This window comes from Dactylosporangium sp. CA-233914 (genome assembly GCF_050942935.1).
In the GTDB taxonomy this organism is placed as follows: domain Bacteria; phylum Actinomycetota; class Actinomycetes; order Mycobacteriales; family Micromonosporaceae; genus Dactylosporangium.
In genome coordinates this window covers 2,897,036-2,951,901 of the sequence record NZ_CP192030.1, presented here as the reverse complement: position 1 = coordinate 2,951,901, position 54,866 = coordinate 2,897,036, and the positions used below count along the sequence as shown (strand labels likewise).

The following is a 54,866-nucleotide window of genomic DNA, read 5'->3' as shown; positions in this document are numbered from 1 at the left end:
CAACGACCTCATGGCCCGCGAGGCGACGGCACTGCGCCGGCTGGCCTCGCACGGCGATCCGCGGTACCTGCCGTATGTGCCGCGGCTTGTCGAGACTTTTCACATGAAATCCGGCAAGTCCGAAACACGGAGAGCCAACGTGATCGGCGTGTCGGCCGCGCGGCTGCACAGCCTCAAGGAGGTGCGGGAACGCCGCGCCGAGGGGCTGGATCCGCGGGACGCGGCCTGGATGTGGCGGCGGCTGCTCGTGGCCCTCGGCCTCGCCCACCGGGCGGGCGTCGTGCACGGCGCGGTCGTGGCCGAGCACGTCCTCATCGAGCCCGACGAGCACGGCGTGGTGCTCGTCGACTGGTGCTACAGCGCCTCGGAGGCCGGCGACCGCATCCCGGCGATCGTGCCCGGCCACCGCGACGAATATCCGGCCGAGGTGCTCAGCCGCGGCACTCCCGGGCCGTACACCGACATCTACATGGCGGCGGGTCTCATGGCGGGGCTGATCGGCGACCGCGCCCCGAAGCCGCTGCGCCGCTTCGCCGACGGCTGCCGGCTCGCCGCGCCGCGCCAGCGCCCGGACGACGCCTGGAGGCTCCTGGAGGAGTTCGACGAACTACTGCATCGACTGTACGGCCCGCGCAAGTTCCGTCCGTTCACGCTCTGACCATTCTTTCGAAGGAGAACTCCCATGGGCAGTGGAGCCTGGTCGACCGACGTCTACGATGCCGCCGACCGCTACCGGCGCGCCACCGGCACGAGCGCCTTCGCGTACAGCGATTCTGGCGCGCGTACCGCACACTCCACCCTCGACCCGAAGGGCGTCGCCGTCCGGGAGAGCCGCGACAGTGACGAGCACCCCGACTCCGTCGCGATCGCCGTGTTCTTCGACGTCACCGGCTCGATGGGCTCGGTGCCGCGGGTGCTGCAGCAGAAGCTGCCGCAGCTGCTCGGCCTGCTGCTGCGCAAGGGCTACGTCAAGGACCCGCAGATCCTCTTCGGCGCCATCGGCGACGCGACCTGCGACCGGGTGCCGCTGCAGGTCGGGCAGTTCGAGTCCGACAACCGGCTCGACGAGAACCTGAGCCGCTTCGTGCTCGAGGGCGGCGGGGGCGGGCAGATGACGGAGTCGTACGAGCTCGCGATGTACTTCATGGCCCGCCACACCTCGATCGACTGCTACGAGAAGCGGGGCAAGCGGGGGTACCTGTTCATCATCGGCGACGAGCAGGCCTACGACCTGGTCAAGCCCCGCGAGGTCGAGGCGGTCGTCGGCGACCGGCTCGGCGAGGCGATCGCCCTGCGCACCATCGTCGACGAGGTCCGGCGCACCTACGACACGTACTACATCCTGCCGGCCGGCTCGTCGTACGCGGGCAACACGGCGATCCTCGACTTCTGGCGGGACCTGCTCGGCCAGAACGTCATCGCGCTGGACGACCTCGACGCGGTCTGCGAGACGATCGCGCTGACCGTGGGCCTCGGCGAGGACAGCATCGACCTCGACGAGGGCCTCGCGGACCTGGACGAGGTCGGCTCGAGCGCGGCCGGCTCGGTGGGCAAGGCGCTGGCCCGCATCGGCAGCGGCCGCGCGCCCGTCGCCACCGGCGACACGCCGTCGGACCTGGCCGGCCCGGCCAACGTCGAACGCCTGTAGCCGACGTCCGTCGCTCTCTCGCGAGTTGACATTGATTGGTATCAAGATGCACTACATCGTGGTCGACCTCGGCTTCGGCGACTGTGGCAAGGGCACGACCGTCGACTACCTGTGCGCGACCCGCGACATCGACACCGTCGTCCGGTTCAACGGGGGCGCGCAGGCGGCGCACACGGTCGTGCTCGCCGACGGCCGCAAGCACACGTTCGCGCAGTTCGGGTCGGGCTCGCTGCGCCCCGGCGTGCGCACGCACCTGTCCCGCTTCATGGTCGTCGACCCGCTGTCGCTGGTCACCGAGGCCGAGCACCTCATCGCGCTGGGCGCGTCCGACATCTGGGCGCGCCTGAGCGTCGACCGGGCGGCGCTGATCTCCACGCCGTACCACCGCGAGGCGAACCGGACCAAGGAGATCGCGCGGGGCGCCGATCGGCACGGTTCCTGCGGGATGGGCGTCGGCGAGACGATGGCGTACTCCCTGGCGCACCCCGACGACGCCCCGCGCGCCGGCGACTGCGCCGACCCGCCGACCCTGCGCCGCAAGCTGGCCCTGCTGCGCCACCGCCTGGGCGTGGCCGGCCCACCGGTCGAGGCGTGCGTGGCCGCGTACGCGGGCTTCGCGGCGACGGTCCGCCTGGTCGACGGGTTCAGACCCACCGGAACCTGCGTCTTCGAGGGCGCCCAGGGCGTGCTGCTGGACGAGTGGCACGGCTTCCACCCGTACACGACCTGGAGCACGACCACGTTCGCCAACGCCGAGACCCTGCTGGACGGCGAGCCGGCGTTCCGCCTGGGCGTCCTGCGCACGGTGACCACCCGCCACGGCGCCGGCCCCCTGCCCACGGAGGCCCCCGAGCTGGGAATCTCGGACCCGAACAACCCCGCCAACCCCTGGCAGGGCGCGTTCCGAGTCGGTCATTTCGACGCCCCGCTGCACCGCTACGCGCTCGCGGCGGCCGGCGGCGTGGACGGCCTGGCCCTGACCCACCTCGACCTGGGCGTGAGCCAACTCTGCCACCGCTACCGCCCCGCCCCTGATCCGGCGGCATCGCGCATCGCCGCCGCCCTCGTCGTCGGCGCCCCGGGTGATCTCCCCCGTCAGGAGGCGATGACCCAGGCTCTGGCGCTGGTCGAGCCCGAGTACGCGCCGGTCACCGACTGGGTCGAGGCGGTCGAGTCCGAACTGGGTGCCGAGGTGGCGCTGGAGTCCTGGGGCCCGACGGCGGAGGACAAGAAGCCCTCCGTCCGGCTGACGGCCTGAAATCGCACCTCAGTCGCACCACACCCGAACCTCAGCCCGCCGTGTGAAGCTGTCGGCGACACACGGTTCCGGCTGACGGGGGTCACGACGATGGGCCTGGCACGCGACGCATTCCGCGCGGTCACCCTGGCCGCGGCGACGGGCATCGCGGCGGGCGGCGCGTTCGGCCTTCTGGCGCCGGCCTCGGCCGAGGCCGGCGCCACGATCCCGGCCCGCAGCACCGCCACCAGCACCGCGGCACCCCGCCCGGCCCACGTGGTCACCAGCGTTGACCTGGTCGGCGACCTGGAGATCACCGTGCGGTTCACCAACACCGGGTCGACCGTCCGGCACGTCGATCCCGCCGCGATCACGGTCACCGCCGACGGCGCCCCGCTGGGCCGCCTGGCCGCGCCGCCCGCCGTGGCCGTCGACCTGCGCCCGGGAGCGAGCGCTGAGGAGACCGTGGCGTTCGCGGCCCCGCCGCTCACCGCGGACCTGACCCTGACCCTTCCGGACGGGGCACGGATCCCGCTGGAGCTGTGAACCCGGCAGTACGGCTCGCAGGCACGCAACACCGCGGCCGGCCGGAATCGGCTCGACGATCGATCGAGCCCGCGTGGCCGATCGGCCGGCCCGTGTCATACCGCGATTTGACCGATCAGCCCTGCGGCAGGGCACCCCGGGACTGTTACCTTCTCGAAGGAATCACGATTCCTCGATCTAAGGTGAAGACATGGCGGTCAAGGCACCGTCGCGGGGCGCGCTCGCGGAGCCTCCAGAGCGCCCGCGCCGCTGGCTCGCGGCACTGCTGCGCCGCAGGTTGTCCGGCATCATTCGCCGTCCGTGGCTGAGGAGCCGCTGAGTGGGTATGCCGCACCCGAGGCCCGGAGGGAACCCGGGCCGGCCGGCTCGGCGGGAGCCCACCGGGCCGGACCGCTGGGCGGTTCCGCGATCGGCCCCCAGGGCGCCCGATCCACGCCCCGGGCCGGCGTCCGCCCCGGGCTCCCGGGACGACGCGCAGGGCCCGCCGCCGCCCGGCGGCGGCCGCGGACTCGGTGGCGGGTTCGGCAACAACCCGCCCGACCTGGGCGCGATGATGGATCGGTACCTGGGCTCGCAGGTCGGCGCTCCACTGGCCCGCAGCGGCAGCGCGAGCGGTCGCATCGCCGCCACGGTGGCCGGCAACGAGAGTCCCGAGTCGCTGCTCGCCGCCATCTATTGGTGGACGGTCACCCAGAGTCCCCGGTTCGCCGATGCGCTGCACGCGATCGGCGCCGAGGGAGCGCCGACGCACCAGATTCTCGTGGCCCACGCGCAGGGCACCCGGTTCAACCTGCTGGTGATGGTTGACGGGTTCGAACGCGGCCCGCGCCGGCTGCCGATGAACCTCGACCAGCTGGTCCTGGCCGATTCTTTCTTCCGCAGCCAGGCCGCGCGCACGGCAACGGCCGCCGACCGGCTCCGGCAGAAGTACCCGGAGGTCTCCGTCCAGCAGGTTCGCGAGGCGATTCGGGAAATCTCCCGAGCCCAGAAGTTCGGGATTCTCGTGGTCGGGACCCAGCCGGAGGAGCCCACGCGAGTGCCGGTCCCGCCGGTGGGCGTCAGCACCGACGCCACCGCGAATTGCGCGACCGTGGGCGCGATCCTCGTCGGAAGCCGGCCGTCCCGCGTCACCACCGCGCTGCATGCGGTCGAAAGCACCGACTGCCGCATCAACATCGGCGACGCGAACGGAACCGTGATCGTTCGCGATGCCACGACCGATTCGTGCATCGTCGAGATCGACGGTTCCCTGGCCGTCGAGTCGCTCGTCGGCCTGGCCGGCGTCCGCAGGGCCGTCCTGCCGGGTATCGGCGAGCCCGCCGCCTTCTACCGGACGGTCGAGGGAAGAATCGACACCGAGATCCTCGGTGTGGACATCAGCGCTCTCGATCCGCAGCAATCGTTCGCCTCGAAGGTGTACACGAAACCGCTCACGCGACCGGGTGATTCCGGAGCGGCGCTCATCGACACCTCGGACCGAATCGTGGCGTTCGCCGTCGCACGGTCCAGCATCCAGGCAAGCATCGCGTACTCGGTCTGGATCTGGGCCGAGCAGACCTTCACCGCTCTGGGGATCGACCAATGACGTGGTGGGACAGGATCCGCAGGACCGGGTCCGAGGACTGGTTCTTCACCCATCTGCCGCTGACGCCCGACGATCCGGGGCGGGCCACGCCGGTGAAGGCGGACAGCGCGTACCTCAGCGCCCATCTGGTCTCGATGCACGTCAGCGACCAGCGCGCCGGAACCCGCCGTATCCACGCCTCGGTCACCAGTCGCGTCTCGCTGCAATCCCGCACGGGCGAGAACGTCGAGTTCGTCACGTTGGTCACGCCCGAGGCGATCCGCGGGGCCCGGCCCGGCACCCTGGACCGGATCGTCCTGATGGACAAGCGCATTCTGGGCCCGGTGCCGTATCGCGGCGGCGACGTCGAACTGCAGGTCGGGCTGTTCGCGATTCCCACGACCGATCTGCTCGAGCCGTATCTGGGGCTCGTCGAGGAGATCACGAAGTACGTCGGGGTCGGCTACCTCGCCGTTCCCCGGATGCTGGTCGCGACCGCACAGGCCGCGCTGAACACGCTGCTGGGCGCCCCGGACGGGCCATCGCTGGAAATCGGCCTGGTCGCGAGCCTTTCCGATCCGGTTCCGGGCTACTACTGCGTCGTGCGGGCCTCCCGCGACGATCCGTCACTGCGGCATCTGGCAATCGCCGAGGACCGTCGGCTCGTTCGGCCGGACGGTTCGGCCGTGCAGTTCCCGTATCTCGTCGTCGGCGTCACCGCCGCGACACGGCGCGACGACTGGGCCGGCAGCCCCGAGCTCCAGGGCGCCTACGAGGCGGTCAGGGAGGCCGTGAAGGACGGCGACCTCGTCCGCGCCGAGCAGGCGCTGGCCATGTTCGGACGAGTCGCCGTCTTCAGCCCGGACCTGCTCGCCGAGGACGGACGCCGGCTGCGGGACCTCGTCCGCGATCAGGTCCACCTCGTCTTTCCCGCCACCGCGACCTCGGGCGGGGCACGGAAGGGGTCCCTGCCCGAGCTCGTCGATCTACCGCTCTTCGGTTAGCCTCCGGGTCGCGGCAACCACCCGGTCCGGGCGGAGGATCACCGTCCGGCCGCGCATCCAGCGGCGCAGGGAGCCCGCCGGGTCCAGCTCGTCGGTGACGTGGACCAGGCGATGGCCTGGCAAGCCGGGCGGCTGCGCTCCCGTGTACAGCATCGCCCAGCCGTCGCCAAGGGCCTCGTCCAGGCGGGGTGAGGGCTGCGGGGCCAGGGTGCCGGCCAGGCGGCCGCGGCCCACGCCGCGCAGTGCGGGGCTCGTCGAACGCAGCGCCAGTCCCTTCAGGCCCGGCAGGCGCCAGACGGCGCCGAGCACGATACGGCGCACGGCCGCCGCGCGGTCCTGGCCGCCCGTCATCGCCCACCCCGCCAGCTTGGCGAGGCGGATCTGGGCCCGGACGTGGGGCACGCGTTCGCGCTCGTAGGACGCGAGCAGCTCGGACGCACCTCCGGGAGTCGTCAGGTCGGTGGCGAGCTTCCAGGCCAGGTTGTACGCGTCCCGCAGCCCCGCCCCCAGGCCCTGCCCGACGAACGGCGGCGTCTGGTGGGCCGCGTCGCCGAGGAGGAACACGCGGCCGGAGCGCCATGAGGAGGCCACGTTGGCGCGGAAGGTGTACTCGGCCCGCCGCAGGATCCGCACGGGCACGGACCGCAGCCACGGGGCGAGGAGCGGCTCCACCTCGAGGTCCGATTCACCCTCGAGGAGCCGGAACTCCCAGCGGTACCGCCGCGGCCCCAGCTGCATGAACGTCGCCGCCCGGCGGGGATCGCACACCTGGTGCACCCCGCCCCACGCGGACAGCTCGGACGGGCACTCGCCGTCCACGACCAGCCAGCGCTCCGCGAAGCGCAGGTCGAGCAGGGACGAGCCGATGAGGGACCGCACGGTGCTGTTGGCGCCGTCGCAGCCCAGGACGGCCGCGGCGGGAACGGTGAGCGGGGGGCCGCCGGCCGGCGGGTGGTAGGAGACGGAGGAGGAGGTCACGGCGAAGACCGAGGCGCCGCCGATGAACTCGATCAGCGGCAGCGCGGACATCCGGGCGCGCAGCAGCCGCTCCAGGTCCGGCTGGTCGAACATGTTCGCCTGGGGGTAGCCGTGCGGGCCCGCGGCGGCGTCCCGGCGGAACTCGGCCATCACCCGGTGCCGGGCGTCGAGCAGGCGCAGGCCGAGGCCGGGGCGACTGACCTTGCCGAAGTCCTCGGCGACGCCGGCCGCCTGCAGGATGCGCATCACCTCGTCGTCGACGTGGACGGCGCGCGGGAGGGGATACGGGTCAGGGTAGCGGTCCAGCAGCAGGGACGGGACCCCGCGCTGGGCGAGCAGGATCGCCGCCGTCACGCCGACGGGGCCGGCGCCGACGATGACCACCCGATCCACCCGCCCAGGTTGCAACTTCGAAGCACTCGCCCGCAACCGGGGACCGGTCGATGAGGGACATCATGCCAGCCTCGCTTCTCGTTGCGCCGCAGTATATTAACCGATTCAGTAAGGGTCGGCGAACCACCCCTTTCCCGCCCGCCGGACAGCGTGGGTGCCGTGGGGATTGCGGGTAGGTCCGTAGGCGTCCCCAAATCCGGACCTGTGGGCGTCCCCAAACCCAGACAGGGAGAAGCCATGGCCTTCGACAGCCCCGTCGACCTGTTCCTCTACGAGATGTCGGGCATGTACGACGCCGAGCGCAAGAGCAACGACCTGGTCGGCGAGATCCTCGCGCAGTCCGAGCAGAGCCCCCTCGCCCAGATATTGCGCGCCCAGCAGCAGCAGGGCCGGCAGAAGATCGCGAACCTCGAGACGTGTTTCGCGATGATGGAGACCGAGCCGGTCGACGTGGCCTGCATGACGATCGACGGCATGCGGGCGGAGTTCCAGGCGTTCGCCGGGCAGGCCCCGCCGATGGAGGCGATGGAGCTGTACACCGTGGACACCGAGATGCGCCTGGCGCACTTCGGCATCGGCGCGTACCAGGGCCTCATCGACAAGGCGCTGCTGCTCGGCGAGCTGCAGTGCGCCCAGGTCCTGCGCACCAACCTGGTGCAGAAGCAGGAGAACGCTGGCACGTTCGAGCGGATCGGCCACGAGCTCGGGCAGCGCGTGGCGATGAGCGTCTGATGACCGGGCCGGGCCGCGCCGCAGACGCGGCCCGGACCTCACACGTCCCGGCGCTCGACGAGCAGCAGGGCGAGCAGCACCGCGGCGGCCGCGTAGAGGGCGAGCACGCCGAGCCCCGCCCACGGCCCGATGTCGGGCGGCCGGATCGGCTTGGTGACCTGGACGGCCAGGCCCGCGTCCATCGGGCCGAAGCGGTGCAGGCGGTGCTGCCAGCGCGGCCCGGCGGCCATCGTGGCCAGCAGCGGCCCCGCGAACAGCACAGCCAGCACGGTGGCGATCGCGGCGCCGGTGTCGCGGACGACGACCGCGATGCCGGCGGCGAGCAGCGCGACCAGCACGAGGTACAGCACCGATCCGGCCGCCGCCCGCCGCGCCGGCTCCCCCGCGAGCCCCTGCCGCGCGGCGAGCAGCGAACCGGCGACGGCGAGCACCGCGACGGCGAGGACGGTCGCGGCGAGCACGGCCAGCTTGGCCAGCAGGCCCAGCGCGCGGCGCGGGACGGCCGCGGCGCAGGCGCGGATCATCCCGGTGCCGTACTCGTTCGTCACCGAAAGGACCGCGAGCACCGCGACGGCGACCTGCCCGGCTCGCACGCCGTACAGCCCGAGCTGCACGAGGTCGGCGGCCGCGCGGTCCCGGCGCTCCAGCGTCACGGTCATCAGCGCCCCGAGCCCCACGGTTCCGGCCACCGCGGCCGCCAGCAGCCACCAGGTGCCGGCGACGGTCCGCAGCTTCGTCCACTCGGCCCGCAGCGCGCCCACCGGGCTCACACGTCCCGCCGGCGCAGCAGCCACCAGGCCAGCAACAGAGCGCAGCCGGTGTACGCCGCGGTGCCGGCCAGCCCCGCCAGCGGCTGGATCGTCGCGGTGGGGTCGCTGAGCAGGTCCGTCGGCGGCCGGGCGCGCCAGGTCGCCAGCCCGCCCGCCGGGGTCAGCCGCATCACCCAGCGCCCCACGCCCAGCGGCGCCACGGAGCCCGCGATGACCGGCAGCACCACGAGGGCGATGGCCACCGCGATCGCGGTCGCGCTGTGCCGCACGATCGCGCCGAGCGCCATCGCGAACACGGCCAGCAGCGCCAGGAACGCCGAGGTGAGCAGCAGCGCCCGCAGCACCGGCCAGTCCCCGAGCCCGTAGCGCGGAAACGCCGGCGGCGCGAACCCTTGCCGCTGCAGCGGGGCGCGGGCCAGCAGCAGCGCGGCCGCCCCGCCGGCGAGGGCCACGAGGAAGCTCACCGCGCCGAGGACGAGCGCCTTCGCGGCGAGGGTGCGCCCGCGGGCCGGGTCCGCGGCGAACGTGGTGCGGATCATGCCGCGGCGGTACTCCGCGGTGACGAACAACACCCCGACGGCGACCAGCGCCATGAACCCCGCGATGACCCCGAACAGCGCGATGCTGACCGGATCGTCGTCCGGCGCCTTCGGCCCGACCTCGCCCTGCCCGGTGACGGTGAGGACGCCGTCGCGCTGCTCGAACGAGCCCCTGCGTCCCTCCCCCTCCCCCTCCCCCTCGGGCGGCCGGCGGTCCCCGGTGGCGGGCCGCTCGTCCTTCTCCCGGGGCATGGTGACCGCGTCCGCGGCCCAATCGCCGGACTGCCCGGTGGCGGAGACGTTGTCGAACGTGGCCGTGCTCGTGGACGGGCGCTCCTGCACCGACGTGCCACCCGGGCGCCGCTGGACGTCCATGATCGGCGGCGCGGCGACGAACGGCCCGGCCTGCACCGGGCCGGTCAGCCCCGGCGCGCGGACGGCCCCGACCCGGGCCCAGCTCCGCCCGTCGGCGGACTCCTCGCCGGTGATCGTGTCGCCGGCCCGGGTCAGCCGCAGCCAGACCGGGGCCGTGCGCGAGCTGCCCCGGGCGGCCGGCCGGTAGTCGTGGGAGAGGCGGACGCCGTCGCGCGGGGTGGCGTACAGCGAAACGTAGGCCGACCCCGCCCCCAGCCCGGCCTTGACGACGATCCCCGCCATGGCGCCCGGCGCGCCACCGGCCTGGGTGGCGACCCGCACGGTGAGCGACCCGTCGCCGGGCAGCGGCCGGTGCACGAACTCGAACTCGTCGGTCACCGGCTCCCCCTGCGGCCCGACGACGAAGTTGGGGTGCTCGTTGGCGTCCGTGCCACCACTGGACGCGGCGAGCGGCCCGAACCCGGCGATGAGCCCGGCCGCGAGCGCGAGGGTCAGCACCCACCGCCGCACGGTGCGCAGCTTCGTCCACTCCGCGAGCAGGGCGGCGGTCATGACGTGCTCCCGGCGGCGGACCCGGCACTGAACTCGGTCTCGTCGCGGGTCAGCTCCATGTAGGCCTCCTCCAGGCTGGCCCGGTGCCGCCCCAGCTCCGAGAACGCCACGCCGGCCGCGGACAGCACGGCGGAGACCCGGGCGGCGGGCAGGGCGTCGACGGCGAGCAGGTCGGCGCCGAGCGCGGCGACGGTGGCGCCGGCGCCCGCGAGCGCGGTCATCGCCGCCGTGCGGTCCTCGGTGCGCACGTGGACGCGGTCGCGGGAGGCGCGCTCGATGAGCTCGGCGACCGGCAGGTCCGCCAGGAGCCGGCCGCGGCCGACGACGAGCAGGTGGTCGGCGGTACCCTCCAGCTCGCTCATGAGGTGGCTGGAGACGAGCACGACCCGGCCCTGCGCGGCCAGGGACCGCAGCAGGCCGCGGATCCACACGATGCCCTCGGGGTCCAGGCCGTTGACCGGCTCGTCGAGCAGCAGCACGGCCGGGTCACCGAGCAGCGCGGCGGCGATGCCGAGCCGCTGGCGCATGCCGAGGGAGAACCCGCCGGCGCTGCGGCGGGCGGCGGAGTCGAGGCCGGCCAGGCCCAGGACCTCCGTGACGCGCCGGCGCGGGATACGGTTGCTGTGGGCGAGCCAGAGCAGGTGGTCGCGGGCGGAGCGGCCGGGGTGCACGGCGGCCGCGTCCAGCAGCGCGCCGACGTGCGTGAGGGGGCGGCGCAGCGCACGGTACGGCACCCCGTTGACGTGCGCGAATCCCTCGTCGGGGGCGTCCAGGCCGAGGATCAGTCGCATGGTCGTCGACTTGCCCGCGCCGTTGGGGCCGACGAAGCCGGTCACCTCGCCCGGGCGCACGGTGAAGGTGAGGCGGTCGACCGCGATCACCGAGCGGTACCGCTTGCGCACCGCCGACACCTCGATGGATGGTTGCATGGCCTCGACGTTAGGGCTCGCCCGGCCCCGGATCGTCACGCGCGGGAGCGGACCCGGCGTCCCTCGCACGAGCTACGCGCGGGGCGTCGTCATGGGGGAGGCGCGGCGGACGGGCAGCGCCGACAATAGCTGTGTGCAGCGCGTGATCGGATGGGCGGCGGCGACGGGCCGGCGGGTGGTCGCGGCGCGCTCGTGGCCGCTCGGGGCCGCCGCCGTCCTGGCGCTGCTCGCCGTCCGGCTCAGCGACGCGCCCGCCACGCTGCTGGGGCTCGCGATGACGCTGCCCCTGGCGCTGTACCGCATGCTGCCCACCGTCGCCGCGGCCGCGATCGCCGCCGCGGCGCTGGCCTGCCTCCTCGGCGGCGGCCTGCCCCCGGCCTCGGGCGTCGCCGCGCTGGCCGGCGCCTACCTGCTCCTCGGCCTGCGCGCGGCCCGCGGCCGGGCGGTCGCGCTGGTGGTGCCGTTCGCGGCCCTGGCGCTGTTCCCGGTCGCCCCGGCCGCCGACGCCCTGGGCCACGGCACCGCCACGCCGGCGAGCGCGAACCCCGAACCCGCCGGCGGGTATGCGGGCGGCGGCGAGCGCGGCCGGACGTTCGCGGTCACCCTGCTGCTGCTCACCGGCGGCGCGGTCGCGTTCGGCGCCCTGCACCGGGCCCGGGCCGAGGCCGCCCGCCGCGACCGCGACGACCGGCGCCTCGCCGACACGCTGCTGGATCACACCGCCCGGGGCGAGCGGGCCCGGATCGCCCGCGAGCTGCACGACGTCGTGGCGCACCACGTGTCGATGATCGCCGTGCAGGCCGAGGCGGCCCGGCTCACCACGCCCGGGCTGCCGGCCGCGGGCGCCGAGCGGCTGCGCGCGATCGGCGACACGGCCCGCACGGCGCTGACCGAGATGCGCCGGCTGCTCGGGGTGCTGCGCGAGGACGCCGCCGACGGGCCGGCCCAGGCCCCGAACCGGCGGCCGCAGCCGGGGCTGCAGCAGCTCAACGAGCTCATCGACGAGGCCCGGGCGCTGTCGGGGGCGAGCACCCGGCTGATCGTGCGCGGGGCGGTGGGACCGCTTTCGGCGGGGGTGGAGCTGACGGCGTACCGGATCGTGCAGGAGGCCCTGACCAACGCCCGCCGGCACGCGCCCGGCGCCGCCGTCGACGTCGAGCTGCACTACGCGGCCGGCGGGCTGCGGGTGCGGGTCCGCGACAACGGGCCCGGCGGCGACGGGGCCCGGCCCGGGCACGGGCACGGGCTGACCGGGATGCGGGAACGGGCGGCGATGCTCGGCGGGACGCTGCGGGCCGGGCCGGGGCCGGCCGGCGGGTTCGTGGTCGAGGCCGGCCTTGCGCTGCGCGGCGGTGAGACGTGACCGTGCGGATCGTCGTCGCCGACGACCACGAGCTGGTGCGCAACGCGTTCGCGGCGCTGCTGGACACCCAGCCCGACCTGAGCGTGGTCGGCACCGCGGCCGACGGGGCCGAGGCGGTGCGGGTGTGCCGGGCGGCGGCGCCGGGCCTGGTGCTCATGGACGTGCGGATGCCGGGGCTGGACGGGATCGAGGCGACCCGGCGGATCCTCGCCGAGGCGGCGGTGAGCCCGCCGCGGGTGCTGATGCTGACCACGTTCGACCTGGACGAGCACGTGTACGACGCGCTGAGCGCCGGGGCGAGCGGGTTCCTGCTCAAGGACGTGACCGCCGAGCGGCTCTTCGACGCGGTGCGGATCGTCGCGGCCGGGGAGGCGCTGCTCGCCCCGACGGTGACGCGGCGGCTCATCGCCGAGTTCGCGCGGCTGCGGCCGGCGGCGCGGCGGCCCTCGCCCGCGTTCGACGCGCTGACGCCGCGGGAGACGGAGGTGCTGCGGCTGGTCGCGGCCGGGCTGTCCAACCCTGAGATCGCCGCCCGCCTGGTGGTGAGCGAGGAGACGGTGAAGACCCACGTGAGCCGGATGCTGGCCAAGCTCGGGCTGCGTGACCGCACGCAGGCGGTCGTCGCCGCGTACGAGCACGGCCTCGTCGTCCCCGGCGGCTCAGGGGCGTGAGGCGACCACGACGTTGGTCTCGGTCTCCTCGTCGGTGACCGTGCGCGGGTCCAGCCCGCCCGCGCGCAGGGCCGCGTGGGCGGCGCCGAGCTGCTCGGTGGCCGCCTCGGTGAGCAGAGCACCGCCGGGGGCGAGCCAGTGCGGGGCCTCGGCGGCGACGCGACGCAGCACGTCGAGGCCGTCGGTGCCGCCGTCGAGCGCGGCGCGGGCCTCGTGGACGCGGAACTCCTCGGGGAGGCGGGCGATCTCGGCGGTCGGGACGTAGGGGACGTTGGCGAGCAGGACGTCGACGGTGCCGCGCAGCTCGGGTGGTACGGCCGAGAAGAGATCGCCCGCGAAGACCTCATCGGTGACGGCCGAGAGGTTCCGGCGGGCGCAGTCGACGGCCCGCGGATCGATGTCGGTCGCCACCAGGCGCACCCCCGCGAAGCCGCGCACGGCGACCAGGCCGAGGGCGCCGGTGCCGCAGCAGAGGTCCAGGACCGTGGCGCCGTCGTGCAGCAGGGCGCGGGCCGTCGTCGTCAGCAGCTCCGTGCGGTGCCGGGGGACGAAGACGCCCTCGGCGATCTCAAGGCGTACACCCGCGAAGTCCGCGAAGCCGAGGACGTGCTCCAGCGGGACGCCGGCGGTGCGGCGCGCGACCATCGACTCCAGCGCTTCGGTGTCCGGGGCGGCCGCGAGCAGCCGGTCGGCCTCTTCCTCGGCGAACACGCAGCCGGCCGCGCGGAGACGCTTCGTCAGTTCCGCGTGGTTCATGCGTTGAGGAACGCCAGGACGGCCAGGACGCGGCGGTTGTCGTCCTCGGACTGGGGCAGGCCCAGCTTGTTGAAGATATTGTTGATGTGCTTGCCGATCGCCTTGTCGGTGACGAACAGGCGGCCGGCGATCGCGGCGTTGGAACGGCCCTCGGCCATCAGCGCCAGCACCTCGCGCTCGCGCGGGGTCAGCGCGCGGGTCGGGACGCCGGCGTTGCGGGCCAGCAGCTGCGAGACGACCTCCGGGTCCATCGCGGTGCCGCCGGCGGCGACGCGGCGCACGGCGTCGACGAACTCCGCCACCGTGGAGACCCGGTCCTTGAGCAGGTAACCGACCCCGCCACGGCGGTCGGAGAGCAGCTCGCGCGCGTAGAGCTGCTCGACGTGCTGGGAGAGCACCAGCACCGGCAGCCCGGGGACCTCGGCGCGGGCGGCGATCGCGGCGCGCAGCCCCTCGTCGGTGAAGCTCGGCGGCAGCCGCACGTCGACGACGGCGACGTCGGGGCGATGGCTGAGCAGCGCCTCGCGCAGGTCGGCGCCGTTGTCGACCGCCCCGACGACCTCGAAGCCATAAGCCCCGAGGAGTCTTATCAGCCCGTCGCGGAGGAGGGCGAGGTCTTCGGCGATGACAACACGCACGGCAGCTCCATGGTCAGCACGGTCGGGCCCCCGGGCGGGCTGTCGATGCCCAACGCGCCGTCGAACGCCGCCAGCCGGCGCTGGACGCCCGCCAGCCCCGAACCGGCGTTGGGCGTCGCGCCGCCTACGCCGTCGTCGCCGACGCTGAGGTAGAGGGCTCCCCCGAGGTACGACAACGATACCCAGGCGGCCGTGGCGCCGCTGTGCTTGACCGTGTTCGCGAGGGCCTCGACGGCGGCGAAGTACGCGGCGGACTCGACCGGCGCCGGCGGCCGCCCCGGCAGCTCCCCGTCGACGCTCACCGGCAGCGGCAGGGTCAGCGCGAGCGCCCGCAGCCCGCCGAGCAGCCCTCGCTCGGCCAGCACCGGCGGGTGGATGCCCCGCACCAGCTGCCGCAGCTCGGCCAGGGCCAGGCCGCTGGCCTCGCGCGCCTCGGCGATGAGCTGCTGGGCCGCGGCCGGGTCGCGGGCGACGAGGTCCTCGGCCATGCCCAGGCTCATGCCCAGCGCCACGATCCGCGCCTGCGCGCCGTCGTGCAGGTCGCGCTCGATGCGCCGCAGCTCGGCCGCCTGCGCGTCGACGACCTCGGAGCGCGTCTGCGTGAGCCGGTCGACCCGGCGCTCCAGGGCCGCCGCGCGGGTCGGCTGGAGCAGGCTCAGGTCGTAGCGCGCCAGCGCCCACAGCAGCAGCGGCCCGACGTAGAGCGCGCCCGCCGTGATCAGCGCGGCCTGCGGCAGCACGGTCAGGTAGCCGAACTCGGTCATCGGCCACACCACGCCGTAGCCTTCACCGTCGCTGGCGAGCAGGTCCTCGATGACCGGGACGAGCAGGAGGCCCTCCACGCCGTACAGCAGCGACATCGCCGAGAAGAGTCCCAGCCCGGCCCCGATGGGCGCGCCGCCGACCAGCCACAGCAGGTCCCGCCAGGTCGCGGGGTCACGCACCAGCCACAGCCACCGCTGCGTCGAGCCGATGAACGCGCCCTCCGGCCGCGGCCGGTAGGGCCGGGGGATGTCCACGCCGCTCCACCGGGCGATCCGCCGGCGCAGGTCGGTGTAGGCGCGCACGAGCAGCTGCACCAGCGGCACCAGCACCAGCCCGACACCGAGCAGGGTGCTCGCGAACGACAGCACCGTGAGGACGATCAGCACGATGTGGATCGGAATCGACAGAATGCCGACGAGCGCCACCCGGCCGACGCCGAGCAGCCCCCGGCGCACGAACGGCCACGGCTTCATACGGCCATTCTGTCCGCCACGACCGGCCGGCACAGTGGGTTTAACACCCGTTTGCAACCCCTACGGGCCGCTGCGCAACGCTCGCCCGTCACGACTGCGGAGCATCAGGCGTAGAGGCCCCGGCGGTAGCTGGCCTCGGCGTAGTACTCCTCGAGCTCCTCGACCGTCTCCGGGGTGTCCTGGACGCTCTTGACCAGCTTCGCGTGCGACGGCAGCTCGTCCGGGGTCCAGGTCTCGGGCTTCCACAGCTTCGAGCGCATGAACGCCTTCTGGCAGTGGAAGAAGATCGTGTCGATGTCGACCACCATCGCCAGGATCGGGCGGTGGCCCTCCACGACGAGCTCGTCGAACCACGGCGCGTCGCTCAGCAGCCGCGCCCGGCCGTTGATGCGCAGGGTCTCGCGCCGGCCGGGTACGAGAAAGATGAGGCCCACGTGCGGGTTGGCGAGGATGTTGTGGAAGCCGTCGGCTCGGCGGTTGCCGGGGCGCTCGGGCACGGCGATCGTGCGCTCGTCGATGACGTGGGTGAAGCCGGGCGGGTCGCCCTTGGGTGAGACGTCGCAGTTGCCGTCGGTGTCCGCGGTGCCGACGAGGACGAACGGGGACAGGGCCAGCCAGTCGCGGTCGGTCTGGCACAGGCGGTCGCGTTCCTTGCTCACGGCCCGGGGCATCGGCGACCCGAGCAGCTCCTCCAGTTCCGTCACCGAGGTGATCCGCATGCCGACAGGATACGTCGGGTAACAATCTGAAACAGAGTGGATATTGTACGGCTGGATGTGTGCCATTAGCGTCAGCTCATGACCGGACAACGCACCGATGCGTACAACGACGACCGCGCGCACGTCTTCCACTCCTGGTCCGCCCAGCGGATGCTCGACCCGGTGGTGGTCGAGGGCGGGCTGGGCGCCACGTTCTGGGACGAGTCCGGCACGCGGTATCTGGACTTCGCCTCCCAGCTGGTCAACCTGAACCTCGGCCACCAGCATCCGAAGGTCGTGGCCGCGATCCAGGAGCAGGCCGCGAAGCTGTGCACGATCGCCCCGACGTTCGGCAACGCGGCGCGCAGCGAGGCCGCCCGGCTCATCGCCGAGGCCGCGCCCGGCGACCTGCAGCACGTGTTCTTCACCAACGGCGGCACGGAGGCCAACGAGCACGCCGTCCGCATGGCCCGCGGCACCACCGGCCGGCACAAGATCCTGGCCGCATACCGCTCCTACCACGGCGCCACCACCGGATCGATCACGCTCACCGGCGACCCGCGCCGCTGGGCCAACGAGCCGGCGATGCCCGGGGTGGTGCGGTTCTTCGGGCCGTATCCGTACCGCTCCCCCTTCCACGCCACGAGCGAGGAGCAGGAGACCGAGCGCGCCCTGGCCCACCTCGAGGAGGTCTTCACGCTGGAGGGCCCGCAGACGATCGCGGCGGTGATCCTCGAGTCGGTGGTCGGCACCAACGGCATCCTCGTGCCCCCGCCGGGCTACCTGGCCGGCGTCCGCGAGCTGTGCGACCGCCACGGCGTGCTGCTCATCGCCGACGAGGTGATGAGCGGCTTCGGCCGCTGCGGCGAGTGGTTCGCGGTCGACCACTGGGGCGTGGTCCCCGACCTCGTCACGTTCGCGAAGGGCGTCAACTCGGGATACGTACCCCTGGGCGGCGTCATCCTCGGCCCGCGCGTCTACGAGACGTTCGCCGAGCGTCCCTTCCCCGGCGGCCTGACGTACTCCGGGCACCCCCTCGCCTGCGCCGCCGCGGTCGCGACCATCGAGGTCATGCGCGAGGAGGCGATTCCCGAGCGCGTGCGCGACCTCGGCGAGCGGGTCGTCCGCCCGCGTCTGGAGAAGCTGCGCTCCCGGCACCCGTCGGTCGGCGACGTGCGCGGCCTCGGCCTGTTCTGGGCGATCGAGCTGGTCCGCGACCAGGAGACCCGCGAGATGCTCGTGCCCTACAACGCCTCCGGCCCCGCCGCGAAGCCGATGGCGGAGGTCATCGCCGCCTGCAAGGCCCGCGGCGTGTGGCCCTTCACCCACTTCAACCGGGTGCACGTCGTGCCGCCGCTGATCATCTCCGAGGAGGACCTCCTGGCGGGCATCGACGCGATCGACGACGCCCTGGACGCGGCGGACGCCTACGCCGTCTGAGCCTCGCAGTCGTCGTAGTCCCGCACCGCCTCCCGGTTGCGGGCGGTCAGCCAGGCGCGGGAGACGTAGTAGCCGTCGCGCATCCGGACCCAGTCCGGGTCGGGCTGCCCGGACAGCCCGGTGACCGCGTCGCCGCCGACCCGGGGGATCTTGCCCTGGTCCGCGTCGCTCAGGTGCGGGCCGGCCCGCCGGGTCAGCGGGTCGGCCCACACCAGCGGCCAGTCCGGGTGCGCGGCCCCGGCGCCCTTGAGCCGGTCGCCGAGCAGCGCGCAGATGACGTCGCTGGAGCCGAGCCACATCCAGGTGTACCCGCCCGCGCGCCGGTAGCTCGCGCCGCGCTCGGGCACGAGCTCGTCGATCTGCGCCAGCACGTCGACGAACGCCAGGCAGGTCGGCCTGGCTGAGCCTCATCGACGGCGACGACGGCTACATCGGCACCGCGACCGGCCCGATCGTGCTCGCCCACCGGCCGGGCATCGCGGCGCGGTACGAGCGGCTGCCGCTGCGGCCCGCGACCCCGCACGCCCTGTCGTCGCGACGCCAGTTGGACGGCGGGACGGTCGTCGCGGTTGTCGGCCTGACCGGCCACACGGGCTAGCTCGCGGGTGCCCGTTGTGCAGCCATCCACGCCCCGATCTCGGCCAGCGAGCGGACGATGGCGCTGTGGGGGACCTGTTCGAGTTGCTCTCTGGAGTCCGCGCCGGTGAGCACGCCGACGACCAGTGCCGCGCCCGCGTTCGTGCCGGCCCGCAGGTCGGCGACGGTGTCACCGACGGCCAGCACCTGCCGCACCGACGGTGTCGAGGTGCGTTCCATCGCCCGGAAGATCATGTACGGTGCGGGGCGTCCCTGGGGCACGTCGGTGCTGCAGATGACGGAGTCGACGAGGTCTGGGCCCCAGCCGAGCGGGTTCAGGACGAACTCCGTGACCTCTCGATCGAATCCGGTCGTGAGTGCGACGGCGATGCCTGCCCGGTGCAGCCGGTCGAACAGGGCTTCGACGCCGGGGAACGGTCGCGGCGGCGAACTGCGATACGCGGCTTCCAGGTCGTCGCGAAAGCGTCGGTACACCGGTTCGTGTGCCCCGGCGTCCGGCAGGAGCAGGCGAATCGCCTCCCGCTTGTCCATGCCCGTCATGCTGGCGATGTCGGCCCGGGTCACGGTTGCGCCGGTCGCCCTGACCGTCTCGGCGAGCACGCGGTAAACGGTGCCGCCCTCGTCGATTGTGGTGCCGGCCAGATCGAAGACGGCGAGTGTGATCCCGTGGGTGTCGCGAAGATTATCCAGCTGCATGACGTTTCCGTTCCAGGGTGACGGTGGCGAAGAAGGGCTCGTCCACCGTGGCGAGTTCGGGCATGGCCAGGTTGCCGGTTCTGGGGCCGAGCCAGGCCATGGCCAGTCCGCTACCGGGAAGCACCCAGATCCGGTTGAGCCCGGCTCCGATCGCGAGATAGGCGTCTTGCGGCGCGGAGCCGACGAGTGGTCGATCGTGCCATGTGTTGTCGGGTAGTTGGTGCGGTGCGCCGCGGGCGAGCCACCAGCCGTCCCGCCAGGCCGGGTTGGGCCTCGGCGGGCCCGCGGCGTCGCCGAGCGCGGGCGGGTGCGGCGACGTGGTGAGCAGATGGTGCCCGGTTCGGGCCAGGTCGCCGGCGGACGCGACGAGCGCGTAGACGGGCCCGCCGAGTGGCCCGGTCACGATTCCTGCGCCGTCGAGGGTCCGGCGCGGCAGCCAGCGAGCACCGACGCCCAGTTCGGCGAACAGCAGTTCGTGGCTGAGCGTGTCCAGATCCGTGCCGTGCAGGGTGGTGAGGACGTGCTTGAGCAGGTGGATGCTCGCGTTGCTGTAGGCCCAGGCGCGCCCGGCCGGGCTCGCGGGCTCGAGGGTCTCGGTGAGTCCGCTGGTCATGCCGAGCAGGTGCGCGAGCGTGATGTCCTGCTCGGGGTGCCGCGGTGCCCTGGACCAGCCGGGGCGGAGGATGTCCGAGACGGCGGTGGTGCGGGCGAGCCGGTGCCGGGTCAGCGAGCGGGCGAGCAGCAGGGACACGACGCCTTTCTGGGCCGAGGCGATGTCCACGGCCGTGGCCGGGCCGAAACCGGACGCGTACCGGGCGAACACGGTCCGGCCGTCACGGTCGACGACCAGCACGGCGTACCCGCCGGCCCGGATCACCAGATCGCTCGCGGCCGCCCAACGCTCGCCGGTCATGGCACCGGGGTGAAGTGGACGCCGATGCCGCGGGCCGCCAGGGCCGCCGCACCACCGGCACGGTCGATGCGGGTCTGCTGGCTCTGTTTGGCCGCCCGGTCGGTGCCGGCCGGATCGACGATCCGCTCGAGGCGGGCGGTGAGCTCGGCCAGGGTCGTGGCGTGCTCGGGCCGGTCGGCCAGGTCGTCGAGTTCGTCGGGGTCGTGGTCGAGATCGAACAACTGCGGGGGCGCGCCCACGTGGTGGATCAGCTTGTGACGGGCCGTTCGCAGCATGTACACGGCCGAGGGCGCGTAGGAGGCGTGCAGCTCGGCGAAGACCGGGGTGTCGTCCGCGGCGAGCAGGCTCTGCCCGGGCAGGTCGGCGTCCTCGGCGGCCCGCGGCAGGTCGAGGAGGTCGCGAATCGTGGGATAGAGATCGACGAGCGAAACCGGCGCATCGACCACTCCGGCCGCACTCCCCGGCCGGGCGACGATCAGTGGCACGCGGACGCTGTCCTCGTACATCGTCATCTTGGTCCAGAGTCCGTGCGCTCCCAGCATGTCGCCGTGGTCGGCCGTGTAGATGACCGTCGTCGTGCCCGCGTCGGCGCGGCGTGCGAGCGCGTCGAGGACCTGACCGACGTGATCATCGGTCTCGGTGACCAGGGCGTAGTACGCGTGCAGGACCCGGCGTATCTCCTGCTCGGTCAATCCCGTCTCCGTGTCGGTGAGCCGTCGCCGCAGCTCGTAGCCGGGATGGCGAGGCCACGAATCCGCTGCCCAGGCCGGGGGCAGCGGGAGCGCCTCGCCGGCGTACTGCTCCCAGTACCGCGGCGGCACGACATACGGGTCGTGGGGCCGCAGAAAGGAGACGGTGAGCAACCACGGCCGGTCCGCCGATGCCTCGTGCGTGAGGTACCGCACGGCCTCGGCGGCGATGTCCGCGTCGTACCGGTCGTAGGGGCAGTCTCCCGGCCCGGCGGCGAGCAGGGCCGCGCGTTCGCTGGGGTTGGTGCGCATGCGACCACGCAGCAGTGGATAGGGATCTCCCGTGCCGTTGGCGACATGCATCGCGAGTCGCTGATCGGGGAATCCGGTGGGGTCCTCGGTGTTGCGGAAGTGGAGTTTGCCGATCGTCGTGACCTCCACCCCGTGCCGTGTCGCCAAGGCACCCCAGCTCGATGCCTCAGCGCCGGTGTAGGGTGCCGCGTTGTCCCAGGTGGCCAGCTGGTGGACGTACCGGCCGGTGACCAGACTGGCGCGGGACGGTGCGCACAGCGGTGAGTTGCAGTACGCCGCGTCGAATCGGAGCCCGTCGCGGCTCAGCGCGTCGAGGTTGGGCGTGCACACCTGGCGGTTTCCATAGGCACCCAACACGCGCGGCGTGTGCTGATCGGCGAGAATGAGCAGAACGTTGCGATCTCCCATGGCGTGGTCCTCACTGCGAGTCGTTACTGCGGAAGCAGTGACCTGGCTTGGTTCGCGGCATCGTGGAGTGCGGCCGCGGCCGTCTTCTTGCCGCTGGTCGCGGCGAGCACGGCGTCCTGGAGGGCTTTGCTGATCTCGGCGGTGTGCGCTCCGGGGAACTGGTACCACGAAACGATGGCCGGCACCTCGCTCGCCGCGGCAGCGCGCAGCGGGTCCTTGTTCAGGAATTCGCCCAGCCCGGACGGGTCCTCGGCCGCGGCCTTGTTGACCGGCAGGTAGCCGCTGGCCATGGTCTGCGCGGTGGAGCCGGCCTTGCCGGTGAGCGCCTGGATGACCTGCCAGGCGGCGGCCTGCTTGGCGCTGTCCTTGGTGAGCACGACGATTCCGGCGCCGGCCGCCGGGGTGCGCAGGGTGCCACCGTCGGGGATCGGGGTCTTGGCGGTCTTCAGGGCGAACGATGCGCCCTTCTTGTTCGACACGACCTGGGCGCTGCTGGTGATGAACATGGCCAGCTCACCGCTCAGGAACGCCTTCTGGGCATCGGCGGCCGCCAACGGCGCCGAGTAACCGTCCTTGGCCAGCTGCGCCCAGAAGTCGAGGTTGGCGATGGCCTTGTCGGAGTCGAACGTGATGGTCCGCTCGTCCGGGCTCATGAACGAGCCGCCGGCCGAGGACAGGAATGTCTGGTGCGGCCAGATGGTCTCCGAGTCGTACGGTGTGACGGCGCCGTATCGCGCGACCCGGGAGTCGACGAGCTTGGCCGCGGCGGCGCGGACTTCGGAGAAGGTGCTCGGCGGGTTCGCGGGGTCGAGCCCGGCCTTGCTGAACTGATCCGCGTTGTAGTACATGATCAGGACCGAGGCGCAGAACGGGATCGCGTACGTCGTGTCGCCTCGCTTCCCCAGCGTCAGGAGGCTGGGGTACAACTGGCCGCCGTAGTCGGGACTCAGCGCCAGAAAAGAATCGAGCGGCAGGGCCAGTTTCGCGTCGGCATAGGTGCGAACGTTCTGCAGGCCGATGAGCGCCAGATCGTCGCCCTGCCCCGCAGTCAGGTCGGTCTGAATCCGTTGCGTGACATCGTCGTAGCTGTTCGACGGAAGCCCGACGAACTGCACCGTCACCCCGGTGTCGGCGGTGAACGCCGGGCCGAGCACCTGCTTGAGGGTGCTGTCGAAGCCGGGGTTGTTGGGATACACGATCGACACCGTCTGCCCCTTGGCCGCGGCCCGGACGGCGTCGAGGCTCGCGAATCCCGCCCCGCCGGTGTTCTGACTGGATTCCGGGCCGCCGCAGGCGGACAGGACCCCGGCGGCGGCGACGCCTCCGGTGAGTGCGAGAAAGCCGCGGCGGCTGATGCGCTCGATTGCGTGATCTGTGATATGCACGGTAGCTCCGATTTCAGTCGGCCGTCGCGGATGGCGCGAGACCGTGGACGAATTGACGCTGGACGAAGCACAGGGCGATGACGAGCGGGATCGCCGCGATGGCCGCGGCGGCCATCTGCGTTCCGTAGTCGGCGCCGCCCTCGCCGGCGGCGAAGTCGACGATGCCGTAAGGGACGGTCGCCGAACGCTCGGTACGCAGGACGACGGAGGGCCAGAACAGGTCGTTCCAGTGCCCCATCACGCTGAGGACGCCGAACGCGGCGAGGGCCGGCCGGACGTTCGGCAGCACCACGCGCCACACGACCGCGAACGGTCCGACGCCGTCGAGCCGGGCGGCGTCGAACAACGCCTGTGGAATCGTGAGGATGAACTGCCGGAACACGAAGATCCCGAACGCGGACGTCGCAAACGGCAGGATCAGCGCTTGCAGCGTGTCGAGCCAGCCGACGCGCGAAATCATGAGAAAGACCGGCAGGGCGATGATCTGGGCCGGAATGGCCAGACACGCGACGATGACCCAGGTGGCGGTGGCGGAGCCGCGGAAGCGCAGGCGGGCCAGGGCGTATCCGGCCGGCAGGCAGGTGAGGATCTGTCCGATGTAGATTCCCGTCACCGCGAGCAGGCCGTTCCAGTAGTACTGCGGCCACGGCGCCCCGTGCCAGGCGTCCACGAAGTGACTCGTCGTCAGCCCGTGCAGACCGAGCGTGCCGCGGAAGATCGCCTCGTCGGGCGTGACGGCCGTACGGAGCATGATCAAGAACGGCAGCAGCACCACGAAGCCCGCCGCGGCCAGCACGACGTGGAGCGCGACCTGGCGCAACACCGCGCCGGCGCGTGCGGTTCGTCCGGTCATCGCGCCGCTCCGTCGTTGAGCCGCCGGCCGACCATCTTGAGTTGTATCCCGATGAACGCGAAGACGACGAGCAGGATGACGAGGTCGATGACGGCGCCGCCGCCGAGGTCGTTGTAGTGAATGCCCCGCTGCCACAGCAGGTAGGACAGCGTGGTGGTGGACCCGAGCGGCCCTCCCTCGGTCATCACCTGCACCTGGTCGAAGACCCGTAGCGAGTCCCGGGTGTCGATGACCAGCGCGAGGACGGTGGCCGGGCCGAGCGCGGGCCAGGTGACGTGCCAGAACCGCGACCACGACGTCGCCCCGTCGAGCGCGGCCGCGTCGTGGAGGTGCCGGGGAACCCCCGACAGGCCGGCGAGAAAGATGACGACGGTGGTGCCCAGAGCCTGCCAGATTCCGACGATCGAGACCGCGACGACGGCCAGGTCCGTCGACTGCAGCCAGCCCTCAACCGGCAGCACCCGGCCGACGGTCTGGTCGACGAGGCCGGTCTGCGGATAGAACATGAAGCGCCACGCGACCGACGTCGCGGCCAACGTGGAGGCGACCGGCAGGAAGAACACCGTGCGCCACACCATCGCCCCGTGCCGGACGTTGTTGATGCCCACGGCGATCGCGAGGCCCAGCACCACCGTCACCGGAACGGTCAAGACGGTGTACTCGAGCGTGCGCAGCACCGCGGAACGCAGGTCGGGGCTGGCGAGGATCCGGGAGAAGTTGGCGAAGCCGACCGCGTGACCGGTCTGCGTGAGCGGGTCCCAGCCGAAGAAGGCCAGAACGCTGACCGCGACCAGCGGGACGATCAGGAACAGCCCCAGCAGGACCGCGGCCGGTGCGCACAGGACCCACCCGATGACCTCGTCCGTGCCGCGTATCCGGGGCAGGCCGATCACTCGCCCGGCCCGGCCCGAGCCGGCCGGTGCGGCGACGGCGCGGCTCACAGCCGTTTCCCGGCGGCGTCGAAGGCGTGCAGGTGCTCGTCGCGGGCCCACACGCGCACCTCGGCGGACAGCGGCTGATCGGCTGGCACACGGATCCTCAGGATCTGCTCGCCGTGGTGCCCGATGCGCACCGCGACGAGGCGCTCGGTGCCGAGAAGTTCGCTGGACACGAGGTGGCCGGAGACCGACCACCGGTCTGCCGGCGGCTCCCCGACGACCAGGTGCTCGGGCCTGACGCCGATCGTCGCGACCGCCTTCCGGGCGTCCGGCGCGGAGATCCAGCGCGGCAATGTGATCGCGTCGCCCGCCGCCCCGGTCAGGCGAAACGTATCGGCGGCAACCGTGCCGGACATGAGGTTCATCGCGCCGAGGAAGCCGGCCACGAATGGCGTCGCCGGCGCAGTGAAAGCCTCCTCGGGTGCTCCGGCCTGTTCGATCGCACCGCCGTTCATCACCACGATGCGGTCGGCGAGGCTGAGCGCTTCGGTCTGGTCGTGTGTCACGTACACGACCGTCATGCCGAGACGCTGCTGCAGCGCCCGGATCTCCGCCCTCATCTCGACCCTCAGCTGCGCGTCGAGGTTGGACAGCGGTTCGTCCATCGCGACGATCGCCGGGCGCCGCACCAGGGCACGGCCGATGCCGACGCGCTGTTTCTGGCCGCCCGAGAGCTGGCGCGGGCGGCGGTCGAGCAGATGCCCGATCTTGAGGATCTCGGCGATCTCCCGGGTTCGCGCGTCGCGTTCCTTCCTGGGTACCCGGCTCATGCGCAACGGGAAGGCGATGTTCTGCGCGACCGTCTTGTTGGGATACAGCGCATAGTTCTGGAACACCATCGCCACCCCGCGCAGATGCGGCTGGACTCCGGCCGCATCCCGGCCCTGGAGGTAGATCTCCCCCGAGCTGACCGAGTCGAGCCCGGCGAGGCAGCGCAGCAGCGTGGTCTTGCCGCAGCCCGACGGCCCCACCAGCACCACGACCTGCCCGGGTTCGCCGCGTAACGTGATGTCGTCGAGCGCGAGCGCCCCGCCGGGGTACCGCTTGGAGACGGCTCGGCATTCGAACGCCGCTGTCTGATCCGCCTGGGGCGGGCTCGACACCGGGGCCTCGGACACGTGGGCCGCGGCCGTCACTGCGGGCCGATCCCGTGCCGGGCGCCGATGAGCTCGGCGCGCAGCCGCCGGCCGACGATTTCGGCCTCGCCCTCCTGCAGCGAGGTGGGGTTGGCGGTGAGCCGGCGGAACTGACGATCGTGGTAGAGGAAGACGCCGGGCTCCCCGGCGAGCAGCCGTCGCGCGATCTCGCCGACCTCCGGGCCGGTCCACGCCGCGGTCAAGCTCACGACGACCGTGGGGACGAAGAACTCGAAGTCGTCGTGCCGGACCGCGACCTCGACGCCGGGGATCTCACCGATGCCGGCCTGGATCAGGTCTGCCCGCCCGCGGCAGGCGGCCAGCATCTCGTCTTCGTCACTGGCGACGTAGGCCTTGAGGGCCTCGTAGACGCCCACGATCGTCTCGCGGGACATCTTGTGGGGGCGTCCGATGCCGTAGTTCGGGCCGGAGTGCGCCAGCGCCGCCTCGACCAGATCACCGCGCCCGAACAGCAGCCCGGAGTTCTGCGGACCCCGCAGGAACTTTCCGCCGCCGAAGATCACCAGGTCGGCGCCCTCGGCGATGAAGCGCGTCAAGTTCCGTTTGGGCGGCAGCATCCCGGCCGCGTCCACGATCAGTGGTACCCCCGCGCGCCGGGCGATCTGTGCCGTCTCGGCGAGCGTCGGCCCGACCTGGCGCTGGCCGGGCCCGAGCAGATACAGCACCGCCGCCGCGTGCTGGTCGAGGGCGCTCTCGACCTCGAAGTCGTAACACTCGTTGATGTTGCCGACCTCGGTGAACTCGGCTCCCGTGTACCTCGCGAGGTAGGTGAAGCGCCCACGGTGGGCCTTCTGGATGACGACGCGGGACCGCAGGCCCGTGGCGTCGGGAAGCTGCCGCACCTTGGCGGGTGCCGCCCCGGTCATCGCCGCGGCCACAGCGAGCACGATCCCGCTCGCGGCGCCGGCGGTGACCATGCCCGCCTCCGCGCCGGTCACGGTGGCGATGTACTTCCCGACCGCCCGGTTGAGCTCCGGGATGTGCACGAAGTTCGCCGACGCCTCGGCCATGGCGTTCCAGACGAACGCCGGCGGCCTGGACCCGCCGAACATGGTCGTCGTCCCGCCGGCGTGGATGACCGGGCGGACACCGAGTTCGCGATAGACGGCCGCCTGATGCCACGACGTCGCGGATGTCGTGTCCGGGCGGGCGGTGCGTGACGTTGCGGTCAACGGCGGACCTTCCTGTGTGGGCTCGGCAACTGACCGGTGCGGCGTCGACGCTAAGCAGCCACGGTTGCGGCGACGTTGCCTTCAGATGAACGGACGCAACTAGATTCCGCCACATAGACAGACAGGCAGAATCTGATGCCAAATCGCTATGACCTGCACAAAGTCGGCCCCTGATACCGCCACGCGTGACTAGATGCTGTCTGCGTAGAACAGAATTCCTCTATCGCTTGGGCATGGTGTACTGTCTTGCCGGAGCCGAGAGGGTTGCGTCAGGGGGTGCCCAGCACTTGATTGATGAGGTCTCATCGCCCGCCGAGGCGCTGGCGAGGATCAGGTCTGCCGCCCCGGAACTGCGGGGGGTGGCGCGAAGGGTCGCCGACATCATCGTGCGGCAGCCGAACTGGGTCGTGTCGGCGCGGGTGGCCGACCTCGCCGAAGCCGCCGACGCCTCGGCCAGCTCGGTCGTCCGCGCATGCCGGGACCTCGGCTTCGACGGGTTCCCCGATCTGAAGATCGTGCTGGCCCGCGACCTCGCCCGCACCGAGGGAGTCCGCTTCAGTCAGGGGCTCGCCGCCGACGACTTCACCACCGGCAACGACCGAGGCGGCGGCATCCTGGAAAAAGTCCTTCGCGGCGCCGCTCAATCACTGATCGACGCGATTTCGACCGTCGACAACGACGCGTTCGAGGCCGTCGCCGACGCGGTGGCCCACGCCCGGCGGATACTGTTCGTCGCAGTGGGGACCTCGCGGACCCCCGCGGCCGACGCGGCCGGCCGCCTCACCACCATCGGCCTGCACGCGTTCGCCCCCGAAGACGTGTGGCTGCAGCAGGTGCAGGCCCGGCAGCTCAGCCGCGAGGACGTCTGCATCGCGATCAGCCGGACGGGAACGATGCGGCCCACCCTCGAAGCCGCGGAGATGGCGCGCGAGGGCGGGGCCACGACCGTGGCCATGACCAGCTTTCACAACGCCCCCCTCGCCGCGACGTGTGACTATGCCCTGATATCGGGTGCGCCCGAGCTCGGCTTCCGGATCAAGGGAATGACCAGCCAGCTCGCCATTCTCGCGGTCCTGGACGCGCTCTACGGCCAGGTCGCCTCACTCATCGAATCCCGGGCCGCGGTCGGCTTCCAGGCGATCACTTCCGTCACCGACGTCAACACCCTGCGTCGACCCAGGACACCTGCGTAAGAGAGTCCGGCAATTGGTCAAGATCACGCCTCGTCGCGGCGGGCGCCTCACCCCTGGACCTGCCGCGCCGCGGGTGCACGGCGGGCGGGGAGATGCAGGCAGGGCGCCTGTTGCCGGTGCTTTCGAGGCCCGCGGTGGCGTGTGGGTTGTGCCGGGGTCCCTGGTGTCGTGGGCGGTGCCGGCCAGGACGATGCCGGTGTGCTGATCGGCGGCTGCGAGAACGTACCGGGCGGCGCTGTCGCGGGTGCGCGAGCCGCGCAGGGTCTTGCGACGGTGACGGCGACCTCGCGGCGGGCCGGGCCGCCGTCCACGGCGATTGCTGGTCCGGACCCGGGTGCCGGCGCGGGGATCCTTGCGGCGAGCCAGATCCCGATCGCGGTGTCGGAGCGGTAGCCGGCCCCGACCGCGCGGACAGCCGCCGCGAGCACCACGGTCAGGTGATGGCGGATGCCCCCGCCGGGCGCGTGGATCAGGCACCGCGGCCAGGGCTGCGGGCAGACCGGCGGTCAACTCCGGCGGGCGGAGCCCGGCCAGTGCGGCCGGCAATGATGCGATCGGCGTTGCGGGCACGGCACACTTCGGGAACGATCAACACGGCGTACGAACCTCGATGATCTTCCGAACCAGTCATGCCCGCCGAGCAAGCGCGCGTCTACACCAACCACCTCAAGCCGGCGCCGTCACGGCCCGAGATACGCAGTCGTGCAGGAAGGCGCGGCGGCGGGCGTGGACCTCGTCCGGCTCGTCCGGGGTCGCGGTGTAGATGCTGCTGGCCGGGGACCAGGCGCAGGACATGGCGATGACCATGGTCAGCAGGTCGTACGGGTCGCCGGGGCGCAGCCGGCCCGCGGCCTGGGCCTCAGCGATCTCGGCGATCTTGCGCACGTGGTCGGCGGTCTCGAACAGCGTGCCCGTCGGGCGGCGCTCCAGGCGGATCCAGGTCGTCAACCGGACCAGGTCCGGCCGGCGCAGATACGCGTCGTAGAGCCCAACCGCCCACCCCGCCAGGTCCCCGGCATCGAACGGCACCGCGGCCGTGAGCCGGTCCACCGAGTCCGCCACGACCGCGTCGAACAGGCCGTCCTTGCTCCCGAAGTAGCCGTAGAGTTGGGCCTTGTTGGTGCGAGCGGCGTGGATCACGCGCTCGATCCGGGCGCCCGCGATGCCGCGCTCGGCGAACTCCTCCGCCGCCGCGTCCAGGATTCGGCGGCTCGTCGCGGCGCCCCGGGCGGTCGACGGCAGCTCAGGCACGAGATCACGGTAACAGACAGACCGGTTGGTTTGCCAACGGGCCGCTAGCTGTGCGAGGCTGAAAACAGACCGAATAGTCTGTCTGGCGGGAAGACCCCGAAGCCGGGAAGACCCGAAGGCGAGGAGGCCCGAAGGCGAGGAGGCCCGAACATGCGCACGACCACGGCTTGGCAGAGCGGCGACGGCACCGCGCAAAGCGGCGACAGCACCACGCGAAGCGGCGACGGCACCACGCGGAGCGGCAGCGGCGCGACCGCGCTGGCGAGGGTGCCGATCGAGCGCCGCGACCTGCGAGAGGACGACATCGCGGTGCGGATCGACTACTGCGGCGTCTGCCACAGCGACCTGCACGCGATCAACCACGCACCCCAGGGCGGCGGCGGCCTGGTCCCCGGCCACGAGTTCACCGGCACCGTCGTCGCCGCGGGGCCCTCGGCGGCGCGGTTCGCGATCGGCGGCCGGGTGGCGGTCGGGACGATCATCGACTCGTGCGGATCGTGCCCGATGTGCCGGGCCGGGCAGGAGAACTACTGCGCCGAGTTTCCGACGCTCACGTACAACGGCACCGATCGGGTCGACGGGTCGCGGACGCTGGGCGGGTACAGCCGCGAGTATGTGCTCCGCGAGGCCTTCGCCTATCCACTGCCGGACGGGCTGGACCCGGCGGCCGCGGCGCCGCTGATGTGCGCCGGGATCACGGTGTGGGAGCCGCTGCGCGCGGCCGGCGTCGGGCCCGGGAGCCGCGTCGCGGTGGCGGGGCTGGGCGGGCTGGGGCACCTGGCGGTGAAGCTGGCCGCGGCCCTGGGGGCGGAGGTCACGGTGCTCAGCCGCACGCCGGGGAAGGCCGCCGACGCCCGCGCGCTGGGAGCCGTCGACCTCGTCGAGCCCACCGAGGCGGCGAAGGAGCGGTTCGACCTGGTGCTGGACACCATTTCGGCGCCGCACGAGCTTTCGCCGCTGCTGCGGTTGCTCGATCTCGACGGGACGCTGTGCCTGCTCGGCTTCCTCGCGCCCGCGATCCCCGTGAACGCGATGGACCTCCTCATGGGGCGCAAGAAGCTCACCTCGTCGGGCACCGGCGGCCGGACGCGCACGGCCGAGCTGCTGGAATTCTGCGCCGCGCGCGGGATCGTCGCCGACGTCGAGGTCGTGCCCTCCGCGCGCGTGGGCGAGGCACTCACCCGGCTGAGCAACGGCGACGTCCGGTATCGCTTCGTGCTGGACCTGTCCGACCTGGATTGACGGATTTCCGAAGTCCTCGGTGGTAAGGGACAGGATGGGCTCGTAGGTCAGGCGGGTTTGATTTTCGTGGCGTCCGTGGGAGCGGTGCCGGACGCCCCTTGGTGGTCGCGGAGCGACAAGCGACGGGCCAGGACCGTGGCGCCGGCAAGTGCGGCCAGCACAATGGCGACCTCCGCGACCACCACTTCCGCAGCGGTGCTGTAGCCGGTGGACCAGGCGAATGCCATGGTGACCGGCGTGACGAGAATGCCGGCGGCCGGCATCAGCAGGCTCATCATCCGCGCTGTTCTGCGGATCCGGGGCAGGTCGCGCAGCCGGAGCCGAACCGCGGCGACTCCCGCTACGACGACCACGGCGGCCGGCACGCCGTAGTAGACCGCGACGCCGATCTGGATCGGTATCTGGATCGACCGGGGGATATCCATCATGCGTACGAACAGCGGGTATACCGCGATCAGGAAGCCGTAACCGAGGAGACCACCGAGTGCCGCACCGATCAGTGCGGTGCCGAGAAGACGGCCGTAGTCCCGGCGCACGCGCAGGACACCGGCCTCGTCGGCGAGCCGTCGGGCGAAGCCGGCTACGTCACCACCAAGCAACTGCACTGGGTCGCACCCGTCCGCGGCCGCAGCTTGCAGGTCGAGGCGCAGATCGGTGGCGAATGCCGCCCGATCAGCCGAGCCGACCCCGTATGCGCGCCAGGCACGGTCGGCCTCGGCGAGGACGCTGTCGATGGTATCCACGGTCAACTCCTCGTAGGGTTGCGGCCGGGCGCGGTGAGGATGGCGCCAACGGTGTCGGCGAAGCGGGTCCACTGTTTCTGCCAGGCATCCAGGTGGATACGGCCGCGACCGGTCAGTGCGTAGACCTTGCGGGGTGGACCGGTAGGGCTCACCTGCTGTTCGTCAGCGACAAGGCCGAGGCGACGCATCCGGGTGAGCAGTGGATAGATGGTGCCGTAGCTGATCGCGCCGAAGCCGGCTGCTTCCATCCGCCGAACCAGCTCGTAGCCGTGGGCGGGTTCGCGTGCGAGCAGTGCCAGTAGGCACATGTCCAGCGCACCGCGAAGGAGTTGGGTCTGCCGGTCGTTGTCATCGGTCGGCTGGCTTTCCGCCGCTATCATGCGACACATAATACGCCACTATTTGGTGCCGCGATATACCGGAGTCGCGTCAACTGTCGACCACCTCCAAGGGCGCGCGGGGCGATGAGCCGAGACGATCGCATGCCGCCGACCGTGCGCGGGCCGAGGTGCGGTGCCGCGTTCCGTTCGCGGCGACGCACAGGCCGAGGATGAACAGGCACGCGTCGAGGACCACGCGCCAGATCGGCCGCCCGCCCGTGAGCTCCGGGCGGGCCAGGCGCTGCAACACGGTGTACAGATGCGGCATGGAGAGGTCGTCGGCGCGCGCGGGAGGATGCGCACCCCGAAGACAGCCGTGCCCTCGTCGTCGCCGACCGTCTTCGTAGCCCTCCGAGAGGGCTACGAAGACGGCGACCCGGCGAGGGCAGCCGGCGTTCTTCTCATGAGACGACCGGGATGACACGCTCGCCGTAGGCGGCGAGCGTGGACTCCTTCGCGTCGTGCTGCAGGTACAGGGCGAACTGGTCCACGCCGAGGTCCTTGAGCTCGGCGAGGCGCTCGAGGTGCCGCTCGACCGGGCCGAGGATGCAGAACCGGTCGACGATCTCGTCCGGGACGAAGTCGGTGTGCGGGTTGCCGGCCCGGCCGTGCTCGGCGTAGTCGTAGCCCTTGCGGCCCTTGATGTAGTCGGTGAGGACCGTGGGCACGGCGCCGTCGGCGCCGTAGCGGGCCACGATGTCGGCGACATGGTTGCCCACCATGCCGCCGAACCACCGGGTCTGCTCCCGCTGATGAGCGAGGTCATCGCCCACATAGGCCGGAGCCGCGACGCAGAACTTGATGGCCGCCGGGTCGCGGCCGGCCTTCTCGGCCGCGTCCCGGACCGCCTTGATCATCCAGGCGGCGATGTCGGGGTCGGCCAGCTGCAGGATGTACCCGTCGCCGACCTCCCCGGCCAGCGCGAGCGCCTTGGGCCCGTAGGCCGCGACCCAGACCTCGAGCCGGCTGCCGGGCGCCCACGCGAACTGCAGATCCCGGTCGCGCAGGCGGACCGGGCGGCCGTTGCCGAGCTCGCGGATGACCTGCACACACTCCCGCAGCTCGGCGAGCGTGGTCGGGCGGGCGCCCAGCACGCGCACCGCGGAGTCGCCGCGGCCGATGCCGCAGACGGTGCGGTTGCCGTACATCTCGTTGAGGGTGGCGAACAGCGACGCGGTGACCGTCCAGTCCCGGGTGCCCGGATTGGTGACCATCGGTCCGACGACGACCCGCTCGGTGTCGGCGAGAATCTTGCTGTAGATGACGAACGGCTCCTGCCACAGCACGTGGGAGTCGAACGTCCACACGTGGCTGAAGCCGGCCGCCTCGGCCCGCTTGGCGAGCTCGACCACGCCCAGTGCGGGCGGGTCGCACTGCAGCACCACCCCGACGTCCATCTCGTCACCGCACCTTCGGAAAGCCCAGGTCGACCTCGGAGGTGGCCGGGTCCGGCCAGCGCGAGGTGACGACCTTGCCGCGCGTGTAGAACTGGATGCCTTCGGGGCCGTACATGTGCAGATCCCCGAAGAGCGAGGACTTCCAGCCGCCGAAGCTGTAGTAGGCGACCGGGACCGGCACCGGGACGTTGACGCCGACCATGCCACAGATCACGTCGTACTGGAACTGGCGCGCGGCGCCGCCGTCGCGGGTGAAGATCGCGGTGCCGTTGCCGTACTCGTTGTCGTTGACGAGCTTGACGGCCTCGTCGTAGGACTCCGCCCGCACGACCGACAGGACGGGCCCGAAGATCTCGTCCTTGTACAGCGCCGAGTCCGGCGAGACCTTGTCCACGAGGGACGCGCCGAGGAAGAAGCCCGGCCCCTGGCTGATCGGCGCCGCGCGGCCGTCGACGACGACCTCGGCCGCGCCGGGGTCGGCGAGGTAGCCGGCGACGCGGTCGCGGTGCTCGCGGGTGATGAGCGGGCCCATCTCGGCGGCCGGATCGGTGGCCGGGCCGACCGCGATCCGGCCGATGCGCTCGCTGATCGCGGCGACGAGCGGGTCGGCGACCGCGCCCACCGCGACGACGACGGAGACGGCCATGCACCGCTCCCCCGCCGAGCCGTAGCCCGCCGAGACGGCCGCGTCCGCGGCGGCGGCGATGTCGGCATCGGGGAGTACGACCATGTGGTTCTTGGCTCCGCCCAGCGCCTGGACGCGCTTGCCGGCCCGGGTGCCGGCCTCGTAGACCGCCTTCGCGATCGGGGTCGAGCCGACGAAGCTCAGCGCCTGGACGTCCGGGTGCTCGATGAGCCGCTCGACGGCCTCCCGGTCGCCCTGCACGACGTTGAAGCAGCCGTCGGGCAGCCCGGCCTGGCGCAGCAGGTCGGCCAGCAGCAGCGAGGCGGACGGGTCTTTCTCGCTGGGCTTGAGCACGAACGTGTTGCCGCACACGAGCGCGTTGCAGAACATCCACATCGGCACCATCGCCGGGAAGTTGAACGGCGTGATGCCGGCGACGACGCCCAGCGGCTGGCGGATGGAGTACACGTCCACGCCCGAGCTGGCCTGCTCGCTGTAGCCGCCCTTGAGCAGGTGCGGGGCGCCGGCGGCGAACTCGACGTTCTCCAGGCCCCGGGCCAGCTCGCCGGCGGCGTCGGCGACGGTCTTGCCGTGCTCGGCGCTCACCAGCGCCGCGATCTCCTTGCGGTTGGCGTCGACGAGCTCACGGAAGCGGAACATGACCTCGGCGCGGCGGGACAGCGACGCGGCCCGCCAGGCCGGGTAGGCGGCGAGCGCGCTCGCCACGGCGGCGTCGGTCTCCGCGGCGGTGGCGGCGACGACGTACGCCTGCTGCTCTGCGGTGGCCGGGTCCCATACCGGCAGCTGCCGGCCGCTGGTGCCCGGCACGGCCTGCCCGTCGAGCCAGTGCCTGATCTCTCGCATTTTCGCTCAGCCCTTACAAAAGGTAGTCGGACAGTCCGCGGCGGATGAACCGTCCGTGGCCCTTGGTGCCGTGGTACGCGTCGCCGGACACGATCACGGTGCCGCGGGAGACGACGGTGTCGACCTTGCCGGCCACCTCGAAACCCTCCCAGGCCGAGTAGTCCATGTTCATGTGGTGCGTCTCGACGCCGATGCGGGTGCGGGCCGCCGGGTCGTAGAGCACGATGTCGGCGTCGGAGCCGGGCGCGATGATGCCCTTGCGCGGGAACAGGCCGAACATGCGCGCCGGGGTGGTGGCGATCGTCTCGACCCACCGGGCCAGCGACAGCTTGCCGTCGACGACGCCCTGGTAGAGCAGGTCGACGCGGTGCTCGACGCTGCCGATGCCGTTGGGGATCTTCGAGAAGTCGCCGATGCCCATCTCCTTCTGGTCCTTGAAGCAGAAGGGGCAGTGGTCGGTGGAGACGACGGACAGGTCGTTGCTGCGCAGGCCCCGCCACAGGTCGGCGCGGTGACTCTCCTTGCCGCTGCGCAGCGGCGTCGAGCAGACCCACTTCGCGCCCTCGAATCCGGGCGCGCCGAGCTGCTCCTCCAGGGTGAGGTACAGATACTGCGGGCAGGTCTCGGCGAACACGTTACGGCCGACGTCCCGGGCGGCGGCGACCTGCTCCAGGGCCTTGGAGGCCGAGAGGTGGACGATGTAGAGCGGGCAGTCCGCGGCCACGCTCGCCAGCCAGATCGCCCGGCTGGTCGCCTCGGCCTCCAGCGCCTCGGGGCGGGTGATGCCGTGGTGGATCGGGTCGGTCTCGCCGCGCTGGAGCGCCTGCTTGACGAGCACGTCGATGGCGGGCCCGTTCTCGGCGTGCATCATGATCATGGCACCGTTGTCGCGGGCCTTCTGCATCGCGCGCAGGATCTGCCCGTCGTCGCTGTAGAACACGCCGGGGTACGCCATGAAAAGCTTGAAGCTGGTGATCCCCTCGCCCGCCACGAGCTGGTCCATCGCCTTGAGCGAGTCGTCGTCGACGCCGCCGAGGATCATGTGGAAGGCGTAGTCGATATGGCACTCGCCCTCGGTCTTGGCGTGCCACGCGGCAAGGCCGTCCTGGACCACCTCGCCGTAGCGCTGGATGGCGAAGTCGATGATCGTGGTGGTGCCGCCGAACGCGGCGGCCCGGGTGCCGGTGTCGAACGTGTCGGAGGCCTTGGTGCCGCCGAACGGCATCTCCATGTGGGTGTGGGCGTCCACGGCACCGGGGATGACGAACTTCCCGGTCGCGTCGATGACCTCGAAGTCACCCTCCTGCGGCCCGTCGCCGGGCATGAACACGGCGGAGATCTTCTCGCCGACGACGAGGACGTCACCCGGGATCGCACCCTGCGGCCCGATCACGGTCCCGCCCTTGATCAGCATCATCGCGCTACCTCCGCTTCGCTCCGGCAGCGCTCAAAGCCCGGGATTCGCGGTGAGCGGCCGCTCCGCCGAGGATCGACCCAGAAAAGGCGCCGCCCATTCTGGCTCGATGAGGCTTCGCGAGGATCGACCCAGAAAAGGCGCCCCTTCGCTGCGAACCGCTCGCTCACGGCTGCACCAGCTCCCCGTAGGCGTCGGGACGGCGGTCGCGGTAGAACTGCCAGCGGGCACGGACCGTGGCGAGCAGGTCCAGGTCGAGGTCGCGGACGATCAGCTCGGGGTTGTGCGCGTCACCGACCTCCCCGACGAACCTGCCCTCGGGGTCGACGAAGTAACTGCTGCCGTAGAAGTCGTTGTCGCCGAGCTCCTCGATGCCGGTGCGGTTGATCGCGCCGATGAAGTACTCGTTGGCCACGGCGCTGGCCGGCTGCTCCAGCTTCCACAGATAGGCCGACAGGCCCCGGCTGGTCGCCGACGGGTTGAACACGATCTGGGCACCGCCCAGGCCGAGCGCGCGCCAGCCCTCCGGGAAGTGCCGGTCGTAGCAGATGTAGACGCCGACCTTGCCCACGGCGGTGTCGAAGACGGGGTAGCCGAGGTTGCCGGGGCGGAAGTAGAACTTCTCCCAGAAGCCCTTCACCTGGGGGATGTGGTTCTTGCGATACTTGCCCAGGTAGTTGCCGTCCGCGTCCACGACGGCGGCGGTGTTGTAGAGCACGCCGGGCTGCTCCTGCTCGTACATCGGCAGGATCATGACCATGCCGAGTTCGGCGGCGAGGGCCTGGAAGCGCTCGGTGGTCGGGCCGGGGATCGACTCGGCGTAGTCGTAGTAGGCGGAGTCCTGCACCTGGCAGAAGTACGGGCCGTAGAACAGCTCCTGGAAACAGATGACCTTGGCGCCCTGGGTGGCGGCCTGCCGTGCGTAGTCCTCGTGAGCCTTGATCATTGATTCCTTGTCGCCCGTCCAGTTGGTCTGGACGAGGGCGGCGCGGACGACCGTCATGACTGCCCCTCTCGGATCGGTCCACATTGGCCGGTTGCGGGGTCTTGCGGCGGCTTTGGGCTTCGCGCTCGCCGACCCGGATCAGGTGACCTTGATCCCGGGTCGGATGCCGTAGGACACTAACGACACAAATCTAAGCGGACAATCGTCCGAGCGTTACAGAATGTTTCGGAGATGTAATTTGCTGGCACTTATCACCGGGGCGGTGGACGACCGCAGCGCCCGGGGCATCGCCGCGGCCGTCAGCCGTCTGGTGACCGCCGGGACGCTGCCCGCCGGCACCCGCCTGCCGACCGTCCGCGACGTCGCCCGGGAGCTCGGCATCAGCCCGACGACGGTGAGCGAGGCATGGCGCAGCCTGACCCGCGCCGGCGCCATCCAGACCCGCGGTCGCTCCGGCACGTTCGTCGCCGGCCCGGCGGTGCCGCGCCAGCGCCTACGCTACGCCCAGCTCGGGGCCCGGGTCAGCGAGTTGCGGGGCGGGCTGCAGCGCGACTACTCCACCGGCGTGCCCGACTACGACCTGCTGCCGAGCCTCACCGAGGCCCTCAAGCGCATCGGCGACGCCCGCCTCACCACGTCGTACCTCGACGACGCCGTGCTGCCCGGCCTGGAGGCGGTGCTGCGCGAGCGCTGGCCGTTCCCGCCCGAGGCGCTGACCGTCGTCGACGGCGCGATGGACGCCCTGGACCGCATCACCGGCGTCGTGGTCCGCTTCGGCGACCACGTCCTCGTCGAGGACCCCGCCTTCCCGCCGACCCTGGACCTGCTGGAGACCGTCGGCGCGACGGTCGTCGGCGTCGGCATCGACGGGCACGGCGTGCGCCCCGACGCGCTCACCGCCGCCCTGGCCTCCTGCGAGCCGGTCGCGCTGTTGCTGCAGCCACGCGCCCACAACCCGACCGGGGCGAGCATGACCCCGGCCCGCGCCGACAAGCTCGCCCGCATCCTGGCCCGCCACCCCGGCGTCACCGTGATCGAGGACGACCACGCCGGCGCGATCGCGACCGCCCCGCCGGTGAGCCTCGGCCGGCGCCTGCCGGAGCGGACCGTCCACGTCGTGAGCTTCTCCAAGAGCCACGGCCCGGACCTGCGCCTGGCGGCGATCGGCGGGCCCGCGGCGGTCGTCACGGCGGTCACGGACCGCCGCCTGCTGGGGCCGGGCTGGTCGAGCCGGCTGCTGCAGGCCGTCCTGCTCGAGCTTCTGACCAACCCCGCGACCGTACGTCACGTGGCCCACGCCCGCGACGAGTACGCCCGCCGCCGCACCGCCCTGCTCGACGCCCTCGACGCCCGCGGGGTCACCGCCACCGGCGCCGACGGCATCAACATCTGGATGGCGGTGGCGAACCAGCAGGTCGCCATGCTGACCCTGGCCGCCCACGGCATCGCGGTCGCGCCCGGCGCCCCGTTCGAGGTGAGCCACCTCGACTCCGACCACGTCCGCATCACCGCGGGCCTGGTCCGCGACGACTTCGACGCCCTGGCGGACATCTTCGCCGAGGCGGCCGGCGGCGCACTACGCGGCAGCGGCCCACGCGCGGCCACCCACCCGCGCGGCTGGCGCTGATCGAGGCCGGACATCGTCGCCGAGGCGGCCGGCGGCGCACTGCGCGGCAGCGGCCCGCGCGCGGCCACCCACCCGCGCGGCTGGCGGTGATCGAGGCCGGACATTCCCGCCATTGGCACACGACAATGCGAAATGGCGGCCGGGCCCCGCTCCTGGCCGCGCGGGCCGCTTCTGGATGATGTTGGGGCTGACGTTGTCAAGGAGGGCGGACAAATCGTGCGTTACGTCGCGATCGGGGACAGTTTCACCGAGGGCATGGGCGACGAGCGGCCGGACGGCACCCCGCGCGGCTGGGCCGACCTGGTCGCCGAGGGGCTGGCGGCGGCGACGGGCGAGACGGTGCAGTACGCCAACTTCGCCATCCGCGGCCGGCTCCTCGGCCCGATCCTGGACGAGCAGCTCGACGTCGCCCTGGCCCTGGACCCGCCCCCGACGATGCTGTCGCTCAACGGCGGCGGCAACGACATGATGCGCCGCGGCACCGACATGGACCGCCTGCTGGAGCTGACCGAGCAGGCGGTCCGCCGCACCTCGGCGGCCGGCGTGCGGATGCTCCTGCTCAGCGGCGCGGACCCGTCGGAGCATCTGCCGTTCGGCAAGGTGATCCGGCAGAAGGGCGAGATGCTCTCCGCGGCGGTCCGCGAGCTGGCCGACCACCACGACCACGTGCTGTTCGTGAACGTGTTCGGCGACGCGGAGATCCGCCGGGCGCCGTACTGGTCCGGCGACCGCCTGCACCTCAACGCCGAGGGCCACCGCCGGGTCGCGGGCCTGGTGCTCGACGCGCTCGGCCACCCCACGACCGCTCACCGGCTCGACCCGGGCCCGGCCCCGTCGCGCCGCCTGCTGGCCGAGGCCCGCTACTACCGTGAGCACGTCCTGCCCTGGGTCGGCCGCCGCCTGCGCGGCCGCTCCTCGGGCGACGGGCGGGCGCCGAAGTTCCCGGCCTGGACCCCGGTCGGCGCCGCCTGATCGCGCTCAGAGCACGAGCGCCGCGGTCTGCTCGGCGATCGCGTGCTCCTCGTCGGTCGGCACCACGCACACCGCGACCCGCGCCCCGTCCGGGCTGATGACGCGCTCGTTCGCCGCGTTGCGGGCCTCGTCGACCTCGATCCCCCAGGTCTGCAGGCCCGCCAGCGAGGCGGCCCGGACCGGCGGCGCGTGCTCGCCGACGCCCGCGGTGAACACGATCGCGTCCAGGCGGCCCAGGACTGCGTGGAAGGCGCCGACGTACTTGCGGATGCGGTGGCAGTACACGTCGAACGCGAGCGTCGCCGCCTCGTCGCCGGCCGCGCGGCGCGCGAGGACCGTGCGCATGTCGTTCACGCCGGCCAGACCCAGCAGGCCCGCGTGGCGCTGCAGGGTGTCGTCGACGGCGGCGAAGTCCATGCCGGCGACCCGGTGCAGATAGGTCCCGACGGCCGGGTCCAGGTCGCCGCTGCGGGTGCCCATGACGAGGCCCTCCAGCGGGGTCATGCCCATCGACGTGTCGACGCTGCGGCCGCCGCGCACCGCCGTGGCGCTGGCGCCGTTGCCCAGGTGCAGGACGATGAGGTTGAGCTCCTGCAGGGGCCGGCCCAGCAGGGTCGCGGCGCGGCCGGCCACATAGGCGCACGACGTCCCGTGAAAACCGAAGCGCCGGATGTCGTACCGCGCGGCGAGGCTCCGATCGATCGCATACGTCGCCGCGGCCGGCGGGATGGTCGCGTGGAAGGCGGTGTCGAACACGGCGACGTGCGGCACCGACGGCAGCTTCTCGCGGGCCGCCTCGATGCCGGTGATGCCGCCGGGGTTGTGCAGCGGCGCCAGCGGTACGAGATCCCGCAGCACGGCGAGGACCTCGTCGTCGACGACGGCCGGCGCGGCGAACTTCGCCCCGCCGTGGACGATGCGGTGCCCGACCGCCTCGATCGGGACGTCGCCGAGCCCCTCGAGCACCTGTTCGAGGGCGGCGGCATGGTCGGGCACACCGCCCGGCTCCCCGATCTTCTCGATCAGGCCCCGCTCCCCCGCGGCCGGGTCGGCGAGGTCCACGACGCGAAACTTCACGGACGAGGAGCCGCTGTTGAGCACCAGGATCATGCCAGGCAGACTAACGCCGTGGCCCGTATCGTGTACCTCGTGGAGCACGGACCCGACTCCGGCAAGTCGGCCGTCGCTCTCGGACTCGCCGAACTGTTGTCCCGCAAGGTTCCCCGGATCGGCGTTTTCCGGCCCGTCGCCCCCGCGTCGCAGGACGTTCTGCTGGAATTGCTGCGCACGCGATACGCTATCGGGGATGATCGTCTCTACGGCGTGACGTATCCGGAGGCCTCCGCGACGCTCGCGGCCGGGCACTACGAGGACCTCGTCGGGCAGATCGTCGAGCGGTTCCGCCCGCTCGCCCAGCACCACGACGCGGTGGTGGTCATCGGCACCGACATCGACGACGACCTCGCGTTCAACGCGCGGCTGGCCAACGAGTTCGGCGCGGTGTGCGTGTCGGTCGTCAACGGCACCGGCGCGGATGAGTCCACATTGGACTCGATGGCCCGGCAGGCGTACCACGCCCTGACCGACCTCGACGCGACCGTCGCCGCCGTCGTCGTCAACAAGACCCCGGGTCCCGTGGCCGCACCGAAGCTGCCGGTGCCCTGCTTCGTGATTCCCGAGGTGCCCACCGTCGGCGCGCCCACCGTGGCCGAGGTCGCCGCCCAGCTCGGCGCGAGCGTCGTCACCGCCGGCGGCGACCGGGAGGCCGCACTCGGCCGCGACGTGCTCGACTACGTCGTGGGCGCGGCGCAGGTTCCCGCACTGCTGAGCCACCTGACCCCGGAGTGCCTGCTCATCACCCCCGGCGACCGGGCCGACCTGCTCGTGGCCGCCGGCGCGGCGCACGCCTCCGGCCTGGTGCCCCTCGCCGGGATCGTGCTGACGCTGGGCATCCCGCCCGACCCGGCCGCGCTGGAACTCTTCGAGCGGCTCAACCCCGGGCTCGCCGTGCTCTCGGTGCCGACCGCGAGCTACGACACCATCGAGCACTCCACGCGGATGGAGCACCGCCTGTCGACCGCCAACCCGCGCAAGGTCGAGGCGGCGCTGGGCGCATTCGAGTCCAATGTGGACACCGTGGCCCTCGCCGACGTGCTGGAGCTCTCGGCGTCGTCGCGGGTCACGCCGCTGATGTTCGAGTACGACCTCATCGACCGCGCCCGCGTGGACCGTCGGCGGGTGGTGCTGCCGGAGGGCACCGAGGAGCGGATCCTGCGCGCCGCGGACATCCTGTTGCGCCGGGGCGTGGCCGACCTGACACTGCTCGGCGACCCCGCGACGATCCGGGCCAAGGCGCGCGACCTGAGCGTCGACCTCGGCGCCGCCCGGCTGGTCGACCCGGTGACCAGCCCGCTGCGCGAGGAGTTCGCGGCGCTCTACCGTGACCTGCGCGCCCACAAGGGCGTCACGCTGGACCTCGCGCGGGACGTGGTGGCCGACGTGTCGTACTTCGGCACGCTCATGGTCCAGCTCGGCCACGCCGACGGCATGGTCTCCGGCGCCACCCACACCACCGCCGCGACGATCCGCCCCGCGTTCGAGATCATCAAGACCGTCCCCGGCCTGAGCGTCGCCTCCAGCGTGTTCTTCATGCTGCTGCCCGACCGCGTGCTGGTGTACGGCGACTGCGCGGTCAACCCCGACCCGGACGCCGCCCAGCTGGCCGACATCGCCCTCTCCTCGGCCGGCACCGCGGCCCGCTTCGGCGTCACCCCGCGCGTGGCGATGCTGTCGTACTCCACGGGCACCTCCGGCTCCGGCGCCGAGGTCACCAAGGTCGCCGAGGCCACCGCCCTGGTCCGCGAGCGCCGCCCGGACCTGCCGGTCGAGGGCCCGATCCAGTACGACGCGGCGATCGACCCCGCCGTGGCCGCCACGAAGCTGCCCGGCAGCCCGGTCGCCGGGCAGGCCACGGTCTTCGTCTTCCCGGACCTCAACACCGGCAACAACACCTACAAGGCGGTCCAGCGCTCGGCCGGCGCGGTGGCGGTCGGCCCAGTCATGCAGGGCCTGCGCAAGCCGGTGAACGACCTGTCCCGCGGCGCGACGGTCAAGGACATCGTCAACACCGTCGCGATCACCGCCATCCAGTCCCAGGGGGCCTAGCGTTTTTTGTCGTACCCGGAGGGCACGATGGAGGGATGATTGCGAGACTCTCCACCGTCGTGCTGGACACCGCCGACCCGGCCGCCCTGGCCCGGTTCTATTCGGAGCTGCTCGACCTGCCCATCACCAGGGTCGACGGCGACTGGATCGACATCGGCGACGGGGCGAGCCGGATCAGCTTCCAGCACGCGCCCAACCACATCCCGCCGCAGTGGCCGGACCCCAACTATCCGCAGCAGCTGCACCTGGACATCTGGGTGGACGACATCGACGCGGCCGAGGCCAAGGTCCTGCGGATGGGCGCCCAGCTACTCTCGACGAGGGAGTCCGGCTTCCGCGTCTACAGCGACCCGTCCGGCCACCCGTTCTGCCTCGAGTACGAATGACGGACTACCCACCGATCGCGAGGCTACACGCGCGGCGACTCGCCCGCGGCGCCGACGATCACGGGTCGAGGCCGGCCTTCGCCGGGCAGCCGTGCTGCTTCTGCCAGGCCTCCAGCTCGGCGACCGGTGACTTCTCCTTGCCGGCCTTCCACGCGTCCAGATACGACCAGGGCCAGATCACGCCCCGCCTGGTCCACCAGTCGCCGGTCTTGGCGCACGCCGGGGACAGGCCGAAGTGGATGTGGCAGGCGCTGGCGTCACCGGTGCGGCCCACCTTGGCCACCGGCTGACCGGCCTGGACCGCCGTGCCCGCCTCGATCCCCTCGTTGATCGAGGAGAAGTGCGACATGTAGTAGCGCGCCCCGTCATTGCCAAGAATCGAGACCGACAGCCCCCCGCGCGACGATCCCTCGTTGACCTTGGCCGCCCAAGTGTCGACCCGAGCCACCTCCAGCACAGTGCCGTCGACCGGCGAGAGGGCGTTCAGACCACAGTTGGCGATGATGTCGCTGGCCGGATAATCGTGATGGTCGTGCGAGTAGGAGCCCTTCCCCTGCAGCGGGAACGCATGCTTGGTCGCGCCACCACTACTCTCGGGCGCCAGCCCGGCGTCCCCACCACCGGCCGCCGACGCCGACTGCTCCACCTGCCGCCCCTGCGATGCCTGGACAACGGGCGCCGACGACCCCGAGTCCGACTCGTCGCCCCCACAGCCGCCCACCCCGAAGAGCGCCAGCACCACAACCCCGGCAAGACCCACACGCAGCACAGACATCGCCCGCAACCCTACGCGCCCGACCAACGCCCCCCAACCGGCCAGTCGTGCACCACCCCCCACCCATTCAGCACGCCCGGCCCCCAACCGTCGCCCCAGCCGCCCACACCCCGCTCCAAGCCCCAAGCCCACCCCGCCCCTCAGGCGCCCGCACCCCGCCCCCGCCGCCCAGCACCCCGCTCCCGCACCCCGACCCCGTCAGCCAGCGCCCCGCCCCTGGTCCCACCTCGGCCAGCGCCCGCCCCTCGCACCTGATCCCGTCCCGGCCAGCGCCCCGCCCCAGCTCCCCGGCACCCGCACCCCGCCCCGCCCCGCACCCCGGCTCCCACCTCGACCAGCACCCGCCCCTCGCACCCTGAGCCCATCCGGGTCAGCTCCCAGGCGTCCGCACCCTGCTCCGCGTTCTGCCTCCCGCACCCTGAACCCGCCTGGGTCAGCTCCCCGGCGCCCGCACCCTGCTCCGCGCTCTGCCTCCCGCACCTTGATCCCGCCTCGACCAGCGCCCCGCCCGCACGCCCTGAAACCGCCGACCAGCGCCCCGCACCCCGATCGCGCCGCTGCCAGCGCCCCGCCCCTCGCACCCTGAGCCCACCCGGGCCAGCTCCCCGGCGCCCGCACCCTGCTCCGCGCTGCCTCCCGCACCTTGATCCCGCCTCGACCAGCGCCCCGCCCCCACACCCTGAAACCGCCAACCAGCGCCCCGCACCCCGATCGCGCCGCTGCCAGCACCCCGCCCCTCGCACCCCTGATCTCGCCTCGACCAGGGCCCCACTCCGCATCCGATCCCACCCCATCAGCGCTGCGACACCCCCGCACCCCGTCCAGCGCGCAGTCAGCCGCTCCCCCGCTCCTGCCCGGCCGGGCCGTGGTGCTCCTTGGCTCGCACCAGGCCGGCGCGGCCACCAGCTCAGTATCGGGCGGCGTAAGTCGTCGGGGGCTCGCCGAACATGGTGGTGAAGTCGCGCACCAGGTGAGCCTGGTCCGCATAGCCCAGGTCCGCGGCCAGGGCGGCCCACACGATCGGCTCGGTCCGGACCCGAGCGGCCATCCGCTCGGTCACCTCATGAAGACGGAAACGGCGAATCACCCATTTCGGGCCCACACCAACGTGTTCAGCGAACAGGCGCTGAAGCCGGCGCTCCCCCACCCCAAACCTCGCCGCGGCCTGATCCACCCGCCTGACGTCCGGGCTCGCGGCGATCTCGGCGACCCAGGCCGCCACCTCGTCGCCCACGGGATCGGCGGCGGGGAGGCCGGCGAGCAGGTGGGCCTCGAGGCCACCGACCAACGCTCGGACATCCGGCAAAGATCCCACCATAGCCGACATATCCCCCAAAAGAGCAGCAACGTCCGGGCTGGGCAGAGCCGGGCCGAAGATCAACCCCGCGGGCACCGAGCGGTCGGTGATCGAGTCGACCGGGGCGTCGAGGTAGCGGCGGAAGACGCCCGCGCGGAACGTCACACCGAGCACCGCGCCCTGCCCGGCAAGGACCCTGCGGACCCGGCCCCGGTAGGCGCCCCGAACCATGGGCGGATCGGCAGTGCCGAAGGTGAGCTGCATGTTCGGGTACGGCACGATCAACTGCGAGTAGTCCGGCTGGCCGCGCAGATCCCAGCGGGCCCACCAGTAGCGCGCCACCACGCCGGTCAGCCCCTCGGCGGCCGGGGCGAACCCGTGGCTCTGGAACCTCGCCCACGCTCCGGCCAGTTCTCGGCGGTCGCGCATCTGCGCCATCTTGCCAGGCGCCGACAGTGTGCCCGAGCGGCCACCACTGCAAGAGACCAACGACCCACAACCCCCTAAGAGGGACTTAAGCGGATATGCCGGATTTGTCAGAGAAGGCGCGCTTTACTGAGGCGGTCACGAGAACGACGCGGGGTCGCCGGGTGCGCAACGGGGGACGGCGGCGCCGCTCAGCAGCGGGTCCGGGCGGCAATGGGGCCGTCCCGGGCCCGTTTCTGTTTGGTGTGGTGGCGGGGGCGTTGCGTACAGTTCCGGGGTGACCCCGCACGACCCTGCCCTGACTGACGAACGGCCCGGCATCGACCCCGAGCGGCTGGCGATCTGCCTCGCCGTGTTCGAGGAGCTGCAGGAGCTGCCGCCCGAGCACCCCGACGTGCTGCTCGTGCGGCGGGCCACCTCGCACCTCTACAAGCATGTCAAGCGGCAGCGGCGCAGCGAGCGGCGGGCCGCCGTCACCGAGAACGACCGGATCGTCACCGAGGCCACCGCGACCGGGGCGCCGGGGCGGATCGACGACGAGACGCAGGGGATCGCGCTGGTCTCGCCGACCGCCGGGGCGTCCGCCGGGCGGCTGCTGCGGCCACGGTCGTGCTACACGTGCAAGACGCGATACGTCGACGTGGACGCGTTCTACCACCAGCTCTGCCCGCCCTGCGCGAGGCTCAACCGGGAGCGGCGGGACCAGCGGACCGACCTCACCGGGCGGCGGGCGCTGCTCACCGGCGGGCGGGCGAAGATCGGCATGTACATCGCGCTGCGGCTGCTGCGCGACGGCGCGCACACGACGATCACCACGCGGTTCCCGAACGATGCCGTGCGGCGGTTCTCCGCGATGCCCGACAGCGCCGACTGGCTGCACCGGCTGCGGATCGTCGGGATCGACCTGCGCGACCCCGCGCAGGTGGCGGCGCTCGCCGACGACGTGGCGGCGCAGGGGCCGCTCGACATCCTCATCAACAACGCGGCGCAGACGGTGAAGCGGACCGCCGGGTCGTACTCGCACCTGGTCGCGGCCGAGTCCGCGCCGCTCGTGCTCGACGGGCCGATGCCGGACGTCGTCACCTTCCACAAGGCGGACCCGCACGCGGAGCTGACGCTTGCGGCCGGGGTCGCGCCGACGCTGATCCCGCCGGACGCGCTGACCGCGCTCGCGCTCACCAGCCGCAACACGACGCCCGAGCGGATCGCGGCGCTGACCGCGATCGACGCCGGCGGACTGGTGCCGGACCTCGCCGACAGCAACAGCTGGGTGCAGACCGTCGAGGAGGTCGATCCGCTGGAGCTGCTCGAGGTGCAGCTGTGCAACGTGACCGCGCCGTTCATCCTGGTCTCGCGGCTGCGTCCGGCCCTCGCGGCCGCGAAGGCGCGCCGGAAGTACGTCGTGAACGTCTCCGCCATGGAGGGGCAGTTCAGCCGCCGGTACAAGGGGCCCGGGCACCCGCACACCAACATGGCCAAGGCCGCGCTGAACATGCTCACGCGCACCAGCGCCGAGGAGATGCTCGGCGACGGGATCCTCATGACCGCCGTCGACACCGGCTGGATCACCGACGAGCGGCCGCACCCGCAGAAGATGCGCCTGCACGAGGAGGGCTTCCACGCGCCGCTGGACCTCACCGACGGCGCCGCGCGGGTCTACGACCCGATCGTGCGCGGCGAGCGCGGCGAGGACCTGTACGGCTGCTTCCTCAAGGACTTCGAGCCGTCGAGCTGGTGAGCTCGCCTACCGCAGCTGATAGATCAGCATGAACTTGCCGACCTGGACCTCGTCGCCGTCGTTGAGCGTGGCGCTCTTGACCCGCTCGCCGTTGACGTAGGTCCCGTTCAGGCTGCCCAGGTCCAGCATCGAGTAGCCGAAGCCGCCGCTGTTGCGGTGGAACTCGACGTGCTTGCGCGAGACCGTGTTGTCGTCGAGCACGATCTGGTTGGCCGAGTCGCGGCCGCAGCGCACGACCTCGCCGTCCAGCGCGAACTCGGCCCCGGCCTCGGCGCCCTTGCGGATCAGCAGCGTGGCGCGGCCCGACGGCAGCTTCTCCATGTGCGCGGTCAGGTCCAGCGGCTGGGTCGGACCCTCCGGCGCGGCGACCGAGGCCGAGTTGAGCAGCTCCTCGGTCGTCAGGATCGGCACGCCCCAGTGCCGGGACAGCGCGATCGCCTCCAGCGGCGCCGCCGGCACCCGGATGCCGGGCCCCAGCACCAGCTGGAACGGCCCGTGCGCGGCCACCACCTCGATCGCCCGCAGCGGCGCGTTCAGCGCGGTCAGCGCGCGCTGGAACAGCTCCGCGCTGATCGGCTCGTCCATGCTGCGGGGGCCGCCCTCGACGGGCAGCTGCAGGTGCCGGCCCGTGGGTTCGTCCTTGAGCAGGACCACGGGACGGCTCTGCCAGGTCTGCGCTCGCACACCCACCACGACGAGCTCTCGCATGCCCCGCCTCCCACGTCCGTAGGCAACTGCTGTCAACCCTTGTGCCGCTAACGGTACCGTGTCGGCCGATCGAATCCCTGGCCCGGTCCGGGTCGAGGTCAATCGTCAGATCTGCCCGATCTGTCGCATCAGCCGGTCGACCTCGGCCGCCCAGTCGACGCGTTCGCGCCGGTCGTGGCGGGTGCGCACCCGGCCGTCGAGCACCAGCTCCACGAAGTCCGCGCCGGTCGTGAAGCCGACAGCAATTTCGGTGGCGATCTGCTGATACTGCGGCGCGACCCAGAAATCGAACACCTGTGACACGTCGGCCGAGTTGAACCGGAACCCCAGTTCCCGCAGCGCCTCCAGCGCGGCCGCCTCGGCCGGTAGCGGGTGCACGGCCACGAAGTCCAGGTCGCCCGGGTCGACGGCGAACGCGACCTCGAGGTCCGTGCGCACCCCGACGGCCAGGCCGGGGACCCGCTCGCCATACACATGCGTCACGGGAGTGGCCAGCGGAAGCGCAATTTCCATCGGTACGGCATGTGCCGTCCTCGCGTCCAGCCGGAACCCGCCCGCGATCGTCTGCCGCGCCAGCTCCACGGTCCGCGTCCCGTCCCTGGTCACGAGGGTCAGGACGATCTGCTCGATCTCGACGTCGCGCTCGCCGCCGATGAGACGCACCGCTCCGGCGAGCGACTCGCCCGGGCGCGTCACAGGATTGTCTAGTACCGTGTCGACGGTCGGCCCGCCCACGCCGAGGGCGGCGCGGCGCAGGCTCCGGAAGACCATGGCGGGCACACTAGCACGCGGCACTGTAGGGTTGGATCGTGTCAAGACTGCTGCGGATCGGGGAGCTCGCTAATCTCGCCGGCGTGTCGACCCGCACCGTCGACTTCTACACCGGACTCGGCCTGATCGAGGCGACCCAGCGCACCGCCGGAAACTTCCGGCTCTACGACGCCTCCTGCATCGAGCGTATCGCGGCGATCAAGGTGCTGGAGGCCAACGGGGTCTCGCTGGCCGACATGGCCGGCGCCCTGGGACGCGGCGCCGGCGACCTGACCGGCCAGCTGAGCCAGGTCCAGGGCGACATCGAGACGCTACGCGAGGCGGCCGTCCACGCGGGCCCGGCTGCACATCAGCTCCTGCTGGCACTGACCGCGCGGCTGCAGTCGCTGGTCCACACGGCGATCGAGCTGACCAACAACCTGCCCCCACTGGGCTGACCAGGCCGGCGCAGGCTTCCCGGCCCGCAGCGCCCGCGCACGGCCTTCGCCCACCGACGTAAGGCCGCACGCGGGCGACGCCGCAGCCGAGGCGGTCAGGCGCGGACCAGGTCCGCGACCCGGCGGCCGTGCGCCGCGGCGCTCTCGTGCCCGGCCTTGAGCAGGTCCGCCGCCAGCCCACGCAGCGGGGCCATCGCCGGGTTCACGTCGGCCAGGGTCAGCTCGGCCTCGGCCACGTGCACGTCCAGGTGGAGAACCTCGGCCAGGACGCGCTTGAGGTATGGCGAGTTGTGGTCCCACCCCTCCTTCGGCGTGCCCGGGCCGTAACCGCCGCCCCGGCTCATCGCCAGCACCGCCGGGCGGCCCGCCAGCGGACGGTCGCCCGCCGCGCCGAACGCCTGGTTCAGCAGGACCACGTCGATCCAGGTCTTGAAGTGGGCGGGGACGCCCCAGTTGTACAGCGGAACCGCGAACACGTACGCGTCCGCGTCCAGCAGCTCCGCCGACAGGCGCTCGACCACGGCCTGCGCCTGCGGCACCGGCGGGGCCGACGGGTCGAGCGCGGACAGGACCGCCTTCGGCCACAGGTCGGCCGGGAGCGGATCGGCGACCAGATCACGGCGGGTCACGACCGCGTCCGGGTGCTCGGCGAGCCAGGCCTGCTCGGCGGTGTCGGCGAGCGCGCGGCTCACCGAGCCGGTCGTGCGGATGCTCGCATCGAGGCGAAAGAGATGCATTTGCGGTACCTCCACGATGTCCAGTGGCAACGCAGAAAGTCTGCATCGCAGAACATCTTGTGGCAAGAGTGAGTGAGCTGCTTATCATTGCTGCATGACGCAGGCGCCGCAGAGCCCCGCTCACACCCACGTCGACCTCCAGTCGGACCTCGGGTGGGCGCTGGGCGTGCTCCTGCGGGCCTACGCCAAGGGCGCCCAGTCGGTGATCGCCGACATGCCCGGCGGCCCGCGCGGCTACCAGGTCCTCACCTCCGCGGTCGACGGGGCGGCGCACACCCAGCTCGCGCTCGCCAACAAGCTGGGCATCGACCGGACCGTCATGACGTATCTTCTGGACGACCTCGAGAAGGCCGGTCTCATCGAGCGCCGCCCCGACCCGAGCGACCGCCGCGCCCGCCAGATCTTCGCCACCCCGGCCGGCCGCGCGGCCCTGTGCGACCTGCAGCGCAAGCTGCGCCACATCGAGGACCGCGTGATCGGGGCGCTGCCGGAGGACGACCGCGCCCGCTTCCGCGAGCTGCTGCGCACCGTCGCGGTGGCCATCGACGAGCACGACCCGCTCAGCGACCCCTGCACGGTGGTGGAGACCTTCAGCGGCGTCGAGCCCGCGGCCCGGACCCGCCGCCGCCGGCCGACGTCGTGACCGTCAGGGCTTCCAGAGCGGATCGCGGCCGCTGAGCGCCAGCACGCGGTCGAACAGCGCGGCGTCCTGCGGCACACCGACCTCGGGCCCGTAGACGCCCATCGTGCGCCCCTGATCGGCGGAGCGCTCGACCTCGGCGTACGTCAGCCGCAGCACCTCGTCGTCGAACCCGATCGGCGCGCCGAGGGCCCGGGCCAGATCCCATCCGTGCAGCACGAACTCCCCGAGCACCATCCCGCCGACCAGGTCCGCGGGCAGCTCGATCGAGCCCATCGACGTCATCCCCGCCCACGCCGCCGGCTCGCCCCACGCGGAGGCCAGCCGCGAGACCTGGGTCCGCAGCGAGTCATGGACGGCCCCGGGCGGTACCGACTCCTTGCGCGCGGCCCCTTCCAGCGGCGGCCCCCACTCCAGCAGGTGCGCCACCAGACCCCGCACGTCCCACTCCCCGCAGGGCGTGGGCCGGTCAAGGTCGGACGGCTCGATCCGATCGACGATCTCGAGCAGCACCGGCGCGGCGGCCGGCAACAACGTGTGCTTTTCCATGCCGCCCAAGATTCCGTACGACCGCCCGCCCGTCTTGAACAAACGCGACATCCCTGATTTATCGCGCCTCCCCGCGGGCCACCGGCCGCAGCCACGGCACTGCGAGCAGAATCACGACCGGCGGCAGGATGAAGCCGGCGCGCGTGGACGAAGCGGCGTCCAGGATCACCCCGTCCAGGGCCGCGCCCGCCGCCGCGCCGACCGAGAACGCCGTGGCGACCCACGCGAAGGCCTCGGCCGCGGTGCCGGCCGGCGCGATCCGGTCCACGGTCATGAAGGCAGCGGCCAGCAGCGGCGGCAGCGACAGCCCGCACAGCACGACCAGCGGCCCCATGGCGAAGGCGGAGGGCGGCGTGAGGAGCATCGGGACGTACCCGAGCCCGAGCAGGAGCGCGACCAGGGGCAGCCGCCGCCCCGGCACCCGGATCCGGGTGTTGGCCAGGCCGCCGATGAGCGCGCCGAACGCCTGCGCCGCGAGCAGCCAGCTGGACCAGGAGCGATGCCCGACGCTCTCGGCGTAGTCGAGCAGGGCGACGGGCAGGCTGCCGACCCCGGCACCGACCAGCACGACGGCGGTCAGCAGCAGCCGCAGGGGACCCGAACGCAGGGCACCGGCCCAGTGCCGCTCGGCCCGCTCGCCCCGCCACCCGCGCACGATCGGCGTCGAGACGAACCAGAGCGTGCCGACGAGCTGGAAGCCGGCGGTCGCGTACACCCCGGCGCCCCCGCCGCCGAGCGCGACCGCGGTCCCGGCGACGAGCGGCCCGAAGATGAAGATGAGCTCCTGCACGGCGATGTCGAGCGTGTACGCCGTCGGCACCTGCTCCTCGTCCAGCAGGTCGCGCCAGAGCACCCGCAGGCCGGCCTCGAACGGCGGGGCGCCCAGGCCCGCCAAAAGCGCCGAGCACAGGGCCGCCCACAGCGGCACGCCCTGCACGAGGACGACGAAGCCGAGCGTGGACACGGCGGCGCCGGCGAGCATGACCGGCGGCTGGCGCAGGCGGTCGGCGATGCGGGCCAGGACCGGGCCGCCGACCGCGAGGCCGGCCGTGTAGACGCCGACGAGCAGGCCGGCGGCGGCGATGGAGAAGCTCTCCCGCGCGTACAGCAGCAGGGCCACGGGCGCGGCCCCCAGCGGCAGCCGGCCCACGCAGCTGGCGGCGAGCACGCGGGCGACCTGCGCGGTGCGCAGCACGGCGGAGAGGGACATGGGCGTGATCATGCCATCCCCCGCCCGATTAACGACACCATAAAAACGCGTTAGTCCGGATTTGAAAAACGCAAGAGGGCTCGTTAAGCGCCGTTCCGTTAATTTTTGAGTACCCGAGAGAATGGTGTCCGACAATGCGCAGAACAGTGCTCTATCCGCTGGTCGCCCTGGGTGCGGCGGCAGGTTCTCTGGTCTTTGCCGACCCGGCGTCGGCCCACGGATACGTGTCGTCACCGCCGAGCCGGCAGGCATTGTGCGCCCAGGGAAAGGTCGCCGACTGCGGTCCGATCCAGTACGAGCCGCAGAGCGTGGAGGGGCCGAAGGGGCTGCGCAGCTGCGACGGCGGCAAGTCGCAGTTCGCGGTGCTGAGCGACGACGGCCGCAACTGGCCGGCGACCCCGGTGGGCACGTCGGTGACGTTCAACTGGGTGCTGACGGCGCGGCACGCGACGAGCACGTGGGAGTACTACATCGGCGACAAGCGCATCGCGCAGTTCGACGACGGCGGCCGGCAGCCGGCGGCCACGGTGTCGCACCAGGTGAGCCTGGCCGGATACAGCGGCCGCCAGAAGATCCTGGCGATCTGGAACATCGCGGACACGGCCAACGCCTTCTACAACTGCATCGACGTGCAGGTCGGCTCCGGCGGCTCGACCCCGGCCCCGACGCCCACCAGGTCCCCGACGAAGGCGCCGACGACCCCCGCCCCGACGAAGTCCCCGTCCAAGTCCCCCACCGCGACCACGACGACGACCGGGGCGAGCACCGACTGGGCCGCCGACACGCAGTACAACGTCGGTGACGTGGTGACGTACCAGGGCAAGCGCTACCAGTGCCGCCAGTCCCACCGCTCGATCTACACGTGGGAGCCGATCTACACCCTCGCCCTCTGGCTGCCGGTATGAGGCGCCTGATCCTCGCCCTGGCAGCCGCCGCGCTGCTGCTCGGCGGCTGCGGCGGGACGGCCGAACTGCCGAGCGTCCCGGCCGCCGTCGAGGGCATCGCCGAGGCCGACGCGGTCACCGCCGACGGCCCGCACAACGACTTCGACGTGATGTTCCTGCAGATGATGATCGCCCATCAGCAGCAGGGCCTGCAGATGATCAAGATGGGCGAGCGCAAGGCGGTCCGCCAGGAGGTCATCGACCTGGCCGGGGCCATCGACGTCACCGAGGCCGAGGAGGTGCGCAGCATGCAGCGCTGGCTCAAGGCCTGGAACGTGCCGCAGACCGAGATCACCGACCCGGCCGGCCACGCCGCGCACGGCGGGCGCCCCGCGACCGGCCCGGAGGAGATCAAGGCGCTGCAGGACGCGACCGGCACCGATTTCGAGACGAAGTTCCTGAACCTGCTCGTCGCCCACCAGCACAACGCGGTGGAGCTGGCCCAGCAACTGGCCACGACGGGCCAGAACACGACGGTGAAGCAGCTGGCGGAGCGGGTACAGATGTCGCGCACCCAGCTCATCAAGCAGATGCTGGTCCTCGCCGGCGGCTGACATGTTTCCGGCGCGCCGGACCCGGGGCATGAGTACCGGTGAGATCCGAGCGATGCCGGAAGGGTGGAGCGATGTCGACGCGGACCCAGGCCATCAGCCGCTGCCCCGAGTGCGGCGCCCGCGTGCACGTGAACGCCGGCTCCCCGACACCGTCGCACCAGCCCGACGGCGCCGGCCCCGGTGCGGGCGAGTGCCCGGGGAGCGGCCGCCCCAGCCGCTGACCGAGATTCGGGTGGTCCGGGGGTGAAAGCCCCGGATCACCCGTTTCGTGCGATCGGCCCGGGCCGCGGCGCCCGCACGATCGTTGGCATGCTGCACCTCGATCCCGACAGCGTCCTGGTCACCACGGCCGCGGAACTGCAGACCAAGCACCTCGAACGCGACCCCGACGACCCCTCCCGCTGCGGCGCCTGCGGGGCTCTCCTGCCGTGCCCGGTCGAGGCAGCCGCCGCTCTTGTCTGCCGCGCCGGCGGCCTGTGGCTGGAGGGCGACACGATCGTCGACGCGCTGGAGCCCCCGACCCAGCTGATCGCGATACTCCCCGCGCCCGTCTAGACGGTCCGATCGAACCGCGTCAGGCGCCGCCCGGACGGACCAAGCCGTGGTCGAACGCGAACACCACGGCGTGGATGCGGTCGCGCAGTTCGAGCTTCTCGAGCACGTGCTTGACGTGGGTCTTCGTGG

Annotated in this window: 58 protein-coding genes (2 of these 58 running past the window's edge); 24 read left to right on the top strand and 34 right to left on the bottom strand. The window is 72.2% G+C overall.

Annotation, left to right across the window (positions count from 1 at the left end):
- From ACQPY0_RS13725 to ACQPY0_RS13700, 6 genes are all read left to right on the top strand, one after another.
- A protein-coding gene (locus ACQPY0_RS13725) for a lipopolysaccharide kinase InaA family protein (protein WP_432988587.1) crosses the window boundary here: on the top strand, nt 1-658 show its 3' portion. The gene continues 293 nt to the left of window position 1, outside the view; the window shows 658 of its 951 coding nt (coding positions 294-951); the start codon falls outside the window, past its left edge; the stop codon is at nt 656-658.
- 24 nt (nt 659-682) lie between these two features.
- A complete protein-coding gene (locus ACQPY0_RS13720; RefSeq protein WP_432988585.1) occupies nt 683-1,648 on the top strand; it encodes a hypothetical protein in 966 nt (321 codons plus the stop codon).
- 46 nt (nt 1,649-1,694) lie between these two features.
- Entirely contained in the window at nt 1,695-2,906 is a 1,212-nt protein-coding gene (locus ACQPY0_RS13715) for an adenylosuccinate synthetase (RefSeq protein ID WP_432988583.1), read from the top strand.
- 90 nt (nt 2,907-2,996) lie between these two features.
- Entirely contained in the window at nt 2,997-3,431 is a 435-nt protein-coding gene (locus ACQPY0_RS13710; protein WP_432988581.1) for a hypothetical protein, read from the top strand.
- Between the two features lie 550 nt (nt 3,432-3,981).
- Nucleotides 3,982-5,016, top strand: coding sequence for a hypothetical protein (locus ACQPY0_RS13705; RefSeq protein WP_432988579.1), 1,035 nt, complete (start codon nt 3,982-3,984; stop codon nt 5,014-5,016).
- Entirely contained in the window at nt 5,013-5,999 is a 987-nt protein-coding gene (locus tag ACQPY0_RS13700; protein WP_432988578.1) for a hypothetical protein, read from the top strand. Before ACQPY0_RS13705 ends, ACQPY0_RS13700 begins: the two co-directional genes overlap by 4 nt.
- On the opposite strand, the gene ACQPY0_RS13695 is transcribed toward ACQPY0_RS13700, so the two are convergent.
- Nucleotides 5,982-7,370, bottom strand: a complete 1,389-nt coding sequence (locus tag ACQPY0_RS13695; protein WP_432988576.1) for a bifunctional 3-(3-hydroxy-phenyl)propionate/3-hydroxycinnamic acid hydroxylase — start codon at nt 7,368-7,370, stop codon at nt 5,982-5,984. The two genes, ACQPY0_RS13700 and ACQPY0_RS13695, sit on opposite strands and share 18 nt — an antisense overlap.
- A gap of 237 nt (nt 7,371-7,607) precedes the next feature.
- On the opposite strand from ACQPY0_RS13695, the gene ACQPY0_RS13690 reads away from it, so the two are divergent.
- Entirely contained in the window at nt 7,608-8,102 is a 495-nt protein-coding gene (locus ACQPY0_RS13690; RefSeq protein WP_432988574.1) for a ferritin-like domain-containing protein, read from the top strand.
- 38 nt (nt 8,103-8,140) lie between these two features.
- Here the strand turns inward: ACQPY0_RS13690 and ACQPY0_RS13685 are convergent, their stop codons facing one another.
- From ACQPY0_RS13685 to ACQPY0_RS13675, 3 genes are read right to left on the bottom strand one after another with little or no spacing between them, the layout of a single operon-like run.
- On the bottom strand, nt 8,141-8,863 hold the full coding sequence (locus ACQPY0_RS13685; RefSeq protein WP_432988572.1) for an ABC transporter permease: 723 nt from the start codon (nt 8,861-8,863) through the stop codon (nt 8,141-8,143).
- A 5-nt stretch (nt 8,864-8,868) separates the two neighbouring features.
- On the bottom strand, nt 8,869-10,338 hold the full coding sequence (locus tag ACQPY0_RS13680) for an ABC transporter permease subunit (protein ID WP_432988570.1): 1,470 nt from the start codon (nt 10,336-10,338) through the stop codon (nt 8,869-8,871).
- Complete coding sequence (locus tag ACQPY0_RS13675; RefSeq protein WP_432988568.1) at nt 10,335-11,267, bottom strand: ABC transporter ATP-binding protein; 933 nt, start codon at nt 11,265-11,267, stop codon at nt 10,335-10,337. Before ACQPY0_RS13675 ends, ACQPY0_RS13680 begins: the two co-directional genes overlap by 4 nt.
- On the opposite strand from ACQPY0_RS13675, the gene ACQPY0_RS13670 reads away from it, so the two are divergent.
- Nucleotides 11,266-12,630: a sensor histidine kinase gene (locus ACQPY0_RS13670; protein ID WP_432988566.1), complete on the top strand. Its 1,365-nt coding sequence runs from the start codon at nt 11,266-11,268 to the stop codon at nt 12,628-12,630. The genes ACQPY0_RS13675 and ACQPY0_RS13670 overlap by 2 nt on opposite strands.
- On the top strand, nt 12,627-13,301 hold the full coding sequence (locus ACQPY0_RS13665) for a response regulator (protein WP_432988564.1): 675 nt from the start codon (nt 12,627-12,629) through the stop codon (nt 13,299-13,301). The genes ACQPY0_RS13670 and ACQPY0_RS13665 overlap by 4 nt, the downstream gene beginning before the upstream one ends.
- On the opposite strand, the gene ACQPY0_RS13660 is transcribed toward ACQPY0_RS13665, so the two are convergent.
- The 4 genes from ACQPY0_RS13660 to ACQPY0_RS13645 form a co-directional block, all read right to left on the bottom strand.
- Nucleotides 13,290-14,057 (bottom strand): putative protein N(5)-glutamine methyltransferase, encoded by a 768-nt coding sequence (locus ACQPY0_RS13660; RefSeq protein ID WP_432988562.1) that lies wholly within the window; start codon nt 14,055-14,057, stop codon nt 13,290-13,292. The two genes, ACQPY0_RS13665 and ACQPY0_RS13660, sit on opposite strands and share 12 nt — an antisense overlap.
- Nucleotides 14,054-14,695: a LuxR C-terminal-related transcriptional regulator gene (locus tag ACQPY0_RS13655; protein ID WP_432988560.1), complete on the bottom strand. Its 642-nt coding sequence runs from the start codon at nt 14,693-14,695 to the stop codon at nt 14,054-14,056. The genes ACQPY0_RS13660 and ACQPY0_RS13655 overlap by 4 nt, the downstream gene beginning before the upstream one ends.
- Nucleotides 14,647-15,933, bottom strand: a complete 1,287-nt coding sequence (locus ACQPY0_RS13650) for a sensor domain-containing protein (protein ID WP_432988558.1) — start codon at nt 15,931-15,933, stop codon at nt 14,647-14,649. Before ACQPY0_RS13650 ends, ACQPY0_RS13655 begins: the two co-directional genes overlap by 49 nt.
- Before the next feature lie 104 nt (nt 15,934-16,037).
- Nucleotides 16,038-16,652 (bottom strand): pyridoxamine 5'-phosphate oxidase family protein, encoded by a 615-nt coding sequence (locus tag ACQPY0_RS13645; protein ID WP_432988556.1) that lies wholly within the window; start codon nt 16,650-16,652, stop codon nt 16,038-16,040.
- Nucleotides 16,653-16,730: 78 nt separating this feature from the next.
- Here ACQPY0_RS13645 and ACQPY0_RS13640 point away from each other — a divergent pair, with 78 nt between their 5' ends.
- Nucleotides 16,731-18,071, top strand: coding sequence for an aspartate aminotransferase family protein (locus tag ACQPY0_RS13640; RefSeq protein ID WP_432988554.1), 1,341 nt, complete (start codon nt 16,731-16,733; stop codon nt 18,069-18,071).
- Here ACQPY0_RS13640 and ACQPY0_RS13635 read toward each other — a convergent pair.
- The gene (locus ACQPY0_RS13635) at nt 18,059-18,442 is read right to left on the bottom strand and encodes a hypothetical protein (protein ID WP_432988552.1); all 384 of its coding nucleotides are present in this window, start codon (nt 18,440-18,442) and stop codon (nt 18,059-18,061) included. The two genes, ACQPY0_RS13640 and ACQPY0_RS13635, sit on opposite strands and share 13 nt — an antisense overlap.
- Before the next feature lie 83 nt (nt 18,443-18,525).
- Here ACQPY0_RS13635 and ACQPY0_RS13630 point away from each other — a divergent pair, with 83 nt between their 5' ends.
- Complete coding sequence (locus ACQPY0_RS13630; protein WP_432988550.1) at nt 18,526-18,669, top strand: hypothetical protein; 144 nt, start codon at nt 18,526-18,528, stop codon at nt 18,667-18,669.
- On the opposite strand, the gene ACQPY0_RS13625 is transcribed toward ACQPY0_RS13630, so the two are convergent.
- The 8 genes from ACQPY0_RS13625 to ACQPY0_RS13590 are packed head-to-tail and all read right to left on the bottom strand — an operon-like array spanning nt 18,666 to nt 27,191.
- Nucleotides 18,666-19,364, bottom strand: a complete 699-nt coding sequence (locus ACQPY0_RS13625) for a phosphonatase-like hydrolase (protein WP_432988548.1) — start codon at nt 19,362-19,364, stop codon at nt 18,666-18,668. The two genes, ACQPY0_RS13630 and ACQPY0_RS13625, sit on opposite strands and share 4 nt — an antisense overlap.
- Nucleotides 19,351-20,277: a serine hydrolase gene (locus ACQPY0_RS13620; protein ID WP_432988546.1), complete on the bottom strand. Its 927-nt coding sequence runs from the start codon at nt 20,275-20,277 to the stop codon at nt 19,351-19,353. Before ACQPY0_RS13620 ends, ACQPY0_RS13625 begins: the two co-directional genes overlap by 14 nt.
- On the bottom strand, nt 20,274-21,686 hold the full coding sequence (locus ACQPY0_RS13615; protein ID WP_432988544.1) for a sulfatase-like hydrolase/transferase: 1,413 nt from the start codon (nt 21,684-21,686) through the stop codon (nt 20,274-20,276). Before ACQPY0_RS13615 ends, ACQPY0_RS13620 begins: the two co-directional genes overlap by 4 nt.
- Before the next feature lie 23 nt (nt 21,687-21,709).
- Nucleotides 21,710-23,071 (bottom strand): extracellular solute-binding protein, encoded by a 1,362-nt coding sequence (locus ACQPY0_RS13610; protein ID WP_432988543.1) that lies wholly within the window; start codon nt 23,069-23,071, stop codon nt 21,710-21,712.
- Nucleotides 23,072-23,084: 13 nt separating this feature from the next.
- Nucleotides 23,085-23,924, bottom strand: coding sequence for a carbohydrate ABC transporter permease (locus tag ACQPY0_RS13605; protein WP_432988541.1), 840 nt, complete (start codon nt 23,922-23,924; stop codon nt 23,085-23,087).
- Complete coding sequence (locus ACQPY0_RS13600; protein WP_432988539.1) at nt 23,921-24,865, bottom strand: carbohydrate ABC transporter permease; 945 nt, start codon at nt 24,863-24,865, stop codon at nt 23,921-23,923. The genes ACQPY0_RS13605 and ACQPY0_RS13600 overlap by 4 nt, the downstream gene beginning before the upstream one ends.
- Entirely contained in the window at nt 24,862-25,998 is a 1,137-nt protein-coding gene (locus ACQPY0_RS13595) for an ABC transporter ATP-binding protein (RefSeq protein ID WP_432988537.1), read from the bottom strand. The genes ACQPY0_RS13600 and ACQPY0_RS13595 overlap by 4 nt, the downstream gene beginning before the upstream one ends.
- The gene (locus tag ACQPY0_RS13590) at nt 25,995-27,191 is read right to left on the bottom strand and encodes a hypothetical protein (protein ID WP_432988535.1); all 1,197 of its coding nucleotides are present in this window, start codon (nt 27,189-27,191) and stop codon (nt 25,995-25,997) included. The genes ACQPY0_RS13595 and ACQPY0_RS13590 overlap by 4 nt, the downstream gene beginning before the upstream one ends.
- A 185-nt stretch (nt 27,192-27,376) precedes the next feature.
- Here ACQPY0_RS13590 and ACQPY0_RS13585 point away from each other — a divergent pair, with 185 nt between their 5' ends.
- Entirely contained in the window at nt 27,377-28,384 is a 1,008-nt protein-coding gene (locus ACQPY0_RS13585) for a MurR/RpiR family transcriptional regulator (protein WP_432988533.1), read from the top strand.
- 666 nt (nt 28,385-29,050) lie between these two features.
- Here ACQPY0_RS13585 and ACQPY0_RS13580 read toward each other — a convergent pair.
- The gene (locus tag ACQPY0_RS13580; RefSeq protein WP_432988531.1) at nt 29,051-29,635 is read right to left on the bottom strand and encodes a TetR family transcriptional regulator; all 585 of its coding nucleotides are present in this window, start codon (nt 29,633-29,635) and stop codon (nt 29,051-29,053) included.
- 150 nt (nt 29,636-29,785) lie between these two features.
- On the opposite strand from ACQPY0_RS13580, the gene ACQPY0_RS13575 reads away from it, so the two are divergent.
- A complete protein-coding gene (locus tag ACQPY0_RS13575; RefSeq protein ID WP_432988529.1) occupies nt 29,786-30,877 on the top strand; it encodes an NAD(P)-dependent alcohol dehydrogenase in 1,092 nt (363 codons plus the stop codon).
- A gap of 47 nt (nt 30,878-30,924) precedes the next feature.
- Here the strand turns inward: ACQPY0_RS13575 and ACQPY0_RS13570 are convergent, their stop codons facing one another.
- The 7 genes from ACQPY0_RS13570 to ACQPY0_RS13540 all read right to left on the bottom strand — a co-directional run bounded on the left by ACQPY0_RS13570 (nt 30,925) and on the right by ACQPY0_RS13540 (nt 37,303).
- On the bottom strand, nt 30,925-31,692 hold the full coding sequence (locus tag ACQPY0_RS13570; RefSeq protein WP_432988527.1) for a hypothetical protein: 768 nt from the start codon (nt 31,690-31,692) through the stop codon (nt 30,925-30,927).
- Nucleotides 31,623-32,000, bottom strand: coding sequence for a PadR family transcriptional regulator (locus ACQPY0_RS13565; protein WP_432988525.1), 378 nt, complete (start codon nt 31,998-32,000; stop codon nt 31,623-31,625). The genes ACQPY0_RS13570 and ACQPY0_RS13565 overlap by 70 nt, the downstream gene beginning before the upstream one ends.
- A gap of 49 nt (nt 32,001-32,049) precedes the next feature.
- On the bottom strand, nt 32,050-32,268 hold the full coding sequence (locus ACQPY0_RS13560; protein ID WP_432988523.1) for a hypothetical protein: 219 nt from the start codon (nt 32,266-32,268) through the stop codon (nt 32,050-32,052).
- A 133-nt stretch (nt 32,269-32,401) separates the two neighbouring features.
- Nucleotides 32,402-33,397 carry a TIGR03842 family LLM class F420-dependent oxidoreductase gene (locus ACQPY0_RS13555; protein WP_432988521.1) on the bottom strand — a complete coding sequence of 332 codons (996 nt, stop codon included), beginning with the start codon at nt 33,395-33,397 and terminating at the stop codon, nt 32,402-32,404.
- Nucleotides 33,398-33,401: 4 nt separating this feature from the next.
- Nucleotides 33,402-34,886 carry a CoA-acylating methylmalonate-semialdehyde dehydrogenase gene (gene mmsA, locus ACQPY0_RS13550; RefSeq protein ID WP_432988519.1) on the bottom strand — a complete coding sequence of 495 codons (1,485 nt, stop codon included), beginning with the start codon at nt 34,884-34,886 and terminating at the stop codon, nt 33,402-33,404.
- Nucleotides 34,887-34,899: 13 nt separating this feature from the next.
- Nucleotides 34,900-36,303, bottom strand: a complete 1,404-nt coding sequence (hydA, locus tag ACQPY0_RS13545) for a dihydropyrimidinase (RefSeq protein WP_432988517.1) — start codon at nt 36,301-36,303, stop codon at nt 34,900-34,902.
- Between the two features lie 163 nt (nt 36,304-36,466).
- Entirely contained in the window at nt 36,467-37,303 is an 837-nt protein-coding gene (locus ACQPY0_RS13540) for a nitrilase-related carbon-nitrogen hydrolase (RefSeq protein ID WP_432988515.1), read from the bottom strand.
- A gap of 205 nt (nt 37,304-37,508) precedes the next feature.
- Between ACQPY0_RS13540 and ACQPY0_RS13535 the strand changes: the two genes are divergently transcribed.
- A complete protein-coding gene (locus tag ACQPY0_RS13535) occupies nt 37,509-38,873 on the top strand; it encodes an aminotransferase class I/II-fold pyridoxal phosphate-dependent enzyme (protein WP_432988513.1) in 1,365 nt (454 codons plus the stop codon).
- Between the two features lie 216 nt (nt 38,874-39,089).
- A complete protein-coding gene (locus tag ACQPY0_RS13530; RefSeq protein ID WP_432988511.1) occupies nt 39,090-39,845 on the top strand; it encodes an SGNH/GDSL hydrolase family protein in 756 nt (251 codons plus the stop codon).
- A gap of 6 nt (nt 39,846-39,851) precedes the next feature.
- On the opposite strand, the gene ACQPY0_RS13525 is transcribed toward ACQPY0_RS13530, so the two are convergent.
- A complete protein-coding gene (locus ACQPY0_RS13525) occupies nt 39,852-40,955 on the bottom strand; it encodes an acetate/propionate family kinase (RefSeq protein ID WP_432988509.1) in 1,104 nt (367 codons plus the stop codon).
- Between the two features lie 18 nt (nt 40,956-40,973).
- Here ACQPY0_RS13525 and pta point away from each other — a divergent pair, with 18 nt between their 5' ends.
- The gene (gene pta, locus ACQPY0_RS13520; protein WP_432988507.1) at nt 40,974-43,010 is read left to right on the top strand and encodes a phosphate acetyltransferase; all 2,037 of its coding nucleotides are present in this window, start codon (nt 40,974-40,976) and stop codon (nt 43,008-43,010) included.
- Between the two features lie 35 nt (nt 43,011-43,045).
- A complete protein-coding gene (locus tag ACQPY0_RS13515) occupies nt 43,046-43,396 on the top strand; it encodes a VOC family protein (RefSeq protein ID WP_432988505.1) in 351 nt (116 codons plus the stop codon).
- Between the two features lie 58 nt (nt 43,397-43,454).
- On the opposite strand, the gene ACQPY0_RS13510 is transcribed toward ACQPY0_RS13515, so the two are convergent.
- Together ACQPY0_RS13510 and ACQPY0_RS13505 are read right to left on the bottom strand one after the other, a co-directional pair.
- Nucleotides 43,455-44,171: a M23 family metallopeptidase gene (locus ACQPY0_RS13510; protein ID WP_432988503.1), complete on the bottom strand. Its 717-nt coding sequence runs from the start codon at nt 44,169-44,171 to the stop codon at nt 43,455-43,457.
- 907 nt (nt 44,172-45,078) lie between these two features.
- A complete protein-coding gene (locus ACQPY0_RS13505; RefSeq protein ID WP_432988501.1) occupies nt 45,079-45,813 on the bottom strand; it encodes a helix-turn-helix domain-containing protein in 735 nt (244 codons plus the stop codon).
- A 358-nt stretch (nt 45,814-46,171) separates the two neighbouring features.
- Between ACQPY0_RS13505 and ACQPY0_RS13500 the strand changes: the two genes are divergently transcribed.
- The gene (locus ACQPY0_RS13500; RefSeq protein ID WP_432988499.1) at nt 46,172-47,632 is read left to right on the top strand and encodes an SDR family NAD(P)-dependent oxidoreductase; all 1,461 of its coding nucleotides are present in this window, start codon (nt 46,172-46,174) and stop codon (nt 47,630-47,632) included.
- A 6-nt stretch (nt 47,633-47,638) separates the two neighbouring features.
- Here the strand turns inward: ACQPY0_RS13500 and ACQPY0_RS13495 are convergent, their stop codons facing one another.
- Entirely contained in the window at nt 47,639-48,340 is a 702-nt protein-coding gene (locus ACQPY0_RS13495; protein WP_432988497.1) for an FHA domain-containing protein, read from the bottom strand.
- Between the two features lie 105 nt (nt 48,341-48,445).
- On the bottom strand, nt 48,446-49,111 hold the full coding sequence (locus tag ACQPY0_RS13490) for a sporulation protein (RefSeq protein WP_432988495.1): 666 nt from the start codon (nt 49,109-49,111) through the stop codon (nt 48,446-48,448).
- 38 nt (nt 49,112-49,149) lie between these two features.
- Between ACQPY0_RS13490 and ACQPY0_RS13485 the strand changes: the two genes are divergently transcribed.
- Nucleotides 49,150-49,548, top strand: a complete 399-nt coding sequence (locus ACQPY0_RS13485) for a MerR family transcriptional regulator (RefSeq protein WP_432988493.1) — start codon at nt 49,150-49,152, stop codon at nt 49,546-49,548.
- A 95-nt stretch (nt 49,549-49,643) separates the two neighbouring features.
- On the opposite strand, the gene ACQPY0_RS13480 is transcribed toward ACQPY0_RS13485, so the two are convergent.
- Nucleotides 49,644-50,285, bottom strand: a complete 642-nt coding sequence (locus tag ACQPY0_RS13480) for an FMN-dependent NADH-azoreductase (RefSeq protein WP_432988491.1) — start codon at nt 50,283-50,285, stop codon at nt 49,644-49,646.
- A gap of 94 nt (nt 50,286-50,379) precedes the next feature.
- On the opposite strand from ACQPY0_RS13480, the gene ACQPY0_RS13475 reads away from it, so the two are divergent.
- Nucleotides 50,380-50,928, top strand: coding sequence for a MarR family winged helix-turn-helix transcriptional regulator (locus ACQPY0_RS13475; protein ID WP_432988489.1), 549 nt, complete (start codon nt 50,380-50,382; stop codon nt 50,926-50,928).
- A gap of 3 nt (nt 50,929-50,931) precedes the next feature.
- Here the strand turns inward: ACQPY0_RS13475 and ACQPY0_RS13470 are convergent, their stop codons facing one another.
- Together ACQPY0_RS13470 and ACQPY0_RS13465 are read right to left on the bottom strand one after the other, a co-directional pair.
- Entirely contained in the window at nt 50,932-51,474 is a 543-nt protein-coding gene (locus tag ACQPY0_RS13470; RefSeq protein ID WP_432988487.1) for a TIGR03086 family metal-binding protein, read from the bottom strand.
- 58 nt (nt 51,475-51,532) lie between these two features.
- Complete coding sequence (locus ACQPY0_RS13465) at nt 51,533-52,684, bottom strand: MFS transporter (RefSeq protein WP_432988485.1); 1,152 nt, start codon at nt 52,682-52,684, stop codon at nt 51,533-51,535.
- A gap of 134 nt (nt 52,685-52,818) precedes the next feature.
- Between ACQPY0_RS13465 and ACQPY0_RS13460 the strand changes: the two genes are divergently transcribed.
- The 4 genes from ACQPY0_RS13460 to ACQPY0_RS13445 all read left to right on the top strand — a co-directional run bounded on the left by ACQPY0_RS13460 (nt 52,819) and on the right by ACQPY0_RS13445 (nt 54,737).
- Nucleotides 52,819-53,589: a lytic polysaccharide monooxygenase gene (locus ACQPY0_RS13460; RefSeq protein ID WP_432988483.1), complete on the top strand. Its 771-nt coding sequence runs from the start codon at nt 52,819-52,821 to the stop codon at nt 53,587-53,589.
- On the top strand, nt 53,586-54,182 hold the full coding sequence (locus ACQPY0_RS13455; protein WP_432988481.1) for a DUF305 domain-containing protein: 597 nt from the start codon (nt 53,586-53,588) through the stop codon (nt 54,180-54,182). The genes ACQPY0_RS13460 and ACQPY0_RS13455 overlap by 4 nt, the downstream gene beginning before the upstream one ends.
- 71 nt (nt 54,183-54,253) lie before the next feature.
- Nucleotides 54,254-54,403 carry a hypothetical protein gene (locus tag ACQPY0_RS13450; RefSeq protein ID WP_432988479.1) on the top strand — a complete coding sequence of 50 codons (150 nt, stop codon included), beginning with the start codon at nt 54,254-54,256 and terminating at the stop codon, nt 54,401-54,403.
- Nucleotides 54,404-54,491: 88 nt separating this feature from the next.
- Complete coding sequence (locus ACQPY0_RS13445; protein ID WP_432988477.1) at nt 54,492-54,737, top strand: hypothetical protein; 246 nt, start codon at nt 54,492-54,494, stop codon at nt 54,735-54,737.
- A gap of 19 nt (nt 54,738-54,756) precedes the next feature.
- Here the strand turns inward: ACQPY0_RS13445 and ACQPY0_RS13440 are convergent, their stop codons facing one another.
- Nucleotides 54,757-54,866, bottom strand: partial view of a response regulator gene (locus ACQPY0_RS13440; RefSeq protein WP_432988475.1) — the end only. It continues 568 nt past the right edge of the window; 110 of the gene's 678 nt are visible here — the last part of the coding sequence; its start codon lies beyond the right edge, outside the window — the gene reads right to left on this strand; it ends in the stop codon at nt 54,757-54,759.

Excerpts from the sequence above, each read along its gene's own strand:
- ACQPY0_RS13720 (WP_432988585.1), top strand. The coding sequence starts at position 683 with ATGGGCAGTGGAGCCTGGTCGACCGACGTCTACGATGCCGCCGACCGC.
- ACQPY0_RS13445 (WP_432988477.1), top strand. The coding sequence starts at position 54,492 with ATGCTGCACCTCGATCCCGACAGCGTCCTGGTCACCACGGCCGCGGAA.
- ACQPY0_RS13625 (WP_432988548.1), bottom strand. The coding sequence starts at position 19,364 with ATGCAGCTGGATAATCTTCGCGACACCCACGGGATCACACTCGCCGTC.
- ACQPY0_RS13620 (WP_432988546.1), bottom strand. The coding sequence starts at position 20,277 with ATGACCGGCGAGCGTTGGGCGGCCGCGAGCGATCTGGTGATCCGGGCC.
- ACQPY0_RS13670 (WP_432988566.1), top strand. The coding sequence starts at position 11,266 with ATGGCCTCGACGTTAGGGCTCGCCCGGCCCCGGATCGTCACGCGCGGG.
- ACQPY0_RS13475 (WP_432988489.1), top strand. The coding sequence starts at position 50,380 with ATGACGCAGGCGCCGCAGAGCCCCGCTCACACCCACGTCGACCTCCAG.
- ACQPY0_RS13710 (WP_432988581.1), top strand. The coding sequence starts at position 2,997 with ATGGGCCTGGCACGCGACGCATTCCGCGCGGTCACCCTGGCCGCGGCG.
- ACQPY0_RS13575 (WP_432988529.1), top strand. The coding sequence starts at position 29,786 with ATGCGCACGACCACGGCTTGGCAGAGCGGCGACGGCACCGCGCAAAGC.
- ACQPY0_RS13715 (WP_432988583.1), top strand. The coding sequence starts at position 1,695 with ATGCACTACATCGTGGTCGACCTCGGCTTCGGCGACTGTGGCAAGGGC.
- ACQPY0_RS13700 (WP_432988578.1), top strand. The coding sequence starts at position 5,013 with ATGACGTGGTGGGACAGGATCCGCAGGACCGGGTCCGAGGACTGGTTC.
- ACQPY0_RS13605 (WP_432988541.1), bottom strand. The coding sequence starts at position 23,924 with ATGACCGGACGAACCGCACGCGCCGGCGCGGTGTTGCGCCAGGTCGCG.
- ACQPY0_RS13690 (WP_432988574.1), top strand. The coding sequence starts at position 7,608 with ATGGCCTTCGACAGCCCCGTCGACCTGTTCCTCTACGAGATGTCGGGC.
- ACQPY0_RS13470 (WP_432988487.1), bottom strand. The coding sequence starts at position 51,474 with ATGGAAAAGCACACGTTGTTGCCGGCCGCCGCGCCGGTGCTGCTCGAG.
- ACQPY0_RS13565 (WP_432988525.1), bottom strand. The coding sequence starts at position 32,000 with ATGATAGCGGCGGAAAGCCAGCCGACCGATGACAACGACCGGCAGACC.
- ACQPY0_RS13640 (WP_432988554.1), top strand. The coding sequence starts at position 16,731 with ATGACCGGACAACGCACCGATGCGTACAACGACGACCGCGCGCACGTC.
- ACQPY0_RS13510 (WP_432988503.1), bottom strand. The coding sequence starts at position 44,171 with ATGTCTGTGCTGCGTGTGGGTCTTGCCGGGGTTGTGGTGCTGGCGCTC.
- ACQPY0_RS13650 (WP_432988558.1), bottom strand. The coding sequence starts at position 15,933 with ATGAAGCCGTGGCCGTTCGTGCGCCGGGGGCTGCTCGGCGTCGGCCGG.
- ACQPY0_RS13450 (WP_432988479.1), top strand. The coding sequence starts at position 54,254 with ATGTCGACGCGGACCCAGGCCATCAGCCGCTGCCCCGAGTGCGGCGCC.
- ACQPY0_RS13645 (WP_432988556.1), bottom strand. The coding sequence starts at position 16,652 with ATGCGGATCACCTCGGTGACGGAACTGGAGGAGCTGCTCGGGTCGCCG.
- mmsA (WP_432988519.1), bottom strand. The coding sequence starts at position 34,886 with ATGCGAGAGATCAGGCACTGGCTCGACGGGCAGGCCGTGCCGGGCACC.
- ACQPY0_RS13515 (WP_432988505.1), top strand. The coding sequence starts at position 43,046 with ATGATTGCGAGACTCTCCACCGTCGTGCTGGACACCGCCGACCCGGCC.
- ACQPY0_RS13495 (WP_432988497.1), bottom strand. The coding sequence starts at position 48,340 with ATGCGAGAGCTCGTCGTGGTGGGTGTGCGAGCGCAGACCTGGCAGAGC.
- ACQPY0_RS13490 (WP_432988495.1), bottom strand. The coding sequence starts at position 49,111 with ATGGTCTTCCGGAGCCTGCGCCGCGCCGCCCTCGGCGTGGGCGGGCCG.
- ACQPY0_RS13460 (WP_432988483.1), top strand. The coding sequence starts at position 52,819 with ATGCGCAGAACAGTGCTCTATCCGCTGGTCGCCCTGGGTGCGGCGGCA.
- ACQPY0_RS13560 (WP_432988523.1), bottom strand. The coding sequence starts at position 32,268 with ATGCCGCATCTGTACACCGTGTTGCAGCGCCTGGCCCGCCCGGAGCTC.
- ACQPY0_RS13555 (WP_432988521.1), bottom strand. The coding sequence starts at position 33,397 with ATGGACGTCGGGGTGGTGCTGCAGTGCGACCCGCCCGCACTGGGCGTG.
- ACQPY0_RS13705 (WP_432988579.1), top strand. The coding sequence starts at position 3,982 with ATGATGGATCGGTACCTGGGCTCGCAGGTCGGCGCTCCACTGGCCCGC.
- ACQPY0_RS13675 (WP_432988568.1), bottom strand. The coding sequence starts at position 11,267 with ATGCAACCATCCATCGAGGTGTCGGCGGTGCGCAAGCGGTACCGCTCG.
- ACQPY0_RS13455 (WP_432988481.1), top strand. The coding sequence starts at position 53,586 with ATGAGGCGCCTGATCCTCGCCCTGGCAGCCGCCGCGCTGCTGCTCGGC.
- hydA (WP_432988517.1), bottom strand. The coding sequence starts at position 36,303 with ATGATGCTGATCAAGGGCGGGACCGTGATCGGGCCGCAGGGTGCGATC.
- ACQPY0_RS13615 (WP_432988544.1), bottom strand. The coding sequence starts at position 21,686 with ATGGGAGATCGCAACGTTCTGCTCATTCTCGCCGATCAGCACACGCCG.
- ACQPY0_RS13540 (WP_432988515.1), bottom strand. The coding sequence starts at position 37,303 with ATGACGGTCGTCCGCGCCGCCCTCGTCCAGACCAACTGGACGGGCGAC.
- ACQPY0_RS13465 (WP_432988485.1), bottom strand. The coding sequence starts at position 52,684 with ATGTCCCTCTCCGCCGTGCTGCGCACCGCGCAGGTCGCCCGCGTGCTC.
- ACQPY0_RS13660 (WP_432988562.1), bottom strand. The coding sequence starts at position 14,057 with ATGAACCACGCGGAACTGACGAAGCGTCTCCGCGCGGCCGGCTGCGTG.
- ACQPY0_RS13525 (WP_432988509.1), bottom strand. The coding sequence starts at position 40,955 with ATGATCCTGGTGCTCAACAGCGGCTCCTCGTCCGTGAAGTTTCGCGTC.
- ACQPY0_RS13680 (WP_432988570.1), bottom strand. The coding sequence starts at position 10,338 with ATGACCGCCGCCCTGCTCGCGGAGTGGACGAAGCTGCGCACCGTGCGG.
- ACQPY0_RS13480 (WP_432988491.1), bottom strand. The coding sequence starts at position 50,285 with ATGCATCTCTTTCGCCTCGATGCGAGCATCCGCACGACCGGCTCGGTG.